General features: G+C 54.6%; 50 protein-coding genes and 2 tRNA genes (2 of these 52 cut by a window edge). 28 read left to right on the top strand and 24 right to left on the bottom strand.

Annotation, left to right across the window (positions count from 1 at the left end):
• Nucleotides 1-872: the 5' portion of a CRTAC1 family protein gene (locus DMG62_02255; protein PYY24702.1), read on the bottom strand. Its footprint begins 892 nt before the window's first position; 872 of the gene's 1,764 nt are visible here — the first part of the coding sequence; its start codon is at nt 870-872; its stop codon lies off the left edge, out of view.
• On the opposite strand from DMG62_02255, the gene DMG62_02250 reads away from it, so the two are divergent.
• Nucleotides 741-2,711 carry a CRTAC1 family protein gene (locus DMG62_02250; GenBank protein ID PYY24701.1) on the top strand — a complete coding sequence of 657 codons (1,971 nt, stop codon included), beginning with the start codon at nt 741-743 and terminating at the stop codon, nt 2,709-2,711. The genes DMG62_02255 and DMG62_02250 overlap by 132 nt on opposite strands.
• Here DMG62_02250 and DMG62_02245 read toward each other — a convergent pair.
• From DMG62_02245 to DMG62_02225, 5 genes are all read right to left on the bottom strand, one after another.
• Nucleotides 2,708-2,974, bottom strand: a complete 267-nt coding sequence (locus DMG62_02245) for a hypothetical protein (protein PYY24716.1) — start codon at nt 2,972-2,974, stop codon at nt 2,708-2,710. The genes DMG62_02250 and DMG62_02245 overlap by 4 nt on opposite strands.
• 65 nt (nt 2,975-3,039) lie before the next feature.
• Nucleotides 3,040-3,414 carry a two-component system response regulator gene (locus DMG62_02240; protein ID PYY24700.1) on the bottom strand — a complete coding sequence of 125 codons (375 nt, stop codon included), beginning with the start codon at nt 3,412-3,414 and terminating at the stop codon, nt 3,040-3,042.
• The gene (locus DMG62_02235) at nt 3,389-4,807 is read right to left on the bottom strand and encodes a hypothetical protein (GenBank protein ID PYY24699.1); all 1,419 of its coding nucleotides are present in this window, start codon (nt 4,805-4,807) and stop codon (nt 3,389-3,391) included. The genes DMG62_02240 and DMG62_02235 overlap by 26 nt, the downstream gene beginning before the upstream one ends.
• Nucleotides 4,808-5,592: 785 nt before the next feature.
• A complete protein-coding gene (locus DMG62_02230) occupies nt 5,593-6,288 on the bottom strand; it encodes a DNA-binding response regulator (GenBank protein PYY24698.1) in 696 nt (231 codons plus the stop codon).
• Between the two features lie 145 nt (nt 6,289-6,433).
• A complete protein-coding gene (locus DMG62_02225) occupies nt 6,434-7,357 on the bottom strand; it encodes a hypothetical protein (protein PYY24697.1) in 924 nt (307 codons plus the stop codon).
• 314 nt (nt 7,358-7,671) lie between these two features.
• Here DMG62_02225 and DMG62_02220 point away from each other — a divergent pair, with 314 nt between their 5' ends.
• Nucleotides 7,672-8,292, top strand: a complete 621-nt coding sequence (locus tag DMG62_02220) for a hypothetical protein (GenBank protein ID PYY24696.1) — start codon at nt 7,672-7,674, stop codon at nt 8,290-8,292.
• A 162-nt stretch (nt 8,293-8,454) separates the two neighbouring features.
• Here the strand turns inward: DMG62_02220 and smc are convergent, their stop codons facing one another.
• Nucleotides 8,455-12,393, bottom strand: a complete 3,939-nt coding sequence (gene smc, locus DMG62_02215; protein ID PYY24695.1) for a chromosome segregation protein SMC — start codon at nt 12,391-12,393, stop codon at nt 8,455-8,457.
• 451 nt (nt 12,394-12,844) lie between these two features.
• On the opposite strand from smc, the gene DMG62_02210 reads away from it, so the two are divergent.
• The 4 genes from DMG62_02210 to DMG62_02195 all read left to right on the top strand — a co-directional run bounded on the left by DMG62_02210 (nt 12,845) and on the right by DMG62_02195 (nt 15,785).
• Entirely contained in the window at nt 12,845-13,174 is a 330-nt protein-coding gene (locus DMG62_02210; protein PYY24694.1) for a hypothetical protein, read from the top strand.
• Nucleotides 13,175-13,557: 383 nt separating this feature from the next.
• Nucleotides 13,558-15,051: a Zn-dependent hydrolase gene (locus tag DMG62_02205; protein PYY24715.1), complete on the top strand. Its 1,494-nt coding sequence runs from the start codon at nt 13,558-13,560 to the stop codon at nt 15,049-15,051.
• A gap of 9 nt (nt 15,052-15,060) precedes the next feature.
• Nucleotides 15,061-15,396, top strand: a complete 336-nt coding sequence (locus tag DMG62_02200) for a hypothetical protein (protein ID PYY24693.1) — start codon at nt 15,061-15,063, stop codon at nt 15,394-15,396.
• Between the two features lie 29 nt (nt 15,397-15,425).
• Nucleotides 15,426-15,785 (top strand): permease, encoded by a 360-nt coding sequence (locus DMG62_02195; GenBank protein PYY24692.1) that lies wholly within the window; start codon nt 15,426-15,428, stop codon nt 15,783-15,785.
• Here the strand turns inward: DMG62_02195 and DMG62_02190 are convergent.
• From DMG62_02190 to DMG62_02170, 5 genes are all read right to left on the bottom strand, one after another.
• Nucleotides 15,754-17,166 carry an amino acid transporter gene (locus DMG62_02190; protein ID PYY24691.1) on the bottom strand — a complete coding sequence of 471 codons (1,413 nt, stop codon included), beginning with the start codon at nt 17,164-17,166 and terminating at the stop codon, nt 15,754-15,756. The genes DMG62_02195 and DMG62_02190 overlap by 32 nt on opposite strands.
• Complete coding sequence (locus tag DMG62_02185) at nt 17,159-18,667, bottom strand: sodium:solute symporter (GenBank protein ID PYY24690.1); 1,509 nt, start codon at nt 18,665-18,667, stop codon at nt 17,159-17,161. The genes DMG62_02190 and DMG62_02185 overlap by 8 nt, the downstream gene beginning before the upstream one ends.
• Before the next feature lie 107 nt (nt 18,668-18,774).
• Entirely contained in the window at nt 18,775-19,986 is a 1,212-nt protein-coding gene (locus DMG62_02180; protein PYY24689.1) for a hypothetical protein, read from the bottom strand.
• A gap of 181 nt (nt 19,987-20,167) precedes the next feature.
• Nucleotides 20,168-20,244 (bottom strand) — tRNA-Arg (locus DMG62_02175).
• 420 nt (nt 20,245-20,664) lie between these two features.
• Nucleotides 20,665-20,892, bottom strand: coding sequence for a hypothetical protein (locus DMG62_02170; protein ID PYY24688.1), 228 nt, complete (start codon nt 20,890-20,892; stop codon nt 20,665-20,667).
• A 152-nt stretch (nt 20,893-21,044) separates the two neighbouring features.
• Between DMG62_02170 and DMG62_02165 the strand changes: the two genes are divergently transcribed.
• Together DMG62_02165 and DMG62_02160 are read left to right on the top strand one after the other, a co-directional pair.
• Nucleotides 21,045-21,425 (top strand): EVE domain-containing protein, encoded by a 381-nt coding sequence (locus tag DMG62_02165; GenBank protein PYY24687.1) that lies wholly within the window; start codon nt 21,045-21,047, stop codon nt 21,423-21,425.
• A 4-nt stretch (nt 21,426-21,429) separates the two neighbouring features.
• Nucleotides 21,430-23,937 (top strand): copper-transporting ATPase, encoded by a 2,508-nt coding sequence (locus DMG62_02160; protein PYY24686.1) that lies wholly within the window; start codon nt 21,430-21,432, stop codon nt 23,935-23,937.
• 264 nt (nt 23,938-24,201) lie between these two features.
• Here DMG62_02160 and DMG62_02155 read toward each other — a convergent pair whose 3' ends face one another.
• Nucleotides 24,202-24,663 (bottom strand): TlpA family protein disulfide reductase, encoded by a 462-nt coding sequence (locus DMG62_02155; protein ID PYY24685.1) that lies wholly within the window; start codon nt 24,661-24,663, stop codon nt 24,202-24,204.
• Nucleotides 24,664-24,764: 101 nt separating this feature from the next.
• Here DMG62_02155 and DMG62_02150 point away from each other — a divergent pair, with 101 nt between their 5' ends.
• The 4 genes from DMG62_02150 to DMG62_02135 all read left to right on the top strand — a co-directional run bounded on the left by DMG62_02150 (nt 24,765) and on the right by DMG62_02135 (nt 27,127).
• Nucleotides 24,765-25,175, top strand: a complete 411-nt coding sequence (locus DMG62_02150) for a 6-pyruvoyl tetrahydrobiopterin synthase (GenBank protein ID PYY24684.1) — start codon at nt 24,765-24,767, stop codon at nt 25,173-25,175.
• Nucleotides 25,172-25,621: a 6-pyruvoyl tetrahydrobiopterin synthase gene (locus DMG62_02145; protein PYY24683.1), complete on the top strand. Its 450-nt coding sequence runs from the start codon at nt 25,172-25,174 to the stop codon at nt 25,619-25,621. Before DMG62_02150 ends, DMG62_02145 begins: the two co-directional genes overlap by 4 nt.
• On the top strand, nt 25,618-26,271 hold the full coding sequence (gene folE, locus DMG62_02140) for a GTP cyclohydrolase I FolE (protein ID PYY24682.1): 654 nt from the start codon (nt 25,618-25,620) through the stop codon (nt 26,269-26,271). The genes DMG62_02145 and folE overlap by 4 nt, the downstream gene beginning before the upstream one ends.
• A 121-nt stretch (nt 26,272-26,392) precedes the next feature.
• A complete protein-coding gene (locus DMG62_02135; protein PYY24681.1) occupies nt 26,393-27,127 on the top strand; it encodes a hypothetical protein in 735 nt (244 codons plus the stop codon).
• A gap of 115 nt (nt 27,128-27,242) precedes the next feature.
• On the opposite strand, the gene DMG62_02130 is transcribed toward DMG62_02135, so the two are convergent.
• Nucleotides 27,243-29,735, bottom strand: coding sequence for an ABC transporter permease (locus DMG62_02130; GenBank protein PYY24680.1), 2,493 nt, complete (start codon nt 29,733-29,735; stop codon nt 27,243-27,245).
• A gap of 437 nt (nt 29,736-30,172) precedes the next feature.
• Nucleotides 30,173-30,886 carry a rhomboid family intramembrane serine protease gene (locus DMG62_02125; protein PYY24679.1) on the bottom strand — a complete coding sequence of 238 codons (714 nt, stop codon included), beginning with the start codon at nt 30,884-30,886 and terminating at the stop codon, nt 30,173-30,175.
• Between the two features lie 93 nt (nt 30,887-30,979).
• Between DMG62_02125 and truB the strand changes: the two genes are divergently transcribed.
• Together truB and DMG62_02115 are read left to right on the top strand one after the other, a co-directional pair.
• Nucleotides 30,980-31,888, top strand: a complete 909-nt coding sequence (gene truB, locus DMG62_02120) for a tRNA pseudouridine(55) synthase TruB (GenBank protein ID PYY24678.1) — start codon at nt 30,980-30,982, stop codon at nt 31,886-31,888.
• A 200-nt stretch (nt 31,889-32,088) separates the two neighbouring features.
• Nucleotides 32,089-32,307 carry a hypothetical protein gene (locus tag DMG62_02115; GenBank protein PYY24677.1) on the top strand — a complete coding sequence of 73 codons (219 nt, stop codon included), beginning with the start codon at nt 32,089-32,091 and terminating at the stop codon, nt 32,305-32,307.
• 20 nt (nt 32,308-32,327) lie between these two features.
• Here the strand turns inward: DMG62_02115 and DMG62_02110 are convergent, their stop codons facing one another.
• From DMG62_02110 to DMG62_02100, 3 genes are all read right to left on the bottom strand, one after another.
• Nucleotides 32,328-32,642 (bottom strand): hypothetical protein, encoded by a 315-nt coding sequence (locus DMG62_02110; GenBank protein ID PYY24676.1) that lies wholly within the window; start codon nt 32,640-32,642, stop codon nt 32,328-32,330.
• Between the two features lie 27 nt (nt 32,643-32,669).
• The gene (locus DMG62_02105; GenBank protein PYY24675.1) at nt 32,670-33,155 is read right to left on the bottom strand and encodes a hypothetical protein; all 486 of its coding nucleotides are present in this window, start codon (nt 33,153-33,155) and stop codon (nt 32,670-32,672) included.
• Between the two features lie 92 nt (nt 33,156-33,247).
• Nucleotides 33,248-34,576, bottom strand: coding sequence for a tRNA (N6-isopentenyl adenosine(37)-C2)-methylthiotransferase MiaB (locus DMG62_02100; GenBank protein ID PYY24674.1), 1,329 nt, complete (start codon nt 34,574-34,576; stop codon nt 33,248-33,250).
• A gap of 231 nt (nt 34,577-34,807) precedes the next feature.
• Between DMG62_02100 and DMG62_02095 the strand changes: the two genes are divergently transcribed.
• The 3 genes from DMG62_02095 (at nt 34,808) to DMG62_02085 (ending at nt 37,907) form a co-directional block, all read left to right on the top strand.
• Nucleotides 34,808-35,926 (top strand): hypothetical protein, encoded by a 1,119-nt coding sequence (locus tag DMG62_02095; GenBank protein PYY24673.1) that lies wholly within the window; start codon nt 34,808-34,810, stop codon nt 35,924-35,926.
• Complete coding sequence (locus DMG62_02090; GenBank protein ID PYY24672.1) at nt 35,923-36,540, top strand: acetyltransferase; 618 nt, start codon at nt 35,923-35,925, stop codon at nt 36,538-36,540. Before DMG62_02095 ends, DMG62_02090 begins: the two co-directional genes overlap by 4 nt.
• A gap of 89 nt (nt 36,541-36,629) precedes the next feature.
• Complete coding sequence (locus DMG62_02085) at nt 36,630-37,907, top strand: hypothetical protein (protein ID PYY24671.1); 1,278 nt, start codon at nt 36,630-36,632, stop codon at nt 37,905-37,907.
• Between the two features lie 55 nt (nt 37,908-37,962).
• Here the strand turns inward: DMG62_02085 and DMG62_02080 are convergent, their stop codons facing one another.
• From DMG62_02080 to DMG62_02065, 4 genes are all read right to left on the bottom strand, one after another.
• On the bottom strand, nt 37,963-39,069 hold the full coding sequence (locus DMG62_02080; protein PYY24670.1) for a hypothetical protein: 1,107 nt from the start codon (nt 39,067-39,069) through the stop codon (nt 37,963-37,965).
• Between the two features lie 6 nt (nt 39,070-39,075).
• Nucleotides 39,076-40,176 (bottom strand): peptide chain release factor 2, encoded by a 1,101-nt coding sequence (gene prfB / locus DMG62_02075; protein ID PYY24669.1) that lies wholly within the window; start codon nt 40,174-40,176, stop codon nt 39,076-39,078.
• A gap of 34 nt (nt 40,177-40,210) precedes the next feature.
• Complete coding sequence (gene lnt / locus DMG62_02070; protein ID PYY24668.1) at nt 40,211-41,764, bottom strand: apolipoprotein N-acyltransferase; 1,554 nt, start codon at nt 41,762-41,764, stop codon at nt 40,211-40,213.
• Between the two features lie 95 nt (nt 41,765-41,859).
• On the bottom strand, nt 41,860-42,786 hold the full coding sequence (locus DMG62_02065) for a hypothetical protein (protein PYY24667.1): 927 nt from the start codon (nt 42,784-42,786) through the stop codon (nt 41,860-41,862).
• A gap of 108 nt (nt 42,787-42,894) precedes the next feature.
• On the opposite strand from DMG62_02065, the gene DMG62_02060 reads away from it, so the two are divergent.
• The 4 genes from DMG62_02060 to DMG62_02045 all read left to right on the top strand — a co-directional run bounded on the left by DMG62_02060 (nt 42,895) and on the right by DMG62_02045 (nt 46,161).
• Complete coding sequence (locus tag DMG62_02060; protein PYY24666.1) at nt 42,895-43,749, top strand: hypothetical protein; 855 nt, start codon at nt 42,895-42,897, stop codon at nt 43,747-43,749.
• A 19-nt stretch (nt 43,750-43,768) separates the two neighbouring features.
• Complete coding sequence (locus DMG62_02055; GenBank protein ID PYY24665.1) at nt 43,769-44,491, top strand: hypothetical protein; 723 nt, start codon at nt 43,769-43,771, stop codon at nt 44,489-44,491.
• A 6-nt stretch (nt 44,492-44,497) separates the two neighbouring features.
• Nucleotides 44,498-45,529: a hypothetical protein gene (locus DMG62_02050; protein ID PYY24664.1), complete on the top strand. Its 1,032-nt coding sequence runs from the start codon at nt 44,498-44,500 to the stop codon at nt 45,527-45,529.
• A 556-nt stretch (nt 45,530-46,085) separates the two neighbouring features.
• Nucleotides 46,086-46,161, top strand: a tRNA-Phe gene (locus DMG62_02045).
• 71 nt (nt 46,162-46,232) lie between these two features.
• Here the strand turns inward: DMG62_02045 and DMG62_02040 are convergent.
• Together DMG62_02040 and DMG62_02035 are read right to left on the bottom strand one after the other, a co-directional pair.
• Nucleotides 46,233-47,552 (bottom strand): hypothetical protein, encoded by a 1,320-nt coding sequence (locus tag DMG62_02040; GenBank protein ID PYY24663.1) that lies wholly within the window; start codon nt 47,550-47,552, stop codon nt 46,233-46,235.
• 310 nt (nt 47,553-47,862) lie between these two features.
• Nucleotides 47,863-48,678, bottom strand: a complete 816-nt coding sequence (locus tag DMG62_02035) for a hypothetical protein (GenBank protein ID PYY24662.1) — start codon at nt 48,676-48,678, stop codon at nt 47,863-47,865.
• 791 nt (nt 48,679-49,469) lie between these two features.
• On the opposite strand from DMG62_02035, the gene DMG62_02030 reads away from it, so the two are divergent.
• The 7 genes from DMG62_02030 to DMG62_02000 form a co-directional block, all read left to right on the top strand.
• On the top strand, nt 49,470-50,120 hold the full coding sequence (locus tag DMG62_02030; protein ID PYY24661.1) for a nucleotidyltransferase: 651 nt from the start codon (nt 49,470-49,472) through the stop codon (nt 50,118-50,120).
• Nucleotides 50,071-50,499: a hypothetical protein gene (locus DMG62_02025; GenBank protein ID PYY24660.1), complete on the top strand. Its 429-nt coding sequence runs from the start codon at nt 50,071-50,073 to the stop codon at nt 50,497-50,499. Before DMG62_02030 ends, DMG62_02025 begins: the two co-directional genes overlap by 50 nt.
• A gap of 85 nt (nt 50,500-50,584) precedes the next feature.
• Complete coding sequence (locus DMG62_02020) at nt 50,585-51,823, top strand: hypothetical protein (GenBank protein PYY24659.1); 1,239 nt, start codon at nt 50,585-50,587, stop codon at nt 51,821-51,823.
• 24 nt (nt 51,824-51,847) lie between these two features.
• Nucleotides 51,848-52,642 carry a hypothetical protein gene (locus tag DMG62_02015; GenBank protein ID PYY24658.1) on the top strand — a complete coding sequence of 265 codons (795 nt, stop codon included), beginning with the start codon at nt 51,848-51,850 and terminating at the stop codon, nt 52,640-52,642.
• Between the two features lie 21 nt (nt 52,643-52,663).
• On the top strand, nt 52,664-53,587 hold the full coding sequence (locus DMG62_02010) for a hypothetical protein (GenBank protein ID PYY24657.1): 924 nt from the start codon (nt 52,664-52,666) through the stop codon (nt 53,585-53,587).
• On the top strand, nt 53,572-54,216 hold the full coding sequence (locus tag DMG62_02005) for a hypothetical protein (protein PYY24656.1): 645 nt from the start codon (nt 53,572-53,574) through the stop codon (nt 54,214-54,216). The genes DMG62_02010 and DMG62_02005 overlap by 16 nt, the downstream gene beginning before the upstream one ends.
• Before the next feature lie 890 nt (nt 54,217-55,106).
• Nucleotides 55,107-57,671, top strand: partial view of a glycoside hydrolase gene (locus tag DMG62_02000; GenBank protein ID PYY24655.1) — the 5' portion only. It continues 228 nt past the right edge of the window; only the first 2,565 of its 2,793 coding nucleotides appear in the window; it begins with the start codon at nt 55,107-55,109; its stop codon lies off the right edge, out of view.

Raw genomic sequence — 57,671 nt, 5'->3', positions numbered from 1 at the left:
AAGGTGCCGTTGTGGCGGTTGTGATAAAGGTAATTTGGTCCGGCGTCATTCGCAACGTAGAGATCCGGCCAGCCATCATTGTCATAGTCAGCCCAAATTCCCTGCATTCCGAAGTAATGGTTGGGATCGTCTACCCCCGCCTTCTTTGATACATCCTCGAATGTTCCGTCGCCACGGTTCCGGAACAGGAAATCGGATTCTCCAGGTAAGCCCCATGGGCCGCACTGCACTTGGACTCCACGAAAGCGGCAGGTCTTGTCATTGCTGCCGAACTCCGGAAGCTTGTTGATGTCGATGAATACATAGCGGGGCACAAAGAGATCAACGAAGCCGTCCCGGTCGAAATCAGCCCACGAGGCACCAGTGCTAAAGCCACCTACGCGAACTCCGGCTTTGTCAGTAACATCCTCGAACTTGCAATTGCCAAGGTTCCGGTAGAGGGCATTGCCGCCGAAGCCCGTGAGGTAAATGTCTTGCCAACCATCGTTGTCGAAGTCAGCTACAGCGACCCCCATCCCCCACCCTTTATGGGTTAGGCCTGCCTGAGCAGTTACGTCCTTGAACTTGAGGTCGGCCTCCTGATGGTAGAGGGCAATCATCGGATCGCCGCCTTTTCGATAGCGGTCTACCGACGATCCATTTACGCTAATGATGTCGAGCTTTCCATCGTTGTCGCAATCGATGAATCCCACGCCGCCGCTCATTGACTCCACGATGTATCGCTTTTCCGGGGTAGAGAGATGAGGTACGGTCAGGCCAGCTTGTTTCGTTATGTCTTCAAACCGTGGCGTTGGGGAAGAGGCAACGGTAACTTGAGCGGCGCTGGCAAAGGAGAGCAGAACGCCCAGACTAAGAGCACAAATTCTTCCCATGGGATTTATGCATTTTATAAGGATTCGGACCGGGTTCACAGGGCCAATTTGTCAGGCAGAAGCAGGTTTCGATTCCAGATTTCTAGGCTTCCTAAGCTGTTGTGGCGGTGTCTCGCGGCGCTGCTTCTGCTCGGCCTCCCCACTGCCGGAACAGGGCAAAGGACTCGTAACAGTCCGCCAAAGCTTCCTGGTTTTCAGTTGATCGACGCTACCGCTGCCTCGAAGATTCGTTTTGAGCACGTGGCATCGCCGGAAAAAAGATACTTAATCGAATCGATGAGCGGCGGCGTCCTGTTGCTCGATTACGACCAGGACGGCTGGCTTGACATTTACTTCACGAATGCGCCGACAGTCGAAGGAGCCCTGCGAGGCGAAAAAGCGCGCAGCGCTCTGTACCACAACAATCACGACGGCACATTTACTGATGTCACCGATCACGCGGGACTGGGCTATCCGTGCTGGGCCATGGGAGGAGCTGTCGCGGACTATAACAACGATGGCTGGCCCGACATCCTCGTTACTTGCGAAGAAGGACTCGTGCTCTATCGCAATAACGGGAACGGCACATTCACAGATGTAACTAAGCAGGCTCACTTGATCGATCCGCGATGGAGCACGGGCGCTGCTTTTGCTGACTATGACGGCGACGGCTTTGTGGACTTGATGGTCTCGCGCTACGTCGATTTCGACATGAAGAATCTGCCGAAGTTTGGGATTGGTGCCACATGCCGCTACCGCGGTATTCCGGTGCAGTGTGGTCCTAGAGGAATGAAAGGAGTAGGCGATAGCCTCTATCACAACAACGGCGACGGCACCTTTACCGATGTCTCAAAGAGCTCCGGTGTTGACGATGCCAGCGGCTACTACGGCCTCGGCGTGCTTTGGAGCGACTTCAACGATGATGGGCGTCCCGATCTGTTCATAGCTGACGACTCGACGCCGAACTATCTCTATCGCAACGATGGCAATGGGCACTTCACAGACATCAGCTATATCTCCGGAACAGCAGTGAGCCGTGATGGTGGGGAGATAGCGGGAATGGGAGTTGCTGCCTGTGACTTCAACCATAGTGGCCGGTTTTCCATTTACGTCACTGACTTCGAGGACCAGAGCAACACACTCTACCGCAACGATGATGCAATGAGCTTCACGGAGATTTCGTATGAAGCCGCCATCGGCGCCGCGACAATCCCATATCTTGGATGGGGCACCGGCTGCGTTGACTTCGATAACGATGGCTGGCCTGATTTGTTCGTCGTGAATGGTCATGTCTATCCGCAAGTAGACGCATTAGCGGAGGGAGCGAAGTACCGCGAGCGCAAGCTTGTCTTCCTGAATCAGGGCGATGGGACATTTCGCGACGTCAGTAATCTTGTGGGCAGTGCGGTGATGCGTCCCGAGCCCAGCCGGGGAGCTGCATTCGGTGATCTGGACAATGATGGAAGAATAGATGTAGTCGTCGAAAATATCGATGGCAAGCCGCTGATCCTATATAACGAAGGAAGCTCAGCTAATCATTGGATCACTCTCCAGCTTACAGGTACCAAGAGTAATCGAGCCGCGATCGGGGCAAAGATCAAATTGACCGCCGGGGGAATGACGCAAATTGATGAAATTCGCAGCGGCGGGAGCTATCTCTCACAGAACGATTTGAGAGTGCATTTTGGCCTTGGTTCAGCCACCAAGATCGACTCTGTGGAGATTCGCTGGCCGTCTGGCATGATCGATACATTAAAGAATCTTTCGGCAGACAGGTTCTACGCGGTTCTTGAAGGCAAGGGAGTGGTTGATCGTGAGCAGGTGCGGCCAAGTGTTACTAAACGCGCACCTCAGAGCTAGGAATCTGTCCTTCGACCGTCCACCGCCTGCTTTATCTGAGCCAAGTACTTGCCGACGCCAAGCGCATCATCACGCTTAATCGAAGATTGGAATGCGCGCTCTATTTCTGCAGCAGCATCGGAGGCTGTTTGCAGGCCAAACGTTCCCAGAGATCCTGCCAGGCTGTGGGCTTCTCGCGTGGCCTTTGTTCGGAAATCTTCGGTTAACTGATCGCGCTTCAGACTCTCGATCGCACTCCGAATTGTTTCAATTCGGGAGTACATCAGCGGAAGATGTTTCTGCCAAAGCTTATCGATGTCCTTGAGTAGCCTGTCTGATGAACTCACTTCTATTCCCAATTAAGAATTGCTTTGATTTCATTGGCCAGCGTGAGTGGATTAAAAGGCTTTGCCAAGGTTCCAGCGGCGCCGATAGCCCGCAGGCGTTCTCCTTCGATCGACTGGGCCTTCGCGGTCAGAAATATAACAGGAATCTTCGCAGTGACTTCATCCTGCCGAAGCAGGCGCAGAGTCGCAGGGCCATCCTGATCTGGCATCATGACGTCCAACAGGATCGCATCCGGAACGGTCTTTCTAGCCAAATCGATGGCCGCAATCCCTGAGGCGGCGGAGGAGACTAGCCATCCCGCAGTGGCCTCAAGGCCCACGGCAGTTACTTCACGAATGTCATCCTCATCATCAATCAGCAGGATGTGTTTCGGCATTCGATTCCCGTTCTGAACCGTCCATGTCGGCAGGATCCGCATAAAAAGGCTGCAACTGGGAGCGCTGTTTATCAGCAAGTGGAATTGTGAAAAAGAAGGTGCTCCCTTTCCCGAGTTGGCTCTCTACCCATATCTTGCCGCCGTGCTGCTCCACGATGTTGCGAGAGATCGCCAAGCCCAGCCCGGTGCCTCCGCGCTTGCGTGAATCGGAGGTGTCAACCTGCTGAAACCTCTCGAAGATTGAGTGTCTCTTTCCTTCTGGGATACCTCGTCCATGATCGGAGACTTCAAATCGAGCTTCTCTTTCGGCGGGCTTCGCCAAGACCTTCACAGTACCGCCTGGCTCGGAAAATTTAATTGCATTGCTCAGCAGATTTGTCAGGCATTGCATGATGCGGTCTCGATCTGCGTAGATCAATAGATCTGAATTGTCGCCGGAGAGCTGGATCTGTTGATTCTGGGCCATCGGCCGCATGACCTCGATTGCGTGGTCGATAAGTTCGCGAGCGCTGCACTGCGTCTGCCGCATCGCAATCTTCCCGGAGTCGAGCTTCTCCATATCGAGAATGTCATTGAGCAGACGAATCAGCCGGTCTGTATTGTTCACTGCGATTTCCAGCATGCGCTCGCCTTTTGGATTCACCTTTCCCAATAGACCGGACGCAAGAAGTCCAAGCGAACCATGAATTGACGTAAGCGGTGTCCTGAGCTCGTGGCTCACGACCGATACAAATTCGGATTTCATGCGTTCAACTTCTCGTCGCCGCGTGAGGTCACGGAAAACCAGGACGACCGAGCCAATGACAGCCACCATTGCCAGTACGAGCGCCGAAAGAACAACCAGGAACGCCCGGCGGGCGCTCAACTGTGCGCGTTGATTGCGATCGGCGAGAAGCTGCTCTTCATCGCCTCGCATTCTCACCGTTAACGCCGAGATTTCCATGCTTAATCTTCTGCCAGGGCTAGTGCTTCCAAGGGCTAGCACAGCCTGCAAACCACCGGATTTCCGCACTCGGATCCCCTCTTCCATCGTGTCGAACCTCTTTTGGATAAGGGTATCCAGTGCATTGATATCGCTCTGCTCGGCGGGATTGTCCAGTGTTTGAGTGCGCATCTCCGAGATCAGATCGGGAACTTGCTTCCGAATGTCCTCATATTGCGATTCAAATGTCGAATCGCCTGTGATTACGTATCCTCGGACAGCAGCTTCAGCCTGGGAAATGCGAAAGGAGATTTGCTGCAGCAGTTCCAGCACGATATAGGTATGGGTCACCCACTTGCTATCGTCAATCAAACCGATGATTGTTCGCTGGGAGACGACTCCAACAGTGCCGAGAAGGGCAAGTACGATCACGAAGCCGACCAGGACGGTTCTTTCGACCGTGAGTTTCATCGAGGGATTCTGACCATTGTATCGGGAAGGAACCGCTGTGTAAGAGTTAGTTACCGCGTAGTGGATCAGGACCCGCGTGATAGGCCCATACTAGCAATGCCACGCAAAGTACCAAGGCGGTCTCCAGCAGAAACTCAATCGCGTTCACCTCAGCTCCTGGAACTGCTCGATAATGGCTGGTCCACAATGGGGCACGGGACAAAGCATGCACAAGTGAGTTGTCCGAAGGATGTACCTGGCGCCAGGGTGCAAACATACACAGCAAGACCCACCCTACGATTAGCGAGATGAGAGGCAGCCTTCTGGTTAGAGTTGCGACAGCGGATCGCATCTGTCATTTCAGCTTAGAAAGATCGATTTGCCGCTCAAATCCCACTGAAGTGGTAGAGTCATTCCCAATCCGCGTGTGTTTGACTGTCGTACTGATACAGCATGCTGATTTCCGCCCCCAGAGAACTGGACGTTCCTTCAAATCTCTCTGCCAAATTCCGGAAGCTGCCGGCTCTAATAGATGTTTACGTTCTCGTCGTGGACCAGGTGATGCGGAAGCAGGGCTTCGACCAAGAAAGATGTGAATTCACACCCGAGGAGACTTTGCCGCAGAGCGAGTATTCCTTGGAAAGTTCTGCTCATGCTCTCAGTCGTTGCTGCTTCGAGCCAGCACGGATGGAATCGATCCATTCTCGACCAAAGGCGGAACTGCTCAGTCGATACCAGCCAACAAATGTCAGCTGTGAATTGGAGCTGTTAGTCGCGGCCTGTTAGTCTGCCGATTCCGTTCTGGGTTAAGAACGCTTTGGTGAGGCTAGATCATTCTTCAGAGCGAAAAGAGCCAATTCCAGCCGTGTGGACATACCAACTTTGTCGAAGATGTTCGTCAGATGCCGCTTAACCGTGTCTTCGGTGATGTTGAGCCGCGACGCGATCTCTCGATTGCTGCAGCCCTCGGTCACGAGTGTAATCACCTCGATCTCGCGAGTGGTAAGGCCAAAGTTTCGGGGCTGCCTCTCCGTCGTCAAGGATGCAGAAATCTTAGCTAACACCTTGCCAATGGTTTTTTCCTCGCGGCCATCAACCCAATAATGCCCGTTCAGCACGCAGCGAATAGCCGCTTCGAGTTGAGCGATACTTTTCTTGCTGAGAATACCGCGGGCCCCCAGCTGCAACGCCTGCACAATCTGCTGAGGCCCTACGGACGCGCTGAAAACGATGGTGTGAACCTCGGTACCTTTTGAGGAAAGTTCGTGAAGAGCATCGATCCCCGGGAGATTGGGCATCAGCAAGTCCAGCAACAGCACATCAGGATGCAGCCTCTCGACCTCGCCGATAGCAGATTTGCCGTCAACCGCTTCTCCAATGACTTCAAACTCCTGGCCTGCCGATAATTTCGTCTTAACAACCTCGCGGACAATGGGATCATCGTCAGCCAGCAGAACCGAATGCCTTTCTTTTGACGCACGTTTTTCTTGTGATCGGTTCATCGGAGAAAACGTTCAACTGCCGTTGGATAGAATGCCTCGTTTTACCCGATTCCAGATGCATAAAGCAAGCTCTGCAATCAAGACAAGTACCAGAATGGGAGCTGCCTTAACAAGAAGGGAAGCACTGCGGCAAATTGAGAGAAAGCTACTGTTTTTGTGTCTGCCTCCATTTCTCCCATTGGGCATCCGATTGCATCTGCACCGCCCCATGCTTCATGGCCCAGTCGATAAATGCGGTTGGGGCGTCATGCAGTCCGTACAGGTTGGCACCCTTAATCGAACGAATCCGATTCCAGTTGGAATTCTTAAGAGAGGCTTGGCGAAGATCAGCATTGTCGAGCGCGGCGCCCGAGAGGTCGGCCCTGCTGAAGTCTGCTCCTGCAAAATCGGCATCATCCATTTCGGCTCCAGCAAGCGACGCTCCTTGAAAATTGCTTTGCCGAAAATTGGCGGAACGGAAATTGGAATCCTGAAGATCGGCCGATTCAAAGTTACCGTTGCGGATGTCTGCTGCGCTGAAATCCGAGCGCCGCAGACGTGCGTTGGGAAGTGAAATCGACCGTAGAAACGCCCCCGAAACGTCCACGCCGATAAGTGCCACGCCGTCGTGGTTCAATTCTTGCAATGCTTCGATGCGTCCACCACTGCCGCCCTTTCCCTGTGCCGTATTGATGACCTGCCAAGCTTGATAGTGCCGTTGCTTAACGCGGTCTCCCGATTCGCTGAAATAGAAAAACACCACAACAAGAACGGAGAGACTGCTGAGATATTCGAGCACTTCGACAAATGTCCAGCGACTCAGCGCAAACGAGACCCACTCCCATACCCATTCCAGAGAAAAGAAGGGCACAGTCCAGGAGGGCACTTGCTGCTGGCGTTCACGCCACGGAATTGGCCGTTTGCGGGGTTCGCGAAACACGATCATAGAGTCGTTCCTCTGGAGGCGGAGATTGGGCCACGATTGTAGAACCGCAGAATGGAAGTAGAATTCCGAAAATCTGGGATGCAGTGAGAAGAGGAAAGCTACAGGTAGAAGCGGCCAGCAGATTGCCACAGTGTCGTCGCGCATCGTCAACACCCGCAGACAGAAACTGCCGGCCGCGCCCTTCAGGGTTCCCTTCGGTATGGATTTAGACGAATCAGTAACATATTAGTCAACGCGGTTTGACACTGCTCCAGGTGATTCCTAGACTTGAGCTTCAGGGCGTAAGAGGTTCACGTCATGTGCTTTCGCTGGCTTCGTAGGTGCTAATTGGACCAGCATGTGTCGCACCTAACTATTTGGGCGTGAAAGGGCCAATGATGAAGCGGGTTATTAGTGGGATTGTTCTGATATTTTTAGCTTCCTTCAATGCTGTTGCGAGTCATAGATCGATTGCGAATATGTCAATCGCAGGATCAACATTGGAGGCGACGCTGTTCAGCGCCGCGCAAGAACCTCAGCAGCCGGCAGCGCCTTCCGATCGTGCGAAAGGACCCGCTTCAACCGACAGATCCAAAGAGGATCAAACCACAAATTCAGCTACAACTAAGAAGCGGGCGCTCCGGATCGGAGTGGTTGAGATCGCGAGCACCGTTGAGAGCTCCTTTTCAACCGGAGGATTGCAGCAGGAGTTGGTGAACGATCTGAATTTTCTCGGCGCACAAGGAGTGATCCTCTCATCGGAACCTGAGGACCGCGAGGCCGCCCTGGAACAAGCCAAACAGCAGAATTGCGAATATGTCGTTTTCACAATTATCAATGGGTATAAGACAGCGAGCGTTGGACAAAAGCTTGGCAGCGTCTTCAATCGCGGAGCTTTAGGAGGAGTAGGGGGAAGTGGCCAGGGACGCGTAGAGCTGAACGCGAGAGTAAAACTCTTCCAGCCAGACGGCGCCGTCCCACTGTTTGACGGCGACGTCAACTTTCGTCAGAACGACGCCGATGGAACGGCAAGAGGTCTGATGAAGACTGAGGCAAGAAATGTGATGCTACAGATTAAGAAGCTGGAGAGCACAAACTAGCTTCGCATTCCCCGAATGTAGTTGAAGAGGTAAGGCCAGGACTGCTGAGCGCCTCGGGCGGGTTTTGGTTTTCAGTAATATCCCAAAGGCTGAAAAAAGTCGCCGCTCTCGACGAAACCTGCGCGTGATCTTCGGTCCTCTGATCTTGATTTGAGGAAGAACTTATGCTGTAGCGGCCATCTGCACCTTCGATTGTTCCTCACCGAATCGCACCGACACCACCTTCGATACACCCGGTTCCTGCATAGTCACACCGTAGAGCACAGGTGAGGAGCTGATCGTTCGCTTGTGGTGAGTGATCACGATGAATTGCGTGCGATCACTCATCTCTTTCACCAGCTCGGTGAAGCGTCCGACGTTCGATTCATCCAGCGGAGCATCGACTTCATCGAGGATACAGAATGGGCTCGGCTGATATTGGAAGATACCGACCAGCAACGACAACGCAGTAAGCGCCTTCTCGCCGCCTGAAAGCAGCAATACGTTTTGAAGCTTTTTCCCCGGCGGCGATGCAACGATGTCGATTCCGCTCTCCGCAGAATTCTCTTCGTCGGTGAGCTTCATGAATCCATGCCCACCTCCAAAAAGCTTGCGGAATGTTACCTGGAAATTCTCGTTGATCTTTGCAAAGGCCTCATCAAACTTCTGCTTCGAGAACTCGTCGATTTCACGGATCGTGTTCTGCGTATTCTCAATGGAATCGAGCAGATCCTTACGCTGTACTTCGAGGAATTCGTGACGTTGTGCCGTCTCTTTGTATTCCTCCAGAGCCATCATGTTGACCGGACCCATGTTGTCCAGCTTCGTTCGCATCTCGCGATAAAATGCTTCTTCCTGCGCGAGCGCTTCGCCTTCGATTGTCGCGATGGAGGTGTCGCCCAGCAGAATGTCGCTTGTGATCGACAACTCCTGGAGACAACTCTCAGACATATGGTGCATGTCTGACTGTAACCTTGCCAGCGTCGCCGCCAGCTCGCTCTTGCGATCGCGGGCAGCGTCGAGTTCCTGTCGCGCAGTTTTCAGAGCAATGTCAAGCTCCATGCCAAGCAGGCGTGTCTGTTCTGCTGTTCGTTGTAGTTCGGCAGCCTTCAACTCTCCGCCTTCGCGGTCTGCCTGTAGTGAGATCAGTGCCTCCGCCAAACGAACGTTTTCCGCTTCGCGCTCCTGCTTCTCCGCCGCTGCGTTCGCGATCTGCGATTCCAGAGCCTCAATTCTTGAGCGCACTTCGGTGACCATGCGATTGATTCTCTCGAGGGCAGTGGCGGCTGCGCGGCGCCGCTCTTCCAATCCGGCGAGGCGGGCCTTTGCCTCCGCCGCGCGTTGCAGGGCGCTATCGCGTGTTGCGCGATTTTCGGCGAGTGCTTGCTGCGCGTTATCCAACTCCAACTGCAGTTGACATTGGTTGACTTCGTGCCGCTCCAGTTCTTCTCGTTTGAACGCCAGCAACTCTTTTTTGCCCGATTGCTGTTGCTGAATCCGATCCATCTCAAGACGGAATTGGTGCAGCCGGTGTTCCGTCCGCGAAAGCTCGGCTTCCATTTGCTTGAGCGCCACGCCGGAGCTATAGGCATCCTTCTCCGCTTCGCGCCGTTCATCCTGTAATCGTTCCAGCAGGGCAGCGAGTTCAGCTACTTCTCTCGCGAGCATCTGAACACGGAGCTCCTCATTGCGCAGTGCGCCTTCCAAGGCTTGTACGGTGCGGCTGATATCACGCAGCTCACGTTTCAGCGACAGAGGCCCCTCCGTGCGTTGCTTGCCACCTGTCACCGTGACGTTATGGAAGGTTTCCCCGGAGGGTGAGAGGAAAAATGCGGCTGGATTTTCAAGTGCCAGTTCGCGGGCTACCGCCGAATCGGGAGCGATGTAGCCGTCGCGCAGCTTCGGCAAGATTACTTCCAGCGACTTGCCAAAGCCGTTCAGGACGCGAATGCAGCGCGTGAGCGGCACGATGGATTCGCCCGCCGGAGCACGCTGTGCGTTCTCGTCTACTGCAAACGAAAACTTCGCCTGAGAGTCGTTCGGATGGACCAGGAAGGTTGCGCGGCCATCGGCGTCGCCCTTGAGCAAACGCATGCCTTCCTCGGCCGCGTTCCACGATTTGACTACGATGTAGTTCAACTCGTCGCGGAAGAAGTCATCTATCACGGTTTCATACTGGTCATCGACTTCGAGAAAGTCGGCAAGCACTCCGGCAGGAGCTAATCCACCTTCCAGAGCGTTTGCTTTCAGCAATCGCTTCACCGACTCAGTTGAATAGCCGTGATCTCTGAGCAAAGCGTCGATCGATGCCTTCTTTCCCGTGGCGGTTGCAAGTTCGCCGCGGAGTCCGTCGACATGGCGCTTGCATTCCAATTCCAGCGCGCGCTTTTCTTCAAGACTAGTTCGGACTTCCGCGATGCGGTCCGATAATGCGTTCACCGTGTCCGTGATGGACTCGAACTCCATTGTCACTTGGCCACGCCGACCTCCGAGCGATTCGGCTTCGGCGGTAGTTGCTTCTGTCTCAGACGCAATCCGCTCTCGTTGTGCGGCGAGTGACGAGAGATGATCTTCGGCCTGTAATATTTCGCTCCGGACTCGGCTTACTGCCGACATCACTTCCATTGCCGATCTGCGACGCTGTTCCTGGTGTTGTTCTAAATCGAAGAGCTGCCGTCCGGCTTCGGCTACCTGCTCCTGCTCAAATCGATATTGCTGCTCCGCGAGTTCGACATCTGCTGCCGCGGACTCGAGCACCGCTCGGTTATCGACTTCCTCGGCCGCCAGTTCTTCGAAGCGAATTTGAATCCGCTCAAGTTCGGCCTGATTCGCCACTGTTTGGGCTGCCAGATCGGCGCATCGCTCCTGGTTGTTACTGCGGCGAGAGCTAATGCGGCCACTCTCAATTTCGATGGCTCCTAACCGTTCTCGCACTATGTGGATTTCACCATCGATTGCGTATCCGCGTTCTACGGCCGCCGTATGCGTCGTCTCCATTTCGGCGAGCGACGCATTGCGGGTGTTTAGTTCATCGGTGAGAGCCTGAATCCGTTCTTCGAGAGCAGCGTTCTCGCGCGTCATATGCGTGAGCTTGCTGGCGAGCACGATCCGCAGTTTCTCGCGCATCTCATCGCGCAGCTTGCCATAACGCTCAGCTTTCGCCGCCTGACGCTTGAGCGAGTTCATCTGCCGCGTGACTTCATCAAAGATGTCGTTGATGCGCGAGAGATTTTGGCGCGATTGCTCCAGCCGAAGCTCGGCGAGACGCTTCTTGGTTTTGAATCTTGTAATTCCTGCAGCTTCTTCGAGGATGGCACGGCGATCGTGAGGCTTGCTCGAGAGAATCTGTCCGATGCGTCCTTGTTCGATGATCGCGTACGACTCAGGTCCTAGACCCGTGCCCATGAAGATGTCCTGAATGTCGCGTAGCCGGCACAGCTTTCCATTCAGCAGGTATTCGCTTTCACCTGACCGGAACAGCCGCCGTGTGACAACGATCTCGCCCGCCCGAAATTGTGCCTTAAACTTCCGACGCCGAATCTTGAGGACCACTTCAGGAGTTGCTGACTGTTCTGTCGGACTTCCCGATTCGGGATTCTCTGCGGCAGCGGCCTCGGGTGCTTCGACATCGCTGGTTGCCATTTCGGTTTGACCATCTTCTGAAAGCTCTGCGGGAGCTTCTGCGACGATGTTTCCTTCGGCGCCAATGACCTGTCCCGGCCGAGCTTCCTCTTCAGCTCGCGCCGCGTCCTCTGCTGCAAATGTGCGCACTCTGGCTTCGTCCCAGTCCTCGCCTGACAACTCATCCTGGATCTCGATTTCCGGCGTGCCGCTGGAATCACCCTCATACACTTCGGGGTCGATCAGCGTGAGAGAAACTTCAGCCATCCCTGTGGGCTTGCGGTCGCGGGTTCCGGCAAAGATCACGTCCTCCATGCGTGCCCCGCGCAAAGTGCGCGCAGACTGCTCGCCCAGCACCCACGAGATCGCGTCGGAGACGTTCGACTTGCCACAGCCGTTGGGACCAACGATGGCGGCAATCCCGTCGCCGTGAAATTTGAGTTCGGTACGGTCGCAGAAGGATTTGAAACCAAGGATTTGTAGCTTCTTCAGCTTAAGCACAGGGCTCTCCTTTGGGCAGGAAAGAAGGGATCTCAACGCCGGAAATACCATGGTTCAAACGAACCATAAAAAGCGGCAATTCCGTGATCATAAGAAGGCGTTTACTCAAATGGTTCCACTCACGGACACCGCGGCGAAAGACAGCAGCCCAACTCAGTAGCGACGTGGTCACTTTACGATTGGGGGTCTTCGCCGTCAATACGAGGACCCAATATATTGTGGATATTGCGTCACGAACACAGGATATCGCATCTGTGTTGCAGCAGATGAGTAAAGTCGCCATTCTCGGGGAAGTGCGAGAATCGTCGAGAGCTGTGGAAATCTTAACAGAATTCGGCTGCTTTGCCCCGTAAAAAGCGATCTTGACTGCGGTGAGTAAAAGGAAGACCGGGCTCTCAGTGTGCCGAGAGAGCAGAAGGGCGATCGTTTCGGTATAAGATTTGGGCGCGCTATGAAGAAGCAGCGTCGACACTTGAATGTTGTTCTTAGGCCCGAGCCAGAAGGCGGTTTCACGGCGGTCGTTCCTGCGCTGCCCGGCTATGTCACTTGCGGTCGGACGCTCGCCAGGGCTCGGACGATGGCGAAGGACACCATGACCGGTTACATCGAGAGTCTCAAAAAACGCAACGAACCTGTGCCTGGCGACGAGGAGACGCTAGTTACGTCGCTGGATCTTGAGTATGCCGAAGCTGCCCGCGATAAGCCGGGAGCAGTTATCACCTTTCTTGAGCAAGACGGAGTTATTCTCGATCACGTTTCAGGAAGCCCTCACATCTTGTAGCATCCCGCTTCGAAACGTCGCGCTCTTGTCCCTAAACACAATCGTGATATTCCAACGGGTACTTTGGTGGCGTTGTTACGAGACGCGGGCTTTACGCGGGACGAGTTGATTCGCTTTTGGCAGTAGCCTTGTCCGCCTGGTGACTTCCCCCTGTTAAAATCGCGCCCGTGCCCAGCCTAACAGCCCTGTCAGCAACGCTGCTGGTTTCTTCGTTACTCCTTGGACAATCAACTCAAAAAAAGACCGGATCAGCACCACATCACGGCACGTCGCGTTTTGCCAAGCCGCCGTATCTGGTCCCCGATCTCGCCGAGCGGTTAGCCAAATACAAGCGAGTTGTGATCCCGTTCGATAAGTCGAAGCTTTCGTCGCGCGAACTTCAGATGGTCATCAGACTTGTGGATGCAGCGAGGTACATCGATGAGATTTTCTGGCGCCAGAACGATCCCGACGGATTGGAAGTTTACAAGCGTCTGGAGAAGTCTCAGACTCCCAAAGACGTTCAACTGCGCCGGTTTCTGATGATCAATGGCAGCCGCTTCGACTTGACGAATGACAACAAACCGTTTATCGGAACGCAACAGATGTCGCCGGGACGCGGCGTGTATCCGGAGGGACTCTCGCGCGAGGAACTGGAGAAGTACGTTGTAGCGCATCCGGAGCAGAAGGATGAACTCTACAGTCCTTACACGGTAATCCGCCGTAATGGGAATGGCCTTGACGCGATTCCATACCACGTTGCTTATCGTCAGTTTCTGATTCCTGCAGCGAAGGCTATTCGCGAAGCCGCCGATTTTTCGGAAGACAAAGCCTTTGCCGACTTCCTTCGCCTTCGCGCTGACGCCTTCCTTTCGGACGATTACTACAAGAGCGACCTCGCCTGGGTCGATCTGCAGAATCCGAAGTTTGACGTGATCATGGCGCCCTATGAAACCTATATCGACGGCGTTCTAGGTGTTAAGACTTCATATGGCTCTGCCGTGATGATCCGCAATGAAGCGCAGAGCGCGAAGCTCGCAACATATCAGCAGCACGTGCCTGAGATTCAGGACGCACTGCCGCTCGCGCCAGAAGACCGTCCATCCAAGGCTGGTCAGCCCACGCCGATGGAGGTCCTCGACACGCCATTTCGCGGCGGAGACCTGCGTCACGGCTATCAGGCTGTCGCTGATAACCTCCCTAACGATCCACGCATTCACGAGCAGAAGGGAACGAAAAAGATCTTCTTCAAGAACTACATGGATGCGCGTGTGAACTACGTAATTCTGCCGCTTGCCAAGAGCATCATGGATCCGCAGCAGGCGGCGCAAGCGAGCGCGGAGGGATATATGGCATCGACGGTCATGCATGAGATTTGCCATGGACTTGGTCCTGCGTACTCGCGTACCTCCGCGGGCCGAAAAGATATTCGGGAGGCGCTGGCCGATGTGTTTCCTGGATTGGAAGAAGCGAAGGCTGATGTTGTGGGCATGTATAGTTTGAAATTTCTAATGGACAAAGGCGTCTTACCTAAAGAACGCGAACAGGAGTACTACGCGTCCTACGTCGCCGGAATTTTCCGCACGGTGCGTTTCGGCGTAGGCGAAGCGCATGGCCGGGCCGAGATGATGGAGTTCAACTACCTTAGCGAGCAAAAGGCAATTACTCGCGATCCGTCGGGCCGATATCACGTCGATTACACGAAGATGCCCGATAGCATCGCGGCACTCGCGAAAGAATTACTGGAACAAGAAGCCACTGGAGATCGTAACCGAGCCAGTGCCTGGTTCCAGAAATATGCCGTAATGCCGAGTGAACTCAGATCGAGTCTTGCGCAATTGCGCAAGGTGCCGGTTGATGTTGATCCCGTGCAGCCTTTTCCCGAAAAGGTTCAATAAAGGAGATCCATGCACAATATCGAAAAGCGGAAGTACGAGCGCGTTTCAATCCCAGGCGAGTCGGGTGCTTACATCGAGGACGCTAATGGAAAGCGGCTAGGCTCGCTGCGCGTAATCGGACAAGGTGGTCTCTTCTGTGAGTGCGATCCCAAAAGCTATCGTCCCGGAGAAGTGGTTCTGTTGCGCATCGTCGATCCCAGCGAGGGAATAGAGCGCAATCTGAGCTGCGAAGTTCGCTATACCGAGGATAAAGGGATTGGCTTTGCCTTCGAGGACCTGGGGCCGGACTCTGCAGTTGAAATCGGCGTCATCATCGGGAAGTACTACTCGGCACGGGAAAAGTAGCGACTCAAATCTGATCGAGAGGGCGCAGCATGACAATCGCGATTTCACTTGTGCTTGGCTTTTTGACTGGCATCTTGTCGGGGATGGTGGGAATCGGCGGAGGCATCATAATTATTCCCGCCCTGGTCTACGGATTCCATATGAACCAGCGCCGGGCGCAGGGTACGTCGATCGGTGTTTTGCTTGCCCCGATTGGAATTCTCGCCTTCGTCGAGTACTACAAGGCCGGCAACGTCGACGTGAAGATCGCCTTGCTCATCGCTCTAGGCTTCTTTTTCGGGGCGTATTTCGGTGGCTCATGGGCTCAACAGATACCGCAGAATGTTCTTAGAAAGATGTTTGCCGTCCTGCTTGCGGTTACCGCAGCGAAGATGTTTTTTCAGAAATAACCGTTCTGACTCGGGACTGCGAACGGAAGTACAGGAAGACGGGAATTCCGGCCAAGATCACGGCGCTTCCCAAGAGCGATCTCTTTAAATTCTCCGTAAACGTCGAATACAGCAGGAAGGCCGCAGCCACAATGAAGATTGCAGGCAGCACTGGATACCCCCACGCGCGATATGCTCGTTTCACGTCGGGCATTCGCTTGCGAAAGATGAAGATCGTGCTGGCCGCAATCATGTAGAAGAGCCACTCGGCGAAGATCGCTATGGAAAAAAGCTGCTGAAAGCGTGAGATCAGGAGCAGCAAAATGCAGGACAGCACAGCCTGGATGACCAGAGCCTTTCCCGGAGTGAAGTATTGTGGATGCACTTCCGCTAATGCGCGAAAGAAATAGCCGTCACGAGCCACGGCGAAGGGCACTCTCCCACCACTCATGACTGTGCCATTGAGACCCACGAGCATCGACAAAGCCATTCCTGCCGACACCACAGCCGCACCCACTGCGCCGATTGCAAGTCGCGTCGCCTCTGATGCAGGCCGTTCTGAGCCTGCGACCTGCACTGCCGGCAACACATACTGCACGGCGGCGTTTGTAGCCATGTACAAAGCAGCAACAGCCAACACGCCAACGATCAGGCCGAGCGGGATGTTGCGCTCAGGACGTTCGATCTCTTCACTTACCATGTTGAGGTCGTTCCATCCATCGTATGCCCATAGCGCAGCAACCAGGGCTAGCATGAAGCCCTTCACGCCGCCTATAGCTCCGGAATAAGCGGTCGAGAAGTTGGAAAAGGTTCCGCCGCTAAAGCTAAACGCGATGCCCACAATCGCGGCGATCATCAACACCTTGAGCCAAGTAAAGATGTACTGGAAGTCTCCGGCTTTTCGAACTCCGATGTAGTTCAAACCGGAGATCGCGATAGTCACGAGAATCGCCCCGAGTTGTGCCCACATGATCGCAAATGGTGTCGAGATCGCGTTGCTCGTAAGGAAGTGAAACGCGTTGAATGTACCCAAGATTCGCATCAGGCCAGTGGTGATCGTCGCAATAGAAGCGGGCTTTGCTATTACGAACCACGTCCACGCATACAGAAAGCCCGCAAGAGGTCCATATCCGTCGCGAACATAAACGTACTCGCCGCCCGCTTGCGGTTTGAGCGCTCCCAATTCGGCATAAGTGAGGGCTCCAAAGATCGAGAGAAGTCCGCCAACGATCCAAGCAAAGTAAACCAGTTTCGGCGAGCCTACGGCCTGCATCATTTCTTTTGGAACAAGAAAGATCCCGCTGCCGATAATGGTGCCGACCACGATGGCGATCGCATGGCGCAAGCCGAGCACTCTCGGGAGTTGGGCGGATTCTGTTCTAGCGATCACCGGGCTAAGCACGGACTCTCTGCAGCGATGGCGATGTAACGGCACTCACTGAATATCCGACAACGAATGTCACCACCGTTCCAATAGCTACTAGCCATGTATAAGAGATGCGCAAGCCGGTCCAACTCGCAAAGTGAGCTGCGCCCAGCCAGAGGTATAGATTGATTGCCAGTCCGCATACCATGCCGGCAATCGCTCCATTCTCGGTAGCACGGCGCGTGAGAATGCCAAGCAGAAAGACTCCGAGCAGCGAACCGTAAGCCACGGAAATGATCGTCAGGCCAATTTCAACCACGCGCCCTCCGTGCCTGGACAGCAACGCGAGGCCAAACAGCACGATTCCCCAAAGCACAGTTGCAAAACGGGAAATGGCAACGCGGCGTTGTTCAGTTGCCTGTGGACGAAGACGCAAGTAGAAATCCACGACCGTTGTCGAAGAAAGCGAGTTCAAAGCTGCGCTCAAGTTCGACATTGCAGCAGCCAGGATCGCGGCGATCAGGATTCCAGAGATTCCGTGTGGCATGCGGTTGACAATGAATGTCGGAAAAATACGGTCGGAGCTGGCAAATGCGGTCAAAGGAGGAAAGAGCTTGTAGAAAGCAAATAGGGAAGCACCGACTAATAAAAAAAGTCCAAACTGAGTGAAGATGAAGATACCGCTCGACAACAAAGCGAGCTTTGCCTGGCCCTCGTTCTTCGTTGCCAACAAGCGCTGCACCATCAACTGGTCCGTGCCGTGGGTGGAGGTTGTCAGGAAAGTGCCGCCTATCACTCCGGCCCAGAAGCTGTAGCTGTTCGAGGGACTGAAGCTGAAATCGAAGATACGAAACTTGCCAGCGCTGCCTGCGATGTGATCTACGACGCTCCAGCCTCCAGGTACCAAATGCAGGATGGTGAAGAATCCGATGATGGTGCCGGCGACGTAGATGGTCATCTGCACTACGTCGGTCCAAACTACCGCCGACATGCCTCCCTCGAACGTGTAGACCAGCGTCAGCAGCGTAATAATTGCGACGGAAATAATATCCCGAATTTCCGGCGTGATCCCGAAATGGGCAAAGATACTGCTGAGTGCGATGCCGACAACGATAGAAATTGCCCAGACGCGGACGCCTTCCGCCGCTGCGCGCGTCGCCAGGAAGAGTCCGGCAGTAAAGCGATGCAGGCGAGCTCCAAAACGCGCGTGGATGAGCTGATAAGCAGTGTAGAACTCTCCCCGAAAGTATTGGGGTATGAAGATAATGCAAATCATCACCCGCGCGATAAGATAGCCGAGCACAATTTGCAGGAAGCCAAAGTCGCGGTCGTATGCCAGGCCAGGAATGCTGATCACAGTCAACGTACTGGTTTCAGCAGAAACTATCGACAGCGAGATCGCCCACCAGGGGATATTGCGGTCCGCCAGAAAGTAGCTTTTGAGCGAACGGTCGGCAGAACGAAAGCGAATTCCAAATAGCGTAATGCCAAGGAGGTAGATCGCGATCAGGGCGAGGTCGAGGGCGTTCAGTCCCATGCAGAATATAAGGTCTCATGACAATACAGCACTCAAGAATGCGTGGGAAGGTATGTTTTTGAGCGTGGTCAGTTGCCGGCGCTAACGGACGCTTGACAGAGCTTGTCCTATTGCTTCGGCGTTGTAGCTTTTAATTCTTCGAGTTGCTTAAGCTTCTCGCGGATGCTCGGCGAATTGGGAGCGTTGGGTGCCATAGTGAGATACGCCTTTGCCTGTTCTACGGCTCCAGCAAAATCCTGTTTTTTCGCGAGAATGTCCCCCAAATAGAGAACTGCCATTGGTCTTCTGTGCTCAGTGTCGAGCGAGAGAAACTTGCGAAGGTTGCGTTCGGCACCGTCCATCTTGCCCAAGTTGAAACTACCAACTCCGCTAAAAAAATACGCTTCCGGGTAGGCGAGTGGAGCAAGTCTGTTCACTTGCTCGCTTAAGCGAACCGTCTCCTTCCAATTCTGCTGGTTCGCGGCAATCACAGCGAGTCCGAAGTATGGCTTGGCATATTGAGGATCGGACGCAATGGCTTGCGTGTAGTCTTTTGTCGCCGTGTCCAACTGCCTGGAACTCTGGTGAATCATGCCCAGCAGTGCCCATGCAGCGGCGAATTTGGGGTACTCCTGCACAGCTTTGTCGAGTTCCTTTTCGGCATCCTTCAAATTTTCTTTGGAGATGTCTTTTTGCGCTTTTTCATAGGCCTTGCGGGCACTCGGCGGCGCCTGCATCGTTGTCAGGCTGATGGTGGTCCCGCTGCCTCCTCCCAAATGCTGAAGAGTAATGGTATCCATGCGTATCTCACCAAAGCTGCCCTCTACACGAATCATTACATTGCTGGATTGAAACCCGGGAAGCAGGGCGCGAAGCTCACAACCGATGAGCTCGCGCGGGTTCACACCGCCAAGTCCGCTTGCTCCCGGAGCTCCCATGCTGGAACGACTCCCCGAGCCAAAACCACCTGCGCCGCCACTCTCAGAGACATCCTGCAGCTCGAAGTTTTGGCCGAGCTGAATCTGGTAGTGCCCTTTGGAGTCGGTGTAGCCCTCCTTGTGAGCTGATCCGCCACACACTTTCTCAATAGCGACCGGCTCCGGAGGCGATGTTCCATCCTGGAGAACCACGCTGCCAGAAATGTAAAGGATCTGACGTTCCGTCTGAGTATTCGGGAATCCCGTACCGGGCTGCGGAAAAGTTGGCGTAGTCGGTGTGCTCGGTCGGGTTCCACTAGAAGGGGTTCCGCTGGAACCGCTAGGACGCTGGGCGACCGTTGCTAAGCAAAAGCTAAAAATCGAGGCAAATGCAAGTGTCGAGCGGATGATGGAGCTTTTCATGAACGCGCCCCTCTTTTCCGGTCCGGAAACCCTGGCCTGATTCGCCTATGTTACGCCGATTCCGGCGACTTGGATGAGAAACTCACGGCCCGTGGGACGGGACGGCTTGGGTCCAACCGAAAGAAGTATCAATTCAGTCCAGAGTTCCGGACAGATTCTTTAGGATGCGGAATCAGGAAGATGGCGCGCCCTGAGAGATTCGAACTCCCGACCTTCTGATTCGTAGTCAGACGCTCTATCCAACTGAGCTAAGGGCGCGATTAGCGCAATGAGATGCCTAAAGAGGAAGAACTTTCGTGGACAAAAAATTATAGCAGAGCGGACTCTGCAGCACCGGAGAGCTGCTGCTAAATGCTTGTCAACAAAGACGATTTCCACAGGAAGGTTCGGGCATAGATTCTTGAATTCGGGCCCGCCCATTCTCGGTGCAGTGCCCGAGCAAAACCTACACTCCGTACCAGCGACTTCCAGAAAAGTTTACCAAGTACGCTCTCGCCCCGTTCCCCTAAGTCCTGCATTTTGAGTGAGTGGCAGTTGGCATTGGGGATGCTTTCTTCCACGACAGACGAAGTGGCGCGCAACGGGACGCTCTTGAGACTTACTCGGCCAGAGGATCTCTTGAGCGTCTCTTTGCTTTTGGGCAACCCTGTTCCAAACAACGTTACCTAGCATTTCTGCTTAGACGAATTCAACCTTTTCTCGAAGATCCATTCCCGCGCGGCGCAGAATTGCCGCAACCGTTTCTTCATTCAGACGAGATGCGTCATATTCGACACGCACGGTCTGCTGCGCTTCATCGAATTCAATTTTCCTTATGCCATAAACCTCTCGCGCATAAGTTAGCGCACGCAATTCGTTCTCTCCAGGCGGCGTGCCATAACGAAAAGCTACGTCGAGCTGCGTCATTGGGTTGAATTCCTCCAGAGATTCACAACCAAGCTACAGCAGAAAACAGGCATTTGCGAGCTGGTGATTCTTGCAAGCGCGCTTGAACTTGGGGATTCCACAGGTGCGGTATATGGTACTCAGAAAACAACCTTCCATATCGAGAAACTCAAATGAACTATCTGCTGAAAACCGAAGCTTCCGCTTACTCGTTTGCTGACCTTGAGCGCGAACAAACCACTATCTGGGACGGTGTGACCAATCCGGTCGCCGTAAGGAACCTTCGCAACATGAAGAGTGGCGACCAGTTGGTGATATATCACACGGGAGACGAGAAATGTGCCGTTGGAACTGCTTCAGTGGTCTCTGTCGATCCTTCCGATACGAAGAATCCCAAGGTAAGAATCAAAGCCGGCAAGCCAATCTCGCAACCTTTGAGCCTGGGAGACATCAAGCAGAAGAAAGCGTTTGCGGATTCGCCGCTGGTGCGGCAGGGCAGGCTGAGCGTAGTGCCACTCAGCGATGAGCAATACAAACTCCTGACTGGGTCATGAAAACATGCAGAACGAACTGAAAACTACGCCCGGCTCGGTGGTCGATCCCGTGTGCGGGATGCAGGTTGATCCTGCGCATGCCCGTGCGATTAGGGAGCACGGGGGCAATCACTATTTTTTTTGCTGCACCTCATGCGCAGAGCGATTCAGTGCTGATCCAGAAAAATATCTCAAAGCGTCGACACAGCCTTCCAGGGAATTGGTTCAGTTAGGCACAACGTCACCTCATGTCAGTAAGCAGCCCACGAGGCAGGAGGTAGCTAAACCCCCGACGTCACCCAAATATTTTTGCCCCATGGATCCGGAGGTCATTTTTACGAAACCGGCTTCGTGTCCCAAATGCGGAATGGCTCTGGAGCCGGAGCTGCTGAGCGCCACAACAACCGAGTACGTGTGCCCAATGCATCCGGAGGTTCTCTCCAACCGGTCCGGAGTCTGTCCGATCTGTGGCATGGCGCTTGAGCCACGCATTGCAGTAGGCGCAGCGGAGGAAGACGATGACGAGCTGCGCAGCATGCGCTTGCGTTTTTGGGTTGGCCTCGCTCTTACCATTCCTTTGCTCGTGATCAGCATGGGCGGCATGCTGAGGTCGGGCGGGCTGCATGAGTTCGATATGACGCGGGCTTCAGCATGGCTTCAGCTCGCCCTCGCAGCCCCCGTTGTTCTTTGGGGAGGCGCTCCTTTTTTTGAAAGAGGATGGAATTCCATCCGCAGTCGCAATCTCAACATGTTCACCCTGATTGCGATGGGTACGGGTGTCGCATTCCTCTACAGCCTCGTCGTGACGATTCTGCCTCGGGGGCTGCTGGCCAGAATCGCTCAAGGCATCGGACGCGCGGATCTCTACTTCGAGGTCAGCGCATCCATTACTGTCCTGGTTCTTCTCGGACAAGTCATGGAGCTACGCGCGCGCAAGGAGACCAGCGGTGCGATTCGCGCTCTCCTGGACCTGTCACCAAAGACTGCCCACAGAATTCAAGAATCGGGGAAAGACATTGATGTTCCAGTCGCGGACATTATCTTGGGCGATAGACTGCGTATTCGTCCTGGCGAAAAGGTACCCGTTGATGGGCGCGTAGTAGAAGGGAAGAGCAGTGTCGATGAATCGATGGTTACTGGTGAATCCCTGCCGGCGTTTAAGCAGCCAGGCGGCCAGATAATCGGTGGCACTCTGAACGGCACTGGATCGCTACTGATGGTTGCCGAGCGTGTGGGCAGCGAGACATTATTGGCGCAGATCGTAGCGATGGTTGCCTCGGCACAGCGCAGCCGCGCGCCGATTCAGCGTCTTGCTGATCAGGTAGCTGCCATTTTTGTCCCGGCAGTAATTGTGTGCGCCGCCGCCGCGTTTTTGGGTTGGTTCTTTTTTGGTCCGGAACCTCGCTTCGCTCATGCCTTGGTTAGCGCCGTGGCAGTACTCATCATCGCCTGTCCTTGTGCACTGGGATTAGCTACGCCGATGGCGATCATGGTTGGAACAGGAGAAGGCGCTCGTCACGGTGTGCTCGTGCGAGATGCGCGCGCGCTTGAGGCTATGGAGAAGATCGACACACTGATTGTTGACAAGACCGGAACTTTGACGCTGGGGAGGCCGGAAGTTACTGACGTTAAGGTCTTCGGCAACGTCTCCGAGAAAGACGTCTTGCAGGCGGTCGCCAGCGTGGAATCCCAAAGTGAACATCCGATTGCCGGTGCGATCCTGCGAGCTGCGCAATCGTTTGGATTGAGTCTGCTGCCGGTGTCGGACTTCGAGTCAGAAACTGGGAATGGGATTACGGCAACGTTGACTGCCACCGCTCGTCGCTTGCGGCTGGTAATTGGAAGCGCCGAACAAATGCGGAGAGCAGGTGTTGATGTGAGCTCTGCTGAAAGCGTGGCGCTACAACTGCGCACTCAGGCAAAAACCGTGCTATTTGCTTCGATGAATGGGGAACTCTCCGCACTGATTGCAGTAGCCGACCCAATCCGGGGGTCGACGCCAGATGTAGTGAAGGAACTGAGTGCGCAAAGAGTTCATGTCATCATGGCCACGGGCGACAATCGGACAACTGCCGAAGCCGTAGCTCGGCAGGTTGCCGTTGGGGAAATTCAGGCCGAAGTCACGCCTGAAGGTAAGGCTGAGCTCGTGCGCGATCAGCAATCGCGCGGCCGACGAGTGGCGATGGCTGGAGATGGCATCAATGACGCGCCTGCGCTGGCGCAGGCCGATGTTGGAATTGCGATGGGGACCGGTACCGATGTCGCTCTTGAGAGTGCCGATATTGCTTTGGTCAAGGGAGATTTGCGGGGCATCCTGCGGGCACGCCGGCTCAGTAAGGCGGTTATGCGCAACATTCGCCAGAATCTGTTCTTTGCTTTTATTTATAACGCGGCTGGGATCCCACTGGCTGCGGGGGCGCTTTACCCAGTATTTCACATGACGCTTAATCCGATCTTTGCCGCCGCTGCCATGAGTCTGAGTTCCGTTTCAGTGATTACGAATTCGCTAAGGCTGAGGCGGATATCGCTTTAGAGGTCCCGTCCAACATATGTTCAGAAAGAGCGAGATTAGCAGACACTTTTGAAACGGCCTGGAATTCCTTGAATTCTGCCCAAATCTGCGAAATTTGCTTCAAGGGCAGGGAACTAACGGGACTTCTGCGGATTTCTCCGCAAGCCATCCTGAACAAAGTTCTTAGAATTGTTTTGCTGCGCACTCAAATAAATAATTGGGGAACCTCCGGGAAAATTGCGGCGAGATCCCTTCTGCTCACGGCCAAAGGCCCATGAGAGGTTTTTAGGATTCCGTCCGCAATCCCTCGAGATACGCCACAATAGCAGGACTAGTCCACTCGACCGGCCCAATAAACTTGCGCCGGACTATACCTTTGCGGTCGATGATGTATGTCTCCGGCCAGCCGGAGGTCCCATACGTGTCGCTACTCTTCTGAGCGGGATCGTTGACTGTAATCAGGTCAACATTGTGATCCCGAATGAACTTCCTGTACATATCTGGATCGTGGTCGGTAGCCACCGCCAGAACGGTCACGCGATCGCGCATGTTGTGCTGCATCTGGATCAGCGACGGCATCTCCTCGATGCAGGGAGCGCACCAGCTCGCCCAGAAATTCAGGACAACAACTTGCCCCTTGTAGTCATGCAGCGATAGAGTCCGCTGCGAATCTGAAACCGTAAAATCGGGCGCTGAATGACCAACGAGCTCTGGCCGCGCACCCCGGTCGCATCCCTGCAACACCATAAAAAATGCAACGGATAGGAGCCTTAAGACTCTGATACACAGGGGAGCAGAGCTCACGCTACGTATAATAAATCCAACGGAAACGAACTCAAGGCACAAGCATGGTCTATCTCACGCGGAAGGCTGAGTTTTCCGCCTCGCACTTCTATCACAATCCCAAATTGTCACCGGAAGAAAACCAGCGCATCTTCGGCAAGTGCAACAATCCGCATGGGCACGGCCACAATTACACGCTGGAAGTCACTGTGGCTGGTGAGGTTGACGAGCGCTCCGGCTTCGTCATGGACCTCAAGAAGCTTAAAGACCTCATGAACCATGAAGTGATCGACGACCTCGACCATCGGCACCTGAATAAGGAAGTTCCCGAGTTTCGCGACAAGATTCCCACCACCGAAAATCTTGCGATCGTCATCTGGAACCGCCTGGCGGGAAAGCTGAACGGAGCCAAACTGCATCGGGTGCGCCTTTACGAAACGGACGACCTCTTCGTGGACATCTACGGTGAACCATGAAGGTCCATCTCACAAGGCGGTACAAGTTCTCAGCCTCTCACCGGCTGCATTCGCCTCATTTCAACGACGCTGAGAACCGCGAGATGTATGGCAAATGCAACAATCCATATGGTCACGGTCACAACTATAAGGTCGAGATCACGGTCAGCGGGCAACCTGATCCGGAAACAGGAATGATCTGCAATCTGGCCGATCTGGATGGCTTCGTTGATACGGTCGTTATGCCGATGTTCGAGTTCAGCAATCTCAACCAGTTAGATAAATTTCGGAACCTCGTGCCTACTACTGAGAATCTTTCGCGTGAGTTGTTTCATCTCTTTCGCGATCACTTCAAGCTGGCCATCGTTGAGAAGGTCCGGATTGAAGAAACGATGATGAATTCTTTTGAGTACGCAGGCGGCCGGCAACTTGGCCCGGCTGCAGTTCCAAAACGGGTAGAAGGATGAAGGGAGATCGAGTGAAAGGCAGTGCAGCAAAGCGCGTAATGACCATGCCGAAGACGACACTGCAGGAAAAAGATCAAGCGGAAGCCGCTCTCGAGAAAGCTTATCTCGAAGTAATCGAGAGAATCGGGGAAGATCCGGATCGCGACGGCCTCAAGCGAACTCCTGAGCGCATGGCAAAGGCCATTCGGTTCCTCACTCGCGGCTACCAGGAAGATCCTGCGCAGCTTCTTCGCGGAGCTCTTTTCGAAGTCGACTATGACGAGATGGTCATCGTCAAAGACATCGAAATGTTTAGCCTTTGTGAGCACCACATGCTGCCGTTTTTCGGCAAGGTGCACGTTGCGTACCTGCCCAAAGGAAAGGTGATTGGGCTCAGCAAGATTCCACGGTTAGTGGATGTATTCGCCCGTCGCCTCCAAGTTCAGGAGAGGCTCACCAAGCAAATTGCGGAAGCCATTCAGGACGCCATCGATCCCATCGGCGTAGGCGTTGTGATCGAAGCGCGCCATCTTTGCATGATGATGCGGGGAGTCGAGAAGCAGCACTCAGCTACGGTTACGTCGTCTATGCTGGGCGCTTTTCGCAACGAACATGAAACGCGAGAGGAATTCTTGTCGTTGATCCGGTCGGGCAAGCCCAACGGCTTCTAAAATCTTTCTTTGTCACGAAGGGCAACGTGGTTCCGGCCGCCCTCGGCCGGGCTTTGGCTGGCATTCAGATCGTGAAGAGCAAAACCAAGAGCCCGGCGTGGGACGGCCGTAACCACGTTAAATGTTCGTGCCTACGATGAACGCTAATCTCACAGGAAAAACCGCAGTCGTGACCGGCGGAAGCCGTGGTATCGGCTTGGAAATTGCCCATGAGCTTGCACGACACGGTTGTCGTGTTGCGATCGCCGGCCGGAATCCTGAAGCCCTCGAATCAGCCGTCGAACAGTTCAAAAGGGAAGATCTATCGCTCTCTGCCAAGCGCTGCGATGTTTCTAATCCCGACCAGGTGAATGAACTGTTTCAGGCGGTACAGGAGCGCTTCAAGTCTCTCGACTTTTTGATTAACAACGCCGGAGCGGCACACCATCTCGCGAATGTAGAGCGGCTTGCACCCGAAGAATTTCGGCGCGTTGTCGATATCAATTTAATAGGCACATTTGTTTGCTGCCGGGCGGCAATTCCGCTGATGAGTTCAGGCGCTGTAATTGTTAACAACCTGTCAGTTGCGGCCAACCAGCCATTCGCCGGTATGTCGGCCTACAACGCTTCCAAAGCGGGCGCGCTGGCACTGACCAACACATTGCGCGAGGAGCTGCGAGAGCAGGGAATTCGCGTCATGGCGCTTATCCCTGGAGCAGTGGATACTAATATTTGGGAGCAGTTCTGGCCCGACGCTCCCCGGGAGAAGATGGTCTCAACTCAGGATATTGCGCGCGCTGTGGTTCTCGCCCTCATCATGCCGAAGAATACGTCGATTGACGAGATTCGTATCGGACCTGCGAGCGGAACTCTGTAGTCTCTAGTGTTGTCATTCCGAACCGCCGCTCTTTGGCGGTGAGGAGTCCTAGCGCCTACGCATGGAGTCTCTAACAATAGGGATGCCTCGGCCGCGCTCGGCATGACGAGCCGGACTATTCATACCTCAGCGCCACCATCGGGTCCACCGATGATGCCCGACTTGCCGGCAGCAAAGCTGAAACTAAAGCAACCGCCGCCATGCCACACAGCGCGAAGAAAAAAGTCAACGGATCAGATGGGCTCAGACCAAACAACATCGATTTGAGCAGTCGCGCTCCGGCGAATGCCAGTGGAAGCCCGAGGCCAATCCCGACCGCCGCCATGATCAGGCTCTCGCGCAAGATCATCCAAAGCACTTGCTTTCTCTGCGCACCCAGAGCCATCCGCACACCAATCTCTGCCGTGCGGCGGCTCACGCGATACGCAAGCGTTCCGTAGAGTCCAATCGCAACCAGAAACGCTGCGAGCGCGCCGAAGAAGACCGCCAGCCGAGAGAACAGTTGCTCGCTGGAGTACGACTCCTGCAGTTGCTCCATCTGAGTCATCGGTTGCAAAAGTGGGATATCGGAGCCGAACTCCCGCACAATCTGGCGAGCATCGTCCAGGAGCGAAGCCGGATTCCCTTTGGCGCGTAACTCCACCTGCATGGTTGAGGCACCGGGAAACTGTGTATACGGAATCCACGCCATGGGCCTGGCGCGCTCTCGCACTGCTGTATATTTCAAATCGGGAACCACACCGACGATCGCGTAAGGTTCTCCGAATTTGTCGCCGTAAGTCTCAAGGGCGATCTGGTGTCCGAGAGGGCTGCGGTTAGCGAGATAGCGATCCACAAACGTCTGGTTCACGATTGCAACTCGAGGCGAAGTCGCAGTATCAGACACGCTGATATTTCGTCCTAATCGAAGTGGTGCCCCGAGGACGTGAAAGTAGTCTGGACCTACAGGGTTCCATCGCACGGCTGGAAATTTTCCAGGCGTTGGATCGGCTCCATCCACGTGCACGCCCGTGTTGTTGCTCCAGCCTGAGCCAATGCGGTTTCCCATGATGGTCGCAGATTCCACTGCCGGAATCGTCTTCAGGCGCTCGAGTAGGCTGGTATAAAACTGCGCGACCTGCTGATCCCCCCTGATGTTTGTCGGCGGATCGATTCCGAAGACCAGCAAACCTGAAGCGCGGAACCCCAGATTGGCATGACGTAAGTTTTGCAAGGTGCGCAACAGCAACCCGGCTCCCACGAGGAGCACGAGACATAGTGACATCTGTAGAGCAACCACGAACCTTCCGCTACGCACCTTTTCTTTGTCGTGTTGCGATGAAAGTGCGGAGCTCTTAAGCGCCAAAGCCACAGGTGCGCTGGTGGCGCTGCGGAGCGGCGCCAGTCCGAATAGCAAGGCTGCAGCAGCTGAAATAGCCACGGTGAACAGCAGAACTATTCGATCAGGAGCGAGACTTGCTTGTAATTCCGACCATTTCGCAAGGGCATCGGTTGCCCACCTCGCAAAGATCCATCCGAGCAGCGCCCCTGCTGCTACCAGCACGGCGCTTTCAATCAGCAATTGACGCAGGATCTGTCCACGGCTGCCGCCGAGCGCCACCCGCACACTGAATTCGCGGCTCCTGGAAGTGTTCCGCGCGACGAGAAGCATCGCAACGTTCCCGCAAGCGATCACCAGGATCAGCGCTACCATGCTCATCAGCATATAAAGCGGCTGCTTGTATTCGCTGTTAAGGCCTTCGATGCCTCGCGCGGGAGTGAAGTAAAGGTCGATCTTGTGCTCAGGCTTCGTCTGCTTACCGACTGTCTGCTCGATGATGTTGCGATACTCACCATTGATCTGCGCGAGTGCCTGTTGCGTGGTAATTCCCGGATTGAGCCGTCCAATCATCATCAGGAAGAACCAATCGGGGCTGCCATACATCGACACTTTTTCCTGAGGCGAAGCTCCCCAGGGCTTGAGGTCCGGACGGTCCTGAAATGGGACCCAGACGTCGACGGCGGTTTTGCGCTCCAGGCCGGTAAATCCTGGAGCAGCGATGCCGACGATGGTGAAGGGAACTGCCTTTACATATAGGGTTTGCCCGAGCACCTGCGTGTCGCGATTAAAGCGCGTCGTCCAGTACGCGTAGCTCAGGACGGCGCTTTGCGTGTGATTCTTTTCGTCCTCCAGGATGAACGTTCGCCCGAGGGCGGGACGAACCCCCAGCCCGGAGAAGAAGTTTCCGCTCACCATGTCACCGCGGCCCTGCTGAAGATCGTCCCCAAAGCGAATTCCTATCTTGCCCGCCGACAGAGGAACAAAAGCCATCAGCTCACTGAAGATACGGTGATCCTGGCGCAACTGCTCGAACACCGGCTGCGCTATGGAAGCGTCGTCGTAGCCGGTTTGCGAGGTGCGCTCAGGCTGATCCTGATAGTGGAGATATACGAGCCGATCAGGGTTTAATCCCGGCAGTGCGCGCATGAGAACTGCGTCCATCACGCTGAAGATCGCGGTGTTGGCTCCGATTCCAAGAGCCAGCGTCAAAATCGCGACTACGGCAAAGGCGGGTGTCCGGCGCAGTTGCCGGATTCCGATACGGAGATCCTGAATGAGCGTATCCATTACACTTCCGCGTGCAAGTCAGTCGCCGAGGAGTAATTGAGCGAAACTTTTAGAAATCAGGAGGTTAGGAAGAGCCTGGGGTTGGTTCAGCAATCCGCAATGAGCAACGACGAAACGCCACTGTGCGATAGCGAACAGCGCGAACCAGGTTGATGAAGAATCGCTTTGAGATTGTAGTGCCGCCTTTTTTCTGAATTCCCTGAATTAAAGGAGTTAATTACCGCATCCCCAGCTGATCCCCGGCGATATCCCTGTGTGACCCCCGGGATCGGATGGGATATCCCGTGAAATCCCGAGCGATTGAACCGCACGGATGGAGACGGAAGTCAGGCGTGACGTGATCTCTCTTATTTTTCCCATTCCGGCACATACCGCGCAACGAGTTATAGCGAAGAAAGGGCAAACCGTGAAAGGGGTTTTTTGGCTAGCGCCGGGGCCTAATATGAGTATCGAGATCTCTGACGGACTCGTTTAGGCAGGAGTTTAATCATCACTATTCCAGCCACGAATCCCCCCACGTGAGCCCAAAACGCGATTCCACCGCCGCCGCGAGTACCGCTTGAATATGCGATCGCAGTGGCAGCGCCGCTTAGGAACTGGAGCACAAACCAGTATCCCAAAACGATCCAGGCCGGCAGCCACACAAAGGTGAAAAAGATAATTAGGGGCACGAGCGTTAAGACGCGGGCGGCAGGAAATAGAAGGAAGTAGGCGCCCATCACGCCGGCGATCGCGCCGCTGGCACCCACGCTGGGGACCGTCGAATTGGGATTCAGGAAAATGTGCAGCAGCGAAGCTGCTAACCCGCTGACGAGATAAAACACCATATATCCAAAGTGACCGAGGGTGTCTTCGATGTTGTCGCCAAAGATCCAGAGCACCCACATATTGCCGATTAGATGCAGCCATGAGGCATGCAGGAACATGGATGTGAACAGCGGCAGCGCAGAAGGATCGGGCACATGCGCGGCTGCCAAGCCGAGTCCGGCGAGCACGCGAATCGGCTCGACTCCAAACTGGAAAACAAAAGCATTGCGTGTTGCCGGACTGAGCGAAACCTCGAATAAGAACACAAGCGTATTCAGGGCAATCAGTAGATAGTTGATGAATGGCGTTGTGAAACTCGGCTGGTCGTCGCGAATCGGTATCATGAGAGATCAGGGCGTACGAATGTGAGGGAACTCCCGTCCACGAATGCCCATGCGCCCGGTCAGAAGGCAACAGAACACAATAACAAACCGACCATGGACGCCGTTCTCGTAATCGACAAGCCCGCAGGCCTGACGTCTCATGACGTGGTCGCTCGAGTGCGCCGCTTGCTCGGCGAACGCTCGGTCGGACATCTGGGAACACTCGATCCTATGGCAACCGGAGTCCTGCCGTTGCTCACCGGACGTTTTACGCGTCTGGCGCAGTTCTACACGGCTGCAGACAAGACCTACGAGGGAGTAATCCGGTTTGGCTTCGCTACCGATACCTGGGACGCCGAAGGTGAGCCACTCGGCCCGCCCCAACTAGGTAAAGTTTCACTTGAAGAATTACGAAATGCGGCTCAGACGCTCACGGGCGAGATCGAGCAGCAGCCACCAAAGTTTTCCGCCAAGAAGATCGCCGGAGTTCCGGCCTATAAACTCGCCCGGAAAGATCGCGACGTTAAACTCAAAAAAGTTAAAGTCTTCGTTCATCGGTTTGAGATTCAGAACCTAGAAGGGGATCATGCAAGGTTCACAGCCGAGGTGAGCGCCGGAACTTACGTTAGAGGGCTCGCGGATGAGCTCGGACAAAAGCTGGGGGTAGGAGCCCACTTAGCCGATCTGCGTCGTACCTGTTCAGGCGAGTTCACTCTCGATCAGGCCGTCACCCTTGAACGGTTATCCGAGATCAGAAAGAACGGGTTACAGCATGAAAGGAACTTGCCTGACTCGTTATCCAATATCTCGCTACACCCGAGGCAGATTCTGCCCCAGATTCCATCCGTGACTGTCAACGATGAGACGGCGGGTCTCATAGGAAATGGCCGCGCCGTGAATCTCCCTGAGTTTTCTGGAGCGCGGCAGGTGAAAGTATTTCTAGGTGAGGAAGAGCTGATCGCAATTGCGAGCCGAATCGCTGGAACACTGTTTCAACCGAAAGTAGTGCTGAGAGCAGCTTAGGTAGCCAGCAAGGCTATGGACTCGATGTGGTTGAGAGTCGTGATGGCTGATCAGCCTTATAGTCAATGTCCGATAACAGATATTCTGTGAACTATGGACTCTGCCCCAATGAATCCGCAACTTTTGTGTCGGGCATCTGGTGTATCTGCCGCAGGAACTCCTGCAGGTTCTCTGTCGTATTCTGCTTCAGGAGGTTTGCGTTGCTTACTTTTGTCCTGTGGTGCATCCTGTTCGTGCTTTGCTGGCCGGTCGCATTGGCGGCGCTTTGCCTTTATCCGATTGTCTGGTTGTTTTTGCTGCCGTTTCGAATCATTGGTATTACTGTTGACGGAGTCCTGAAACTTTTTTGGGTGATCGTGACTCTGCCACTTCGCGTATTGCGATCTCCGCGGCGTGATCTAAGCAGACGCGCAGCGTAGTCACTGCAGCAAAAACCTCATCAATTCGGCTTTGGGTTTAGAAAACTTGCCAGTTCCGTTTCGAACTCCTGTAATTGCTTCAGGCGCTCTGCCGTCGCCTCCACACACTGATCCTTGGCTTGAAAGACCTGCTGACCGGCCTTTGTGGTGAGGACGCCAAGAACTTCGCCCAGGCGCCATCCAGGCTTTCCAATGAAGCGTAAACCTTTCCCGCCAGGCTCAAGAAGCGCGATGCAATTCCCTTTGACGACACAAATTGCTCTGGGAAAACGATCGAAGGTCTGGAGTTCGAAGCCCGCCAGATAGAGGGATTGGAGGATTTCGGAAGGATCCATCTTTAAGCTGCAGCTTGCCGCCTGCTGCTACATCTTGTATCGCCCGAAGTCCTCGTCGTTCATATTTTCGAGTAGTTTCCGCAGCTCTTCGCTAGAGACCCGATCGGAAACCGTGGCAGCCAGCTTGGAGGACTTCAACACATCGTCTTCCACGAAGATTGGACAATCGAGTCGCATAGCGATCGCCAACGCATCGGACGGCCTTGAATCGACGCTGATGAAACGTCCCTCGCGTTCGATCCAGATGACGGCGAAGAAAGTGTCGTCGCGCAGCTCAGTTACAACTACTTTGTGAACCTTCGATTCAAGTCCGGTCAGGACATTCTTGATCAGATCGTGCGTCATGGGACGGGGCGTGGCGACTTTCTCTATCTCCAGAGCGATCGCGTTGGCTTCGTAAATCCCTACCCAGATCGGTAGGACGGCGTCGCTCGAGGGATCCTTCAGCACGACGATCGGCATGTTGGTGACGGGGTCCATCATCAGCCCGCGAATCTTCATCTCGACTTCCATCAGTGACCTCCGTCGTGCGTTCGCTGTGCTGGAACGCGTCGGCGATCCATCGTTAATACCAGCGTTCCGCGAATTCAACACCCGCCAATCGGCTAGTTCATTACCATCTCGCCGATGAGACTGTTCGGGAAGCTCTTTGTTACCAGCACATGGGCGTAGCTTCCGGTGGCCGGCAATATCGGCGAATTTGCCGTGAAATTGATGGTTTTATTTTGCGTGCTGCGGCCGATGATCTGTCCGCGAGCTTCGTTTCGTCCTTCAACCATTACTTCCAGAACTTTCCCGATGTGTTTCTCATAATTAACCCGTTGAATCTCCCTTTGTCGCTCCTGAAGGATGCTTAGGCGCTTCGATTTTTCTGCGTCGGGAATGCTATCTGACATACGAATAGCAGGCGTGTTTGGACGGGGTGAGTACTTAAACGAGAAGACTCCGTCATAGCCGACCTCGTGTAGCAGCGTGATCGTCTCTTCAAACTCCTGCTCGGTTTCTCCTGGAAAGCCGACGATGATATCGGTCGTCAGGCTGATCGGCCGCTTCGAGGCCTTCATCCAAGAGATGCGCTCGAGATAATCGTTGCGCGTGTATTCACGAAGCATTGCTTTTAGCACACGGTTTGACCCGCTCTGTACCGGCAGATGTACGTGATCGCATAGTGCTGAAGTCGACTCAATTGCCTCGACGATGTCTTTCGTGAAGTCACGCGGGTGCGACGTGGTAAACCGCACTCGACGCATTCCCGGCACTTCGGCGACCGCAATTAGTAATTCAGCAAACGTCTTTTTATCAGTAGGATCGCGGTAAGAATTCACGTTTTGCCCGAGCAGTTGAATCTCGCTGTATCCGCTATCGGCGAGACGATGGGCTTCCTCAAGGACCGACTCAGATGTCCGGCTGCGCTCTTTGCCGCGTGTATAAGGAACCACGCAGTACGCACAAAATTTGTCACAGCCTTCAATAATGGTGATGTAGCCGCGGTAAGGATTCGTCCGAACGGTGAATGGGGTATCAAAGGTCTGATCGGTTTGGCGATCGTCGAGTCCGGTTACCCGCCGCTCCCCTGCTTCGATCTGCACCACCATTTGCGAAAGATTGCGGTACGAGGCTGATCCGGCAACGAGTGAGACGTGCGGTGCGCGCTCGAAGATCTTTTCGCCTTCCTGCTGTGCGACACACCCAAGCACCCCGAATTTTTTGCCCTGGGCCTGCAATTTCTTGAAGTCGTTGAGACGATGAAAGACCTTCTGCTCGGCCTTGTCGCGAATTGAGCAGGTGTTGTAAAGGACAAGGTCAGCGGACTCAACGGTGTTCACCTGAGCGTAGCCTTGCTGCACCAACGTGCCGATGACTTTTTCCGAGTCATGGACATTCATCTGGCAGCCGAAGGTTTCCAGGTAAAACGTTTTCTGTGCGGTGGACATCACGCCTAGTATAGCGTTTCAGCGCCCAAAATCCGGGATGAAACCACGAAGGACACGAAAGTCACGAAGGAGCAATTGTTCTCCCTTAGTGCTCGTTTTGCCCTTGTAGATTCTCCGGTTTTCGGTTCCAAGGTTTGTTCCGCGTGATAGGTTGTATGCTCCGTGACCGCGTCCAGACTCGTCTGCTTGACCAATATTCCTACGCCGTATCGGCTGTTTCTCTTCCGCAGGATGTGCGAGAGGCTCCGCGAGCGCGGCTGGGAATTCGAAGTCTGGTTCATGGGACACTCCGAACCGGAGCGGCATTGGCCATTCGAGCGTTCGGAATTCAAGTTTCATCACCGGTTCCTGAGTGGAAAGCGGTTCCAATTCGGTTCGCTAACGCTGTATTGGAACCCTGAAATCAACAATCTGCAAGTGGAAGTACGTCCGGACATCTTGCTGGTTGCGGGAGCGTGGATCCATCCGACGGTTCTGTTTGCGACCGCTTCCTCGACTCCAGCGCGAACCATCTTCTGGTCGGAATCCCACCTTGGATCGATGCACTGGACCGGCTTCATCACTGCCATGGCGCGACGATGGGTGCTGTCACGCTTTCGGGAATTTGCGGTTCCTGGGCAGCTAGCGAGAGAGTATGTTGCGCATCATTCGCCTGGAGCTCAAATTCACTATCTGCCGAATCTGGTAGATCCTGCGCTGTTCCAGAACGACGTTAATCTGCGCGCTGCCGACAATACTTCTTTTTCTGCGAGTGACCGCAATGGCCGCAGAGTACTGTTGATCGTCTCTCGTCTGGCAGAAGAAAAGGGGCTGCTTCCCTTCCTGAAAGGACTCGAAGAACTGAGCGCCGACGATCAATCGAAATTGACTGTACTCATCGCAGGCTCAGGCTGCCTGAGGCGTCATCTGGAACAATGGATGGCGCAGCATAGTCTCGATGTTCGATTGGGGGGCCAGCAAACCCAATCGCAATTAGCCGACTTGTACGCGCGAGCTGATGGATTTTGCCTGCCATCCATTTTCGATCCCAATCCCATTTCGGTAATTGAAGCGTTGTGGGCGGGGTTGCCTCTGCTGCTGTCATCAAGAGTCGGAAATCATCCTGAGTGCCTGGAGACTGGACGGAACGGCTTCCTCTTTGATGTCAGCGATCCTCAATCTATCGTGAAAGCTATATCGCAGTGGCTTTCGCTCTCCGCTGGAGAATTGAAGGCCTCTGGCGAGAACTCCCGGCAAGTAGCTCGCCAGCGCTTTGATCCCGACACGGTCATCTCGAATTTTCTCGATGAGCTACTTCCAACATCAGCAAAGGAATCAGAGAGCCTTTTGGAGTCCGCGAACTCGAGATGACTTCCCTTTGTGTGGTCTATGGCGCGGGCGGACACGGAAAGGTAATAGCGGAGATCCTGGCGGCCTGCGGCCAGAAAGTTGAATGCTTCATCGATGACAAGGTGTCCGGCACAGAGGTTATTAGCTTGCCAGTCTATCCAGCCGCGGAATGGCTGTTTTCTCATCCCGACGGCCGAGTGGCGCTGGGCATCGGCGACAACGTGGCGCGGGAGCGAGCAGCAGTGCGGGCACAACAGGCCGGTTGCGCGATCTTAACTGTGGTACATCCGGCTGCGGTGATTGCTCGCAGCGCCAGGATCAAAGAAGGCGCTGCGATTATGCCCGGAGCTGTGCTGAATCCCGACTGTGAAATTGGCGAAGGAGCCATCATTAATACCGGTGCGATCGTGGAGCACGATGTGCGAATCGGCCGCTTTGCTCACCTCTCGCCCAAATCCGCCGCGGGCGGCGGCGCACAGATCGGAGCTTATGCCCATATTGGCATGGGGGCGTCCGTACTCCCCCTGAAGCGAATAGGTGCGCGTTGCGTAATCGGCGGCGGCTCGGTTGTGATCTCCGACATTCCCGAACACCAGACCGCCTACGGTATTCCCGCTAAAGTTCATTCCAGCTAACGCTCCCACTGCAAGCTCCACGATTGCCACAAGCTGCGCTCTCCCGGTAGTATTTCTGACTCTTCCTGAAATGGACTTTGGCGGAGCCCATGCACATCTGCTACGTCGCTGACGCACGAAGCCCGATAGCCAAGAATTGGATTTCCTACTTCGTCGCCGGCAATCACCAAGTGACAGTCATAAGTTCTTATCCGTGCGGGCCCGACGAAATTCTCGGAGCTAGAATTATCCAGTTCCCGATTGCCCTGAGCTCCCTTTCCGGAATGACTCGAAATGGAAATGCAAAGGCTAATTCCTTTCAAAATAGGATTCTGGCTGAACTTCGCGGCGCGAAGCTGTTAGCTGCCTCGCAACGAGTTCGAACCTGGCTAGCCCCGATCGACATTCGCCGAAAAACAGCAGCCCTCTCTGCGTTAATCGACGATCTCAGGCCAGACATTGTTCATGCCATGCGTTTGCCCTTTGAGGGATATTTGACAGCAGCATCGGTGAAGCATTTTCCCCTCGCGCTGTCCGTCTGGGGCAATGACTTCACTCTGTTTGCAAGCCGGCATCGCACGCTCGCCGCGCTTACTCGATCCGCGCTGCAACGCGCAGACGCCCTTCACTGCGACTGCAATCGCGACTTAAACATGGCATTTACTTTGGAATTCCAGCGATCCAAGCCCTGGCGGGTGCTCCCCGGCAACGGAGGCATTCATCAGTCCTTTTTCGATGCTGCTCCCGATAATTCGTTGCTACGCGAACTCCGCATTCCCGAAGGCTCTCTCTTGGTCATCAACCCCCGGGGATTTCGAACATATGTTCGCAACGAATCTTTCTTCAAAGCGATCCCCCTCGTTCTAAAGAGAATTCCAAGAGCTGTCATTATCGCTACGGGAATGCTGGGGAATCCCGCGGCCGAGCGCTGGGTTCGACGTATGAACATTGCCGCGTCTGTCCGCCTGCTTCCCACGTTAACCCGAGAGCAGCTCGCTTCCCTATTTGCTGCCGGTGATGTATCGGTGTCGCCAAGCTCCCATGATGGCACCCCAAATACGCTATTGGAATCCATGGCCGCCGGCTGTTTTCCCGTATCAGGAAATATCGAGTCTCTGCGCGAATGGATCATTCATGGCGAAAATGGGCTCCTTTGCGATCCAAGCGATCCAGCGGCGATTGCCGCTTGCATCATTCGCGCCTTGGAGGATTCTGATCTTCGTAAGCGGGCGACCGCCGGGAACCGAAAGCTAGTTAGAGATCGCGCGCAGTATCGGACAGTCATGGAAGATGTCGAAGATTTTTACAATGAGCTTGTACGGAGTGTACGGGACCGAGAGGCTCGGCCAGGTCCTGCTCAGCGTGCGGCAGCACCGAGTTCACGATAGAAAAGCTCTCTAATGTTTCGGGCAAGACCTAACCGGAGCTGGAATTCTCAAGCACTTATCCAGCTCCACCGCCTGTGGTTCTGGTCTGCGCAAGACGGATCGCCATTCTGCGCAGCGTCTCGGGGATGTTCTTATTCATGGAAAGCAACTTGAGGTCTGGGCCCAACAGGTTCTTCATCAGGCTCAGTGAGAGATCAAGTGGGGTGCGGGGATTGCTGCAGAGATTCCTGAGCACCACGTAGTTCTTCATGAACTTGCGGCTGCGAGCGATGTCGCGCAACACGTTCTCACGAACGTTCTTCATGTTGGAGAAGCTCTCTACCTCTTGCTCGGTGAGTTTGGGCGAAGCCAGCACTGCGGAGGAAACGAGTTTTGATCCATCACGAATCAAGATGCCGCGCTCTTCCCTGCTGCCGAGCAAGGCAACTTTGATGCGCTCGCCGACGTTCATGCGCGCGAGCTTCTGCAAGATGGAAAGACGCTCATCTTCTTCCTTGCTCTTGCCTTTTTGCGTTTGGAGGGACTGAATGGTAATGACAGTCCCTTCTTCGTCGCCGAGTTCATCCGCTCCGCCCAGCAGCACGAAGGGTTTCGCTTCCTCCTCTTCCGATTCAAGTTCAGGCCTGTGCTCTTTTAACCAGGAGATTACTTCGACATCGGTGCGGGTCCCCAACTCTGCTAAAACGTCCACTCCTAGCCGCTTCAGATTTGCCGCGATTTGCTCGTGCTCTTCGGGAAGGAGATTGGGATTGTTGAGCAATGGTTTCAACATAGTACCGGAGCGCATGACTCGCGGACTCGAAAGCAACATTTTGGTTGTCTCCCGCGTAGCGGATTCGGCTATCGTCGCAAGCGTTTCTTCAGGCACGGAAGGATTATTGAAGAGCGACTGGAGGAGGGACGGCCTGCGATTCCGTGGCACAAGAAAGTAGTTCAGAACTTCGTGCGGAATGTTCGGGTCAGCCAAAGCCTTCGCAAATCCGGCTTCATCAAATGCGGCCAGCGTCATGCGGGCCTGCTCACCAAAGATGGGGTGCTCGCTCAAGTAGACGAGTATTTCGAGCATCTCTCCGGGAGGAACGGCGAGGGCTCCGCGGGCGGCCGATCGCATTACGCCCGCCGGGACAGCCGACTGCTTCATCATCTCGATCAGTCGAGCCATCAGGAATTAGCTCGCGCCGGATTCGCGCCGCATCAGGAGATATCCGCGGATGAAGAGAGTCAGATCTCCGTCGAGCACCCGGTCTGGATCGCCGACTTCTACCTTTGACCTTACGTCTTTGACTAGTCGATAAGGTGCGAGGACATATGAACGAATCTGCGAACCAAAATCGATGTCGAGCTTCGAGTCTTCGAGTTTCTTCGTCTCGGCGCGCTTCTTCTCGAGTTCGTATTCGTAGAGCTTGGAGCGGAGAATCTTCATCGCGCGTTCGCGGTTCTTGTGCTGGGAACGCTCGTTCTGGCAGCTCACAACGATACCGGTAGGAATGTGCGTGATGCGTACGGCAGAGTCTGTCGTGTTCACATGCTGCCCGCCGGCTCCGCCAGAACGATAAGTGTCGATCTTCAGATCAGGCTCTTTGATATCAATTTCGATCGACTCATCGATCTCCGGAGAGACAAACACGCTGGCGAACGACGTATGCCGGCGCCTTGCCTGATCGAATGGAGAAATGCGCACCAGCCGGTGGACGCCGATCTCGCTGGTCAACAAACCGAAGGCGTACTCGCCGTTCACAGTGAACGTCGCAGACTTGATGCCGGCTTCCTCAGCCGCCTGATAGTCGTTGAGTACCGTCTCGAAGCCTTCACGCTCAGCCCAGCGCAAATACATACGCATGAGCATCTCGGCCCAGTCCTGCGATTCGGTGCCCCCAGCACCTGGGTGAATTGTCACGATGGCGTTGCGCACATCGTTCTCACCCGCAAGGAGTGTTTTAGTTTCGAGTTTCTCAACCATCTCCCGCAAGCTGCCGATCTCGCGACGCAGCTCCTGTTCCACGTTCTCGCCCTCGCGCGCGAGCTCAAAGTAAGCTTCGATGTCCTGAGTGCGCCGCGCGAGATCGCTCTCGCCGGCCAGGGAAGCCTCGATGCGCTTGCGTTCACGCATTACCTGCTGTGATTGTTCCTGGTTCGACCAGAAGTTAGGATCGCTTGCTTTCTTCTCTACTTCGGCAAGCTGCTCGCGCAGTCGCGGAGCGTCAAAGATACTCCCGCAGATCGTGGACCTTGTCGCGCACGACGGTGTATTCGCGTTCGAGATCCTCAAGCATGAATTTGCGTTCCCCGGTCTGCATAAAGAGTCACTGGCGTGGAGCGCGTCCGCTGAGTGCGGCGCTGCATAGAGCCAATATTGAAATTATCGCACAGCCTCCCGCGAACCAATCGCCGTACCGAGTGTAAAATGTGGTTCCCGTTTCGAAGCTGTAAGGCGCCTCGAGCACGGTACGTGTTTTCCGCGGAGACAATGCAACGACTTGGCCCAAGGGGCTAATGGAAGCTGTAATGCCGGTGTTGGTGGCGCGCAGCAGCCAGCGTCCATTCTCGATTGCGCGCATGCGCGCCATGTTCAGATGCTGTCCCGGAGCTCCGGACTCGCCGAACCAGCCGTCGTTAGAAATATTTACAAAAAGTTCGGCGCCATTGCGCGCAAATCGTAACACCTCGTCGGGAAAGATCGATTCGTAACAGATGAAAGTTCCAATGCCATGACCATCGACGTGCAGGACATTGCGCTGGTTCCCTCGCGAGAATTCACCGATATCATGGGTAAGCGATTGCGCAAAGTTAAGCAGATTCCGGAATGGAACAAACTCGCCGAATGGAACCAGATGGATCTTGTCATATCGAGGTCCCCAGTTGCCATCGGGCAGGACGAGCTGGGCCGAGTTAAACATCTCGGACTTACTGCCGGCGCTCGGACCTATACCCAGGCTGCCGGCGATCACGTATGCATGCGAATCCTGAGCCAGAGCGCTGAGCCAACGCTGGAACTTTTGATCGGAAGTGAAGAACGGTGCTGGAGATTCTGGCCATACGATCAGAGCTGGGCTCCCGTGGCTCCGAGTCGCCCCAGATGCGCCTTGGCCGCTGAGTTGAACGAGTTGCGCGATAGTTAAGTCGTAAAAGGTGGGCGTCCAATCCGATTCAACGATGGGGAGGTTTTCCTGAACAAGTGTGGCTACGTGGTCAGGGTGAGGCTCCGGATATGAAACGAGCGATCCGGATTCCAATGCAATCGCACCGAGGATTCCGGTGAACGCCACCAGCAGTCGCCGCTCTCGCGGGAGGAGAAAGCCGAGAGCCAGGACTGAGTTCACGAGCGCAATCGCGAAAGAGAGCCCGTACACACCGCTCAATGTAGCCAGTCGCGTAAAAGGCAGATTGTTTATCTGAGCGTATCCGAGAAGATCCCAGGGGAAGCTCGTGATGTGGGCGCGCGCGAACTCCACGGCAACCCAGAAGATCGGCGCAAGTATGAGAGAGCGCGCATTCGCGAAGAGTCGAGTACGTGTCGCGAGTGCAAGAAGCAGGCCGAATGCCGCGTGGTAGAGCGCCAGATACAGACAGAACAACACGAGGATGCCGGCGGCAATCGGCTGCGAGAGATTGCCGTAGCTGTGCATCACGTGAAAGATCCAGTAACAAGTGCCTGCGTACCAGACGACGCCGCTGAGATATGCGAGCAGTACGCCGCAGATCAGAGTAGGAGAATATCGGCGGTCGATTACGGCGACAAACAGCGGCGCGAGCGCGATCCAGCAGAGAAAGTATAGGCCAGGCGACGGGAAGCTCAGGATCTGAAGTGCGGCGGAGAGGAGTGCAAGCAGCCATCCGGTCCGTGGCGATGGTCGCATGATTGAAGTCTACAGGATGATTGTTGTCATTCCCTCAACAAGTGCTTGCCTACCGAGATTCTCGTTAGCTTCCTGCATACTTGTGATCCCTTCCGCTAGTCAGCCAGGTATCGCATTCGACTGGCAGGGATTGGGCTCACCAGGGAAGTGTGCGCGGACTCAATGAAGCTTGATTGACGCGGGCCGCGGGTAATGGCAACCACCAGCAAGCCGGCCAGCAGTTGAACGGTTGCGATGTCATGATCGCTAAACGCGTTTCTGTGGCTGGAAAATACTTCCAAAACGCCAAGCACGCTATTCAGGTGCGCCACAGGCGCGGCCAAAACGGACTGCGTTCCCAGCTCTCGGCAGCGATTGCGATCGACATGGGTATCAGATTCGGCGGAGTCGCAGCGCCAACTGACACCCGTACTTGCGCACAATCCCGAGATTCCGTGGCCAAGCCTGAGTTCTACTCCCAGATCGGGAGCAACATTTCCGGCTTGCGCCTGACACACCAGCTTGCCCTGGCGTGAAAGGGCGAGCGCAGCACCGTCAGCTCGCGTAATCGTGCAGGCGCGCTCGACCACCCATCGCATAGCTGGTTGGTGTTGCGGCAAGGAATTTGGCAGGGTCCGGCATGCGACGCCGCTTGCGGCACGATAAGCGAGGTGCGCAAATGACGAGGGCGCGACCGGGTCCGAAGGAATCTCGCGAACCATGTCGCTTCCGAGAATGTTCTCTACGGCGCGATCGATAAGTTCAGCATCGATCACTCGTGCCCGTTCCTGGCTTCGAAGCGAACCGCCTAAAACGCGAGCGAGTGTAAGCAGCGCAGTACTTCCGCAGGCAAGACAGTTGGCGCCGCTGTTGTAGCTCATTAGCTCGCATTCCACGCAGAAGACAGTGTTTTTGAGTTCAAAGAAAGTGACATCCGCAGGCCGAAGATGTGGCATCCCGAAGGTCGAGCCCCTTAACCAGACGAAGTAGACGCAACAGATTCGTTGAAGATAAAAGCGCACGGGCTCGTGTGCGAGTAGCATGGCTGGTTCATTTGTGAAAATCGGCAATCGGCATTCGGCTTGACGCTATTGGGATTGAGAAGCACGCTAGTTCTTGTGCGACGAATTCTGGTTGAAGAGGAGTGAACGTTGTCTGCAATCGCTGCACAGCTTCGAAACGAAATAACCGGCCGAGCAGCGGAATATGCGCAGCAAAACGGCTTAGCTTTCCGTCGCAGTCACTTTGATTTTGGAAGCATTGTTTTTACCCCAAATGCTGACAGCTCACATGGCAATTTCCATCCTGCAAGCTATCGCGCACTTCTCAACCGTCCCATGTGGCGCAGACGCTTGACGAAGGTGCTCACGGTGCCTGAAAGATTAAACGATCGCGAGGATGATCGCCGGCTGTGCGAACTCGATTCCTGCTGCAGCTCAGATGCATTGCTGATGAACATCTTCTGTCATCCGCGCGCACGTAGCTCCCCACAACTCCGCGCAATGCTCGCAGTCGACGACTGCGCTGTGCCGATCTTTGGCTGGCGAGCTCGTGTGCCGTTGATCGATGAGAAGTTCGATCGCACTGAGGTGGACATGAAATTCGGCAATTTGCTCATCGAAGCCAAACTTACGGAGAGTTCGTTTGAGAGCTGCACTACGGCTCGCATGCAGAGTTACGCCGACTTTCGCGAAGTCTTCCACCTGAGTGAACTGCCGCGTTCAAGCAGGCAATATCGCTGCTATCAACTCTTGCGCAATGTGCTTGCGGCCAATGCGCACAATGCCGCCTTTTGCCTGCTCACCGACGCTCGCCGGGTAGATTTAATCGATTCCTGGTACGAAATACTTGCCGCCATTCGTCCAATAGAGCTGCGCGTGCGCTGTAAGCTGCTTACCTTCCAGGAACTGTCGCAGGCATTGCCAGCTTCATTGCGAAAATTTCTCGATCAGAAATACGGCATCTGCACGACCGTTGCTGCCTCAAGCACGGCTGTGGGATATTGAGCACGGAGCTTTTCGTCGAATGCCCAATTCCTCGGTTGCGGTTCGCTTCGAATATGCGAGTGAGAGAACCATTCGCAAGCGCAATAAGCTGCACTATCGGTTTGCGCACTGGCCGATCTGGATCGTCGTGTTCTACCTTGCACCCGGACCATTTACGTTTGACCTGTTCGCCCACGGAGTTCATCCGTACATGGCGGCCTGGCTAGGACTAGTAATTATTGCTACCGGAATGGCGGGCCTGTTCGGGAAGCTACCCGGAGTTGAACCAAAGCCATACATCATCCGCTTCACGGAGGATCGTTCGAATCCGCTCTATCGTCGCACCTGCTACACACTGGCATGGAGCGAGCTGGTTACCTACGCCGCTTTGAACATTGCGGGACTGATCGGCGCAATCGCGACTGGCCAATGGCGGCTGCAACAAATCTATTCCTACGCATACTTCCCTATCGCTGCAACGTTTTGGGTACTCGGCGCGCTGGGAAAACTTCCGCGAGTAAAGCCATCCACAGCCGGAGAGGGCCACGAACGCCGATACTTCTACGGCACGGTTTGGGCGTGCGTAGTAGCGCAGCCCATTCTGGGATTGCTCTGGTGGTGGCTTCCACGAGGCCGCATATTTGACATCCTGCGGCTCTGCGGATTCGGCGGCGTACTCGCTTTCATGGGAGCGCTGGCGGTGAGAGGACATCTGCCGCGTACGCGCCCGATCCTTCCCGGCGAGTTGGCTGTTTCCGATTAGTCTTAGATTGTGCTCTACGCCCTTATCGTCGTCTTTGCAATCGCCGCCCTAATTGTCATCGGGCTTCTCTTTCAGATCATCGGATTGAAGCGCGATGAACGACGCTTCCCAGCCCCGGGACGCCTCATCGATACTGGCGGACACAAGCTGCATCTCTACGAAGCAGGTTCAGGTTCTCCAGCCGTCGTTTTGGAATCAGGGATTTCTGCGTCTTCGCTCAATTGGCGCAGAGTTCAAGCTGAAGTTTCCAGGTTCACACGCGTATGCAGCTACGACCGCGCCGGGCTGGGATGGAGCGATCTTTGCCAGCAATCGTGCACGCCATCGTCATTAGCGATGCAGCTCCACACGCTGCTTCACAACACTGGAATCGGAGCTCCCTACGTTCTCGTAGGACATTCCTTTGGCGGACTAATTGTCCAGGCGTTCGCCCACTTGTACCCACATGAAACCGCCGGTCTAGTGCTGGTTGATCCGCTCGATCCGGCGGAATGGACTCCGATCACCGACGAGCAACGTCGCATGATCCGCCAAGGTATACGCCTGTCTCGGCGAGGAGCTCTCGCCGCAAAACTCGGAGTTGTGCGCCTCTGCCTAAATCTCCTGCTGGCCGGCAACCGGCTCATACCGCGAGTCGCAGCCAAACTCTGGAGTGGAGACGCCTCGCAGGTCACCAATCGTATTGCCGGACAAGTACAGAAGATGCCCGAGGAAACCTGGCCGCTTGTGGCAGCGCACTGGAAGAATCAGAAGAGCTTCGAAGCCATGGCGCGGCACTTCGAAGCCCTGGCCCAGAGTGCGCAGGAGCTCTCCGAAGTGAAGCCGCTCAACGTACCGGTGACGATGCTCCTGGGCACGCAGAACGAACATCCAACTGATGCGCGAGAATACGCAAAGAGACTCTCACCGGAGACGCGCCTCATCTTCGCCGAAAAAAGCGGGCATTGGGTGCAGCTCGATGAACCGGAACTAGTGGTCGCAGCGATCGCGAAGATTGTCGAGGGAGCCGGAGTAACCGCCAGCAGTAGACGGCAGTAAACAAGCGCGCATCAGCGCCAAGAATTCCCAAAGCTAGCTGGAATTTCCACCGTCTTGGGGGGTCTGCGGCGGTTACGCCGCGTTAGCTGGCAAGCGCATCGACCAGCGGGTCGCCAGGCGCGGCTGAAGGCAGCGGGCACTCGTACATCGCATGGTGGTCCTTCGCCGCGCGAAGTTGCTGCTCGTCGATTCCACGAGCGCTCCACCGGCAATTGGGACACAGCACAACTGTTTGACCTGTTTCCATGTTGGCCCTCCAGGTAACTACTGTGCGCTCCGATTACCAATTAGTGAAATCGAGATTTCTTATACTTACAATCGGAAAAAGTTATTGCAGGAAAATCCATGGTGAAACCACGAATGGAACAAAGGAGCACAAAGGAAACATTCGCACGTACTTCGTGACGTTTGTGTGCTTCGTGGTTTCATCGATTTTCGGTCTACGATGCATCCACAGAACCGATGCCTCGCAGAGGTTCACGCCGCCCAAGCCGGATTGTTATAATTCCATGAGCATCGGGGTTCGACGCTCCAACCTGTCGTTGCAATCCAGATTGGCCAGGTAGCTCAGATGGTAGAGCGCAGCCCTGAAAAGGCTGGCGTCGGCGGTTCGATTCCGTCCCTGGCCACCATATTTTCAAGCACTTGGCAGTGCCCTTTCCGCTGTTTTGGTTCCATTTGGTTCCAATTGGTTCCAATTCACTCACTGAATGGTATGCGAAGCTAGCTCATCAGTAGCGTGCTTTGCCGCCAACCGCTGCTCTACCATCGCCGTCATTTTGCTAATCGCACGCTGCTGCGACTCAGGAACAAATTGCGCGTAGATGTCCATGGTCGTCGCAATGCGCGAGTGCCGCATCTGGCCCTGCACATCTTTTGGATTTGCTCCGGCTTCAATCAACCAAGTCGCATATGAAGTGCGCAGCGAGCGCCAGTTCACAAACTCGATGCCGAGCCTTCGCCCAGCGGGTTTAATGAACCGAACTAGCACGTTGTTATCGCGCATCGGCTTCCCATCTTTGAGCGATTGAAAAACGAGATCATTCGGTAGGGCGGACTTCACCACCTTGTAGCGTCGCTTGGCCCTTCCCGCTCTCACGATCACGGTCAAAGATTTCAACCGTTGGATACGTTCGATAACCGACCGATCCACTCCAATCGTTGCGTTGCTGCAATCGCTTTTGGGTTGCCCCCAATCGCCACGACAGTAACGTTCATCAATCGTGATGGAATCGGCGTGCACATCTTCCCAGCGCAATCCGATTAATTCGCTCACACGCAATCCGGTGTAAACCGCCACATAAACCATCGTGGAGTACGGTTCTGGGATTTCGTTTACAAGCTGCTCGAACTGCTCCGGTGTGATGTGTGGTTTCGCTTTGCGCTTTCCTCTCTTGCTAGTTGGCAGCCGCACTCCTTCCACTGGATTCTTCACCAGCAAACCGTATCCCACTGCGGAACGCAGAATACTCGACAGAACGTCGCGGATTTTGTCCTTCGATTCCTGGCCGAGCGTTGAGAGAGTTGTTCCGGAGAAGTATCGCTGGAATTCGAGTGTGGTCAGATCACGCAAGCACGAGTTTGCGAAGGCCGGATACAGGTAATTCCGTATCACTCCTTCGTATCGCTCGCGCGTGCTTGAGGCCATGAGCGGCATCACCACTGGTTTGTACGTGCTCTCCACGTACGATTGAAAGTTTGTCGCTGATCCGATGCTCTCAAGTCCCTGATTGAGAGGCCTGAGATATTCAGCAGCGACCTTCAGAACTTCCCGCTCGCGCATACTCGCGGGAGCTAGTTTGATTCGTTCTCGTTTCCGCTTGTGTTTTCCCGCGATGAAGTGGTCCTTCCAAAACAGCAAGGTCCACCACCCACCGCGTCGAACAGGTCGCGGGTCTTGAAATCTCCTGCGGGCCATCCGTTCGAAATCTCCTTTGGATGGCTCGCCGGAATTCGCCTTGATCCGAACGATAGCACAACTCGGTTGCTGCGGATTGCATTCGCTTTCCTCAAATTTCTTCATCAGCTCGCCTACTCATTTCGTGAGAATTGGCGTGGGTTTGCTTGATATGGGTCAGCCCTTGTGGTTGTTCGCTCTGCTAGCGAGCCCTTGTGAAAGTGACGAAAAAGACAAATATGAATGCCCGTTTGTCACTTTCGTCTTTTTGTGTCGGCCGCCCCCAACGTCTCGTAGTCGGAATGGGAATGGCCAATGCGAATGGGTAAAGGAGAATGGGTTAAGGGAAAGGAGTCCGCCCTGTTGTGCTCGTGCTTGTCGGCAGCGGCGGCTTCGCCGCCGCTGCCGACTGAGTGTCTTTGTGGTTCGTTTTCTCTTAAATTCTGGCTAGGTGTGGAGACCAGGCGCCACGCCGGTGTCGGTGCCTGTGAGCAGTTGTTTGCTCAACGCTCGGATTTATGGAGGGATCTGTCGTCGCGAAGGACTTAACTGATGGCTCGATCAAGTATGTTCTGACTGGAATTCCGCAACACTCGTGCACTCGCTGCATGTCCGGATGCTTTAACACGTATCCGTAGCTCCGGTCCCGCACTGCGCTCCCCGTAACCATGTAGAGTTGCGAATGTTTTGGAAGGAATTTGGTGACGTCAGAGAAGCGTATCGCCAGATTTTTTGCCTGCGAGAATGTTCCCCGTTGCTGGTCATCTATTTGGGCAATTGTGGTGCTTCCATCGCCGACCTTGAGGAGGAATTCATCCCATAAGTAAGGTCGTCCACTGCGCTCCGGGATCGTAGGCAACGGGCATCCCTGCTTGGTAAGCAGGGCGATTTTCATTTCATGGTTAAATACGAACTCGGCCACCCATTGGGTCGCGTCCAAATAGAAATCGACCGCCAGCAACCGATCGAGCACGGTCTTCTCCCTGTGCGAACGCCTGGCCCTCCGATCTGCTCCCAGCAGTCGGGTAGCTGACTTCGTTGTCTGGTAAACAACCGGATAACTGGACACTCTCCGCAGGAATCCGTTCTGCTCCAAAATTCGGAGGTGAGCCGCCGCTCGGGTGTCCGAGTTAGCGAGTCCTAGCCGTTTTGCTTGTCCAATTGTGCAGTACCCTCCGAGCTGGACAAGCGTGTTGAGAAAATTGTCTGAGCGCAGATCCAACAGCGCCACGCGATTATCGAAACGCAACATCCCCGGTTCTCCTATGCAAGATTTGGAGTGGGTCGGTAGCTTTGACTAGTGGGTCAGTGGAATGTGGCTTTGTGGTGAGGCTTGAGTGTGGGTTCGAGCTAAAAAGCGATGGCTATGACAGTCGTTCTTGGAGAGACTCGGGCAACGGTACTAACGAAAATTGCGGCGAAAAGTTGCGCAGCCCGGTGACCTGGCATTACCCCTCTACTTACCAATGAGGCGTTTTTTGAGCAAAAGCTCACCAAATTTTTTTGGCTTTGTCTGGGGGACGGTGAATAAGGGTCCTATTTGGCCAAATTCGAGTGGCTTTAGGTTCTGTTGTGGATTGACTTGGGCGGCTCGACGGCTATTTCGGCCAACTGGAGGTATGGTCAAAGAGCTGCCCTCTATATATCTAATTGCACAAAAACTCCGAAAAATGGTCGCGTCAAACCGATTTTCCTTGGTACGAAATGGAACGGACGTTTTACGGGCGCCTCCCTGCCGACCAATGACATCACTCTATTTGTAAGAAGCCTTTTTTCGGCAAAACCTCAAAACAAAAAATAAAAAAATTGTTATGACAACCTGAAGCAAGCTGGGCCAACGCAAAGACCTCCTATATATTCCTAATGCCCATGAACTGGGAAAAATGAGCGCCTCGACCGAAGAAAATTTTGCCTTAGAAAAATCTACATAGCTGGACAGGCGCTTGCGCCCGGCGGCGTAATGCCGAACAGCGTAATCGGCCGGTTTTCCAGTTACTTCGACAGCTTGACTCTGCTCTCAATTTGCGTACAATTGCTCTCGTAATGAGAGCAGAACCGAAAGCCTTGGCAGACGTGCTCTTCGGGAAGGGCCGCGGAGCCATTCTTGGGCTTTTGTACGAGCATCCTGATGAGTCCTTTTACTACCGTCAGCTCGCTCGCGAACTTGGCGGCTTGAGCGTGGGAACGATCCAGCGCGAGTTGGATCTTCTGAGCCAGCTTGGTCTCCTCGAACGCTCCACAGTCGGCAAACAAGTCTTTTATCGTGCCAATCGCAGCCATCCAGTTTTTCCCGAATTGCGTGCCTTGGTCGCAAAGACAGTCGGGACAATTCCCATGCTGCGTTCCGCACTCGCTCCTTTAGCCGATTCTGTTTCGGTGGCGTTTATCTATGGCTCAGTGGCACGAGGCGAAGAGAGATCAGAAAGCGACATCGACCTCATGGTCGTGGGCAAAGCCAGTCTCGAAGATGTTCTTGGAAAACTGAGCAGTATCGAAGCATCGCTTCGGCGAGCAGTAAACCCCACCGTCTATTCCCCCTCCGAGTTCAAGACAAAGTTCGCGAGCGGAAATCATTTCCTTAATTCGGTGGTCCGCGGCGAAAAGATATTCGTGATCGGAGACGAAGATGAGCTTAGAAGAGTGGGTGGAATACGGTTGGCTCAAAACGGAACCGACAAGTCGCGACGAGATTAAGAACCTGCTTACGATTGTCGAGCGCGACCTGAAGGATGCAAATGTCGCTGCAGTTTCGCAGGACCGACGGTTCGAAGCTGCATACAACGCTGCGCGAACCGCCGCCATGATTGCACTTCGTGCCTGTGGCTATCGCACGTCATCTCAAACTGGGCATCATCTGAAAACCATCGAGTCTCTCGAATTCACCATCAGGGCAGATGACAAGCTGATCCAGAGGATGAAGCTGCTCTCGAAGAAACGGAATGCGACCAGCTACGACGCAGCGGGGAACGTCTCAAATCAGGAATTGGGTTTGGCGATAAAGACAGCAACTGACCTGCGCCTTGGTGTCGTCGCCTGGCAAGAGAAGGCTCATCCTGAACTCCTAACGGGATGACACAACGCGCGCTCGGTCCGGTGCGAAGACGATCATCGAAATTACTCTGTCGTCGTAACCGCTCGTTCGAGAATTTCTAAACGAAATGTCCAGTCCACTTTCCGAAGTGCTAACGGCAATTTCTCACTTCGACTCGGCGGATCTAGTGGCGACCGCTGGTGGGTTGCAATTACTTCCCGAAAATGCGGAACACGTCGTACGCCTAGAAGCACTAGCGCACGCAGCCGCGTCCCTGAAGACTTTTAACAATCAAATCAGTTCGCCTCGGTTGCGAAACTTGTTGAATGATTTGCTTTATCGCCTCTTTGGGAGGGCAGAGGATCCTCCTCCCGACTGCATTATTGAAGAGATTCCCATTTTTGGTGGCTCATACAGAGTCTTCCCAGGCGCTGGCGAATCTTTTCCGTTCATTCTCAGGAACATGATCGCAGCAATATTCTTCTCTTCTCATATCACTAACAAGCAGTTTCTGCAGGATTCGCACGACTCAGCGGCAGCGATCTTATCCATAAGTAATGAAGTCGCTGTTCGCGCCGGTCTCCGACGAGGAACAGAACCCAGTGCCGGAGGCAAAGATGTTCGTGTGCCTTCATCGGAGGTGTTCCAAGCCTTAAAACGTTCAGTGACGTTCACGGAGACCGAGCTGCAAGAGGTTCTCTCTCGACAGCAGGTTGACATCAGTGCACTCGCACCATTCCTGGCAGAGGCCGGGGAGGATCACGCTAGTTCATACAGCGTTGAGGTTGGGCCCCTTCACCGCTGTCCGATAGTGCGACTTGGAACCACGTACATCGTTGCTTCGCCAAGTGCCCTCCTGGATGCGCTTGCACACCGTCTGAATTGTCTGACAATCCAAAATAACCTGCAGGCTCAGTACGCCCTCGCATACAACCACTCCGTTGAAGCGTCAGTTTCAGAGAGTCTTGGTTATTTGGTAAACGGAATCGTCTTAGCCCCTCCAGCAAAACTGACCTTACCATCGACGATAACGGAGATACTGGCTGAAATCGACAAGGACAAGAGGGCATATGTGGCGATAGTAACGGACCCAATGGAAGACTATGACGTGAGTGGGAAAACTCGCTATTGGAACATGGATGCGTTGATAACTCCTCTTATGGATCGCATGAAAGAGTTCGAACAACAGATTCACGCTGAGGATTCCAACACCAGAATTCTGTTTCTTTTAGTTCACCAAGCTATCGGTCGGGCTTACGGTGTCGCGTTTCCGCAGTTCTCAGATACCTCTATGCTTCACATGGTCAGTGCGGCTGACCTCCGAACAATCAGCGTGCTGGAGGCTGGCGATCCGCTTGCTGTTTGAAGCTTCGCCGAGGCAGCTCACGGATTGCGCGAGAAGGGCGTGCGCGTACAGGTATGGAACACGTTGGATGAGTATGGATTTTTTGCGGCGCACGAATACAGCTTCTATGTTGGAGACGATCGTGTACCTAACGTAATTTCCATTCACGCTGCGGACTTTGCTCGCCCGCTGAGATGTAAGGTGTCGCACCTCTTGGGTGTACATGCTGTTTCACACTATCAACTCAAGGGCAGCGTTGAAGTGCAATCGTTGCACAGAAACGCTGAGATTCCAATTTACATTCCACTGGGCCCAAGAAGAGGGCGGGTAGCGGTCTACCTCGAAGCGCTTGAGACTCCGGTTTGGATTCTCGGGCCAGATCAGTCCGACAATGACGCGCTCTATGGCGAACTCGCAGATGCTGTTGCATTTTGGCTATGGCATGCGAGTGTTCGTTTGCATGGAAAGCTTAAACATGTTTCGCTTTTAACAATCGAACTGGCCGTTGCAGAAGAGTTCCAAGGGAAGGTAGAAGAGAGCAAATCTCTGCCGGCACTTCTGGTTGAGAGCACCGGGGCTTCCGCCCTGAAGCTCGTGTTTACTTCGACGTTTCACGACCTCGTTCGTCAGCCCGATAATCGCGCCGACCGTGAATTGCTCAAGTCCCTACTTCTCGCTCTGATGACGCCAAATCTGGAACTTGAACACCAAGTCGCTACTCTCGTGGAGCAGATTGCGCCTTTAGGGCTCAAAAAGAAACTGCTGTCCTTCAATGTTAGGGCCGACGCGGCTCTCGACGAGCGCGGTCTGCCTCTGTACAGAGGTGTACGGAAGTACTAGATCGGCAAACTGCTCGATTCAGTGGGAGAGCATTTGGCAGCGGCACAGCTTGCCATCGGACCTATTCCTGATCCGGATCGTACGGCCGTTCTAAATAACATAGTCGGCTTTTGCTACAGCAAGCTGGAAAATCTCATTGCATCACTCGCCGAGGAAGGCGTACTGCAATTCGTGATGCAGCAGCATGAGGCAATCCTGCACCGGCAGGCCCTCGGAAGATCAACTATTGCGACGCGACTTGCATGCTTTGGTAATGACTCCAGGCTTGTATCTGGCTTTCGGGACGACCTGCAGAGTCAGGCTCGCGATGCCATTGCTGTCCGGTTCCTTATCGAGTATCTCGCCGCGACACCGCCGTCTGGCCAACTGCCGATGACGCTGGAGCGATTCGATGAGATGCTAATGCTGGCCAGCGAAATCACTAATTTCGGAATGCTCAGCGACTCTGTCCAAAACGAGCTCACGGATCTCAAGCTGAGTGTTGTGCCTTCAGGGCGCTTGGGAATCAGAGGTGATGAGTATAGGAAAGCAAGCAGCCAATACATGGAAGCGTTTGCGAGCCATGAAATGTATGTTTCTCCCAGAACATTTCGGACACTGACGGTGCCGATCGAAGCCGACGAAGAGCCGCCGCAACTCGTCGGAGAGTTAGATAAAGCTGCGTTCGCCGAGTTCGGCTATTCAATATCCGATTTGGATAGATTCATGGGTGCGCTCCTCCAGATGAGTGACTCTGGGCAGCCGTTCTGCAACGCCAATCGGGATGACCTAGATACCGCGGTGCGCAATGCGACGGGTTGGAATAACGCACAGATCACCAAAATCGTTGAATCAATGGTCCTCCGGCCTCGTGCTGACTTCCTCAGGCCTGAACCACCGTTCTCAACAGCAGAAGTCTACCCTGGCGCTTTAACCGCAATCTGTCATATATGCGCAGGCCCTTGATTGAAATAACACGGAGCGGCCAGAAACAAATCGCTTGGGGTTATCGCAACCTGCATCTTGCCCATGAAAACCTGCTCAAGCTTTGTCTCAGTGGTCGCCTACGGACAAGCACCACAGAGATGAAGAATTTCATTAGTCCCGTCACGAATCGCCAAGGACTGCATTTTAATGATGAGGTAGCAAAGTTGTTTTCTTATCCAGGTCTGGACGTCCACAAACGGGTCAGTAAAATTCCAGGAACCACTGGGCTCAAGAATGTCGGCGACTTGGATGTCCTGGTTGCCGATTCTCTACGAAAACGCCTCGATGTGATCGAGTGCAAGGACCTGTCGAATGCACGGACACCACACGAAATGCGACTGGAAATTGAAAATCTGCTCAGCAGTGAAAGGGTCAGCAACCCTATTTCGCTCCGCCATCACAAACGAGTGACTTGGATAAAACAGAATCTACAATCCGTCCTGAAGTGGCTCAAAATAAAAGAAACTAAAGACTGGAGAGTCGACGGATACGTCGTCGTGGATCATCCTTTAATGACGCCATATCTGCGACAAATGCCAATGCGAGTAATTCCCTTCGCTGAGCTCGAGGGCGAATTGTTGAAAAAACATGGAGACAGGGCAAAATGACAGATCTGGAAACATTCTGTTCCCATGGCAGACATGCCCTCCAGCGGACAGATGTATGCCTCGTAGCGCTGGTGCAGGTCTTTCACAGTCTGCTGGCAATCGCGCCCGCACAATGACTGTGAACCCTTACAGCCAGCCAAGCGTGGTTGTAGAGCATGAATCGGGGACAGGTGTCCTGTCCCCAGGCGTGTCCCCGATTACGTGTCCCTGAGGACACGCCGTTAATGGAATGGTTAAAGGCGTCGTGACGCGACGCCTTTAGCGGTGAATGTCAGCCGACATTCACCGCGTCTAACACCGCTCGCTTGGAACAGATGTAACAAATGGAAACAGTTGCATTTGTTACATCTGTTCCAATGACAACAGATTTAGGCCGAGCTGTGTTGAAGCGATTCTGAAAGCGCGTGCAATAATCCCTGACCATGCGCTTCCGCTTTATCTGCTCTCTTTTTGATCTTACCTCCGACAAGTCTTGCCTGTGTGCAATCGAAACTGCGGGCTCGCGATGTTGGAATCGAGTTCGAAGGGACTCCTGGTCCGCTGAACGCGATTACCGATGTCTCTGGCAGGGATTGGTCACCGACACTGGTCTCAGGTAGCGGAGCGCTGCGGGTTGGACAAGGTCCGGTCAGGACCGGACGGTTTGAGAAGTTTGGCAACACGAAGGCTGTCCGCAGTAGGCATTCGGTTTATCGCGTGTGGCTAGTATGCGGTGGAAACTCTTCGAAGGGCGTCTATTTAGCTCTCGAAAGAACTCGCCCCGTCGTTCGCAAGCGCGATTGGCTGCTTCCTGACCCGCAAAGTGTCCGCTTGTCTTCAGGGTTTTCGCTGCCTAAGTCAATAAAAAATGTTATCGTCCGGCTAGCGGTGGTTTGTCCCAAAGCGAGCGAGTGTTGAGCGGATCAAATCTCGCAGGTTGCAAGGCTGCAACGACCAGGGCGCTGACCGTCCTCATCTTCTTGGCGGCACCGCTTGCTGCACAAACGACCAGCAGCAGAGCAAGCACCGTCGCCGAAGTTCGCGCACACTTCGCTAAACCTCCTGACGACTCGCGGATCATGATGCGCTGGTGGTGGTTCGGACCGACAGTGGAGAACGCGGAACTGCGGCGCGAGCTCGAAACGATGAACCTGGGCGGCATTGGTGGCGTCGAGGTGCAACTCGTGTATCCGCTTGCTCTCGATGATTCAGTCAGCGGAGTGAGAAACACTCCGTACCTGTCGGATGCCTCTCTTGAGAGGTTGCGATTTGCTGCAGAAACGGCTGCTAAATTGGGTTTGCGTTTTGATTTAACACTTGGCAGCGGATGGCCATACGGTGGCCCTTCTGTTCCAGTCAATGAGGCCGCGGGGATGCTTCGGATTCACCAAGTGCGCGTAACTGCTGCTGAAGGACGAAAGTTTCCGCTACCAGACATCGTTGATGGAGAGAAGTTGCTCGCTGTCTTCTTCGCGCCGGGCGGCGGCCGGTCAACACCGCAGGAGTACCAGCTACTAGACGACATTCGTGACGGCATGGTCCGGTTGCCCGAGGGGGCGGGCGAAGTCTTGTTTTTTGTCTCCAGCCGCACAGGAATGATGGTGAAGCGAGCTGCCGTCGGCGCGGAAGGGTTTGTAGTCGATCACTATGATCGTGCCGCCGTCGACCATTATCTGGCGAGCGTTGGCGACCACTTCATGCAGGCCTTCCCAAGTGCTAAACCATACGCGATCTTTTGCGACAGTCTGGAGGATTATCACTCCGACTGGACACCAGATTTTCTGAGCGAATTCCAGAAGCGCCGCGGATACGATCTTGTTCCGCACTTGCCGGCGCTTGCGTCGGCCGACGTGCCCAACGCGCAGGCAATCCGGCACGACAGGGCACAAACGCTGACCGAGCTCTTCAACGAACACTTCGTTGGGCCGTTGCACCAGTGGGCCGAGAAGAACGGCACTCGCTTGAGAATGCAGGCTTACGGAATTCCGCCGGCTGAGCTTTCCAGCCACGCGTTCGTCGATCTGCCGGAAGGCGAGGGGGCACAATGGAAAGAATTGTCCGCGACGCGATGGGCTTCGTCGGCAAGCCACATCTATGGCGTGCCGGTGACTTCATCCGAAACTTGGACCTGGCTACATTCACCCGCCTTCCGTGCGACGCCGCTGGACATGAAAGCCGAAGCCGACCGCCACTTTCTCGAAGGCATCAACCAGCTCATTGGTCATGGTTGGCCGTACACACCGAAAAGCCTGGATTATCCCGGCTGGCGCTTTTACGCTGCTGCTGTATTTGATGAAGAGAACCCGTGGTGGATCGTGATGCCCGAGATCACGGTTTATCTGCAGCGGGTGAGCTACCTCCTGCGTCAGGGTGAACCCGTCAACGACGTAGCTGTGTATCTGCCCAACGACGACGCCTGGGCGAGCTTTCATCCTGGTGAGGCCGACCTGTTCGAGACGCTTAGATCCCGGATTGGGACGGATGCGATCGAAGCGATTCTGGCAAGCGGCCACAACTTCGACTTCTTCGATGAAGGCACACTCCAGCAGAAAGGGCGAATCCAAAACAACACTCTTCTGCTCGGCCCCAATCGTTACGCGATTGTGGTTTTGCCGAATGTAGAAAGCATTCCACTGCAGACCTACCGCAGGCTGGAAGAATTCGCTCGTGCGGGCGGAGTGGTGGCGGCCACGCGCCAGCTTCCCTCAGCCGCTCCTGGGCTTCTCAGCCGCGATCCACAAACCGCAGAGATTCGTGAGATCAGCCGGTATCTGTTCCAGAACGGGAATTCATCAGGGGTTTTTGTGCCCGAAGAATCGAAGCTCGCCGGTGTACTTTCGAAGAGTAAGGATCCTGATCTGGCATTTACGCCCGCTGCGCCGGAGATAGGCTTCGTCCATCGCCGCCTGCGGGATGCTGACATCTATTTCATCGCGAACACCTCCAATGTGCGCCAGATCGTCGATGCCAGCTTTCGTGTCCCAGCCAGGGCAGCACAATGGTGGAATGCGATGACGGGCACGATTTCAACCGCGACGGTGAAAGTGAGCCAGGGAAATCGAACCGCCGTCACGCTTGACCTGGAGCCGTATGCGTCGCGAGTCCTGGTGTTTTCGCAAACTGGTTCCACGGTGAAGTCGACGGTTCCTGTTGATTCCACAACGATCGACATCAGCCATGACTGGCATGTCACATTCGGGAACGGCACGAAAAGGGAAACCATGCACGATCTGCGCTCCTGGACCGAGAACCCTGACACTCGGTACTTCTCCGGCCAGGCAACATATGAAAAAACGATCTCGATTCCTGCTGCTATGTTGCGCAATACCTCAATCCGGCTGGACTTCGGTGAAGGCAAGCCCATACCCGAAGAGAAGCTTCGATCAGGTATGCAGGCATGGCTCGACGCTCCGATCCGGGAAGCCGCAGTGGTGTATGTGAACGGCCAGCGTGCCGGTTCCCTCTGGTGCCCGCCG

Source organism: Acidobacteriota bacterium (genome assembly GCA_003225175.1).
In the GTDB taxonomy this organism is placed as follows: Bacteria; Acidobacteriota; Terriglobia; order Terriglobales; family Acidobacteriaceae; genus Gp1-AA112.
Note: the sequence above shows the minus strand (reverse complement) of the source record. Positions and strands in the feature narration are given on the sequence as shown.

Bases quoted from the DNA above. Each gene is read 5' to 3' on its own strand.
- truB (PYY24678.1), top strand. From the start codon at position 30,980: ATGGACGCCGTTCTCGTAATCGACAAGCCCGCAGGCCTGACGTCTCAT.
- DMG62_02240 (PYY24700.1), bottom strand. From the start codon at position 3,414: ATGCCGAAACACATCCTGCTGATTGATGATGAGGATGACATTCGTGAA.
- DMG62_02235 (PYY24699.1), bottom strand. From the start codon at position 4,807: ATGAAACTCACGGTCGAAAGAACCGTCCTGGTCGGCTTCGTGATCGTA.
- DMG62_02220 (PYY24696.1), top strand. From the start codon at position 7,672: ATGTCAATCGCAGGATCAACATTGGAGGCGACGCTGTTCAGCGCCGCG.
- DMG62_02100 (PYY24674.1), bottom strand. From the start codon at position 34,576: ATGTCCACCGCACAGAAAACGTTTTACCTGGAAACCTTCGGCTGCCAG.
- DMG62_02135 (PYY24681.1), top strand. From the start codon at position 26,393: ATGTTCGTGCCTACGATGAACGCTAATCTCACAGGAAAAACCGCAGTC.
- DMG62_02005 (PYY24656.1), top strand. From the start codon at position 53,572: ATGCGCAGGCCCTTGATTGAAATAACACGGAGCGGCCAGAAACAAATC.
- DMG62_02155 (PYY24685.1), bottom strand. From the start codon at position 24,663: ATGGTGTTGCAGGGATGCGACCGGGGTGCGCGGCCAGAGCTCGTTGGT.
- DMG62_02205 (PYY24715.1), top strand. From the start codon at position 13,558: ATGGTCATCAGACTTGTGGATGCAGCGAGGTACATCGATGAGATTTTC.
- DMG62_02030 (PYY24661.1), top strand. From the start codon at position 49,470: ATGAGAGCAGAACCGAAAGCCTTGGCAGACGTGCTCTTCGGGAAGGGC.
- DMG62_02145 (PYY24683.1), top strand. From the start codon at position 25,172: ATGAAGGTCCATCTCACAAGGCGGTACAAGTTCTCAGCCTCTCACCGG.
- DMG62_02160 (PYY24686.1), top strand. From the start codon at position 21,430: ATGCAGAACGAACTGAAAACTACGCCCGGCTCGGTGGTCGATCCCGTG.
- DMG62_02245 (PYY24716.1), bottom strand. From the start codon at position 2,974: ATGTACTCCCGAATTGAAACAATTCGGAGTGCGATCGAGAGTCTGAAG.
- DMG62_02020 (PYY24659.1), top strand. From the start codon at position 50,585: ATGTCCAGTCCACTTTCCGAAGTGCTAACGGCAATTTCTCACTTCGAC.
- DMG62_02125 (PYY24679.1), bottom strand. From the start codon at position 30,886: ATGATACCGATTCGCGACGACCAGCCGAGTTTCACAACGCCATTCATC.
- DMG62_02180 (PYY24689.1), bottom strand. From the start codon at position 19,986: ATGAAAAGCTCCATCATCCGCTCGACACTTGCATTTGCCTCGATTTTT.
- DMG62_02130 (PYY24680.1), bottom strand. From the start codon at position 29,735: ATGGATACGCTCATTCAGGATCTCCGTATCGGAATCCGGCAACTGCGC.
- DMG62_02225 (PYY24697.1), bottom strand. From the start codon at position 7,357: ATGCGCGACGACACTGTGGCAATCTGCTGGCCGCTTCTACCTGTAGCT.
- DMG62_02080 (PYY24670.1), bottom strand. From the start codon at position 39,069: ATGGCTCGACTGATCGAGATGATGAAGCAGTCGGCTGTCCCGGCGGGC.
- DMG62_02040 (PYY24663.1), bottom strand. From the start codon at position 47,552: ATGAAGAAATTTGAGGAAAGCGAATGCAATCCGCAGCAACCGAGTTGT.
- DMG62_02200 (PYY24693.1), top strand. From the start codon at position 15,061: ATGCACAATATCGAAAAGCGGAAGTACGAGCGCGTTTCAATCCCAGGC.
- DMG62_02110 (PYY24676.1), bottom strand. From the start codon at position 32,642: ATGGATCCTTCCGAAATCCTCCAATCCCTCTATCTGGCGGGCTTCGAA.
- DMG62_02095 (PYY24673.1), top strand. From the start codon at position 34,808: ATGTGCGAGAGGCTCCGCGAGCGCGGCTGGGAATTCGAAGTCTGGTTC.
- DMG62_02035 (PYY24662.1), bottom strand. From the start codon at position 48,678: ATGTTGCGTTTCGATAATCGCGTGGCGCTGTTGGATCTGCGCTCAGAC.
- DMG62_02230 (PYY24698.1), bottom strand. From the start codon at position 6,288: ATGAACCGATCACAAGAAAAACGTGCGTCAAAAGAAAGGCATTCGGTT.
- DMG62_02165 (PYY24687.1), top strand. From the start codon at position 21,045: ATGAACTATCTGCTGAAAACCGAAGCTTCCGCTTACTCGTTTGCTGAC.
- DMG62_02150 (PYY24684.1), top strand. From the start codon at position 24,765: ATGGTCTATCTCACGCGGAAGGCTGAGTTTTCCGCCTCGCACTTCTAT.
- DMG62_02090 (PYY24672.1), top strand. From the start codon at position 35,923: ATGACTTCCCTTTGTGTGGTCTATGGCGCGGGCGGACACGGAAAGGTA.
- DMG62_02185 (PYY24690.1), bottom strand. From the start codon at position 18,667: ATGGGACTGAACGCCCTCGACCTCGCCCTGATCGCGATCTACCTCCTT.
- DMG62_02105 (PYY24675.1), bottom strand. From the start codon at position 33,155: ATGGAAGTCGAGATGAAGATTCGCGGGCTGATGATGGACCCCGTCACC.
- DMG62_02085 (PYY24671.1), top strand. From the start codon at position 36,630: ATGCACATCTGCTACGTCGCTGACGCACGAAGCCCGATAGCCAAGAAT.
- DMG62_02170 (PYY24688.1), bottom strand. From the start codon at position 20,892: ATGACGCAGCTCGACGTAGCTTTTCGTTATGGCACGCCGCCTGGAGAG.
- DMG62_02065 (PYY24667.1), bottom strand. From the start codon at position 42,786: ATGCTACTCGCACACGAGCCCGTGCGCTTTTATCTTCAACGAATCTGT.
- DMG62_02210 (PYY24694.1), top strand. From the start codon at position 12,845: ATGAAGAAGCAGCGTCGACACTTGAATGTTGTTCTTAGGCCCGAGCCA.
- DMG62_02195 (PYY24692.1), top strand. From the start codon at position 15,426: ATGACAATCGCGATTTCACTTGTGCTTGGCTTTTTGACTGGCATCTTG.
- DMG62_02055 (PYY24665.1), top strand. From the start codon at position 43,769: ATGCCCAATTCCTCGGTTGCGGTTCGCTTCGAATATGCGAGTGAGAGA.
- folE (PYY24682.1), top strand. From the start codon at position 25,618: ATGAAGGGAGATCGAGTGAAAGGCAGTGCAGCAAAGCGCGTAATGACC.
- lnt (PYY24668.1), bottom strand. From the start codon at position 41,764: ATGCGACCATCGCCACGGACCGGATGGCTGCTTGCACTCCTCTCCGCC.
- DMG62_02250 (PYY24701.1), top strand. From the start codon at position 741: ATGAGGTACGGTCAGGCCAGCTTGTTTCGTTATGTCTTCAAACCGTGG.